Annotated in this window: 56 protein-coding genes (1 of these 56 running past the window's edge); 28 read left to right on the top strand and 28 right to left on the bottom strand. The window is 41.6% G+C overall.

All coding sequences use genetic code 11. The features are described 5' to 3' along the window. Both A4S05_RS30140 and A4S05_RS43770 read right to left on the bottom strand, forming a co-directional pair. Window positions 1-105, bottom strand: partial view of an S-layer homology domain-containing protein gene (locus A4S05_RS30140; protein WP_069073448.1) — the start only. The gene continues 1,290 nt to the left of window position 1, outside the view; 105 of the gene's 1,395 nt are visible here — the first part of the coding sequence; the start codon lies at window positions 103-105; the stop codon falls past the left edge of the window. An 877-nt stretch (window positions 106-982) separates the two neighbouring features. Further along, complete coding sequence (locus A4S05_RS43770; protein WP_256091263.1) at window positions 983-1,117, bottom strand: hypothetical protein; 135 nt, start codon at window positions 1,115-1,117, stop codon at window positions 983-985. 560 nt (window positions 1,118-1,677) lie between these two features. Between A4S05_RS43770 and A4S05_RS30135 the strand changes: the two genes are divergently transcribed. After that, window positions 1,678-2,883 carry a histidine kinase gene (locus A4S05_RS30135; RefSeq protein ID WP_176727154.1) on the top strand — a complete coding sequence of 402 codons (1,206 nt, stop codon included), beginning with the start codon at window positions 1,678-1,680 and terminating at the stop codon, window positions 2,881-2,883. Window positions 2,884-2,933: 50 nt separating this feature from the next. Here the strand turns inward: A4S05_RS30135 and A4S05_RS30130 are convergent, their stop codons facing one another. Next, complete coding sequence (locus A4S05_RS30130; protein ID WP_069073446.1) at window positions 2,934-3,962, bottom strand: response regulator; 1,029 nt, start codon at window positions 3,960-3,962, stop codon at window positions 2,934-2,936. 24 nt (window positions 3,963-3,986) lie between these two features. Between A4S05_RS30130 and A4S05_RS42185 the strand changes: the two genes are divergently transcribed. Together A4S05_RS42185 and A4S05_RS30125 are read left to right on the top strand one after the other, a co-directional pair. Next, window positions 3,987-4,139, top strand: a complete 153-nt coding sequence (locus tag A4S05_RS42185; RefSeq protein WP_176727153.1) for a hypothetical protein — start codon at window positions 3,987-3,989, stop codon at window positions 4,137-4,139. Window positions 4,140-4,810: 671 nt separating this feature from the next. Further along, window positions 4,811-5,071, top strand: a complete 261-nt coding sequence (locus tag A4S05_RS30125; protein ID WP_069073445.1) for a CRR7 family NDH-1 assembly protein — start codon at window positions 4,811-4,813, stop codon at window positions 5,069-5,071. 252 nt (window positions 5,072-5,323) lie between these two features. On the opposite strand, the gene A4S05_RS30120 is transcribed toward A4S05_RS30125, so the two are convergent. After that, window positions 5,324-5,893, bottom strand: a complete 570-nt coding sequence (locus A4S05_RS30120; protein ID WP_069073444.1) for a DUF2854 domain-containing protein — start codon at window positions 5,891-5,893, stop codon at window positions 5,324-5,326. A 168-nt stretch (window positions 5,894-6,061) separates the two neighbouring features. On the opposite strand from A4S05_RS30120, the gene A4S05_RS42180 reads away from it, so the two are divergent. Then, window positions 6,062-6,235 carry a hypothetical protein gene (locus A4S05_RS42180; RefSeq protein ID WP_176727152.1) on the top strand — a complete coding sequence of 58 codons (174 nt, stop codon included), beginning with the start codon at window positions 6,062-6,064 and terminating at the stop codon, window positions 6,233-6,235. Window positions 6,236-6,364: 129 nt separating this feature from the next. On the opposite strand, the gene A4S05_RS30115 is transcribed toward A4S05_RS42180, so the two are convergent. Both A4S05_RS30115 and ppk1 read right to left on the bottom strand, forming a co-directional pair. Then, window positions 6,365-6,781, bottom strand: coding sequence for a response regulator (locus A4S05_RS30115; RefSeq protein WP_069073443.1), 417 nt, complete (start codon window positions 6,779-6,781; stop codon window positions 6,365-6,367). 191 nt (window positions 6,782-6,972) lie between these two features. Then, a complete protein-coding gene (ppk1, locus tag A4S05_RS30110; RefSeq protein ID WP_069073442.1) occupies window positions 6,973-9,153 on the bottom strand; it encodes a polyphosphate kinase 1 in 2,181 nt (726 codons plus the stop codon). Between the two features lie 596 nt (window positions 9,154-9,749). Here ppk1 and A4S05_RS30105 point away from each other — a divergent pair. The 6 genes from A4S05_RS30105 to A4S05_RS30080 all read left to right on the top strand — a co-directional run bounded on the left by A4S05_RS30105 (window position 9,750) and on the right by A4S05_RS30080 (window position 17,738). Next, complete coding sequence (locus A4S05_RS30105) at window positions 9,750-9,962, top strand: hypothetical protein (RefSeq protein WP_069073441.1); 213 nt, start codon at window positions 9,750-9,752, stop codon at window positions 9,960-9,962. Between the two features lie 288 nt (window positions 9,963-10,250). After that, a complete protein-coding gene (locus tag A4S05_RS30100; RefSeq protein ID WP_069073440.1) occupies window positions 10,251-10,667 on the top strand; it encodes a hypothetical protein in 417 nt (138 codons plus the stop codon). Between the two features lie 701 nt (window positions 10,668-11,368). Beyond that, window positions 11,369-13,930 (top strand): GAF domain-containing protein, encoded by a 2,562-nt coding sequence (locus A4S05_RS30095; RefSeq protein ID WP_069073439.1) that lies wholly within the window; start codon window positions 11,369-11,371, stop codon window positions 13,928-13,930. Continuing rightward, the gene (locus A4S05_RS30090) at window positions 13,924-14,373 is read left to right on the top strand and encodes a response regulator (RefSeq protein WP_370684498.1); all 450 of its coding nucleotides are present in this window, start codon (window positions 13,924-13,926) and stop codon (window positions 14,371-14,373) included. Before A4S05_RS30095 ends, A4S05_RS30090 begins: the two co-directional genes overlap by 7 nt. A gap of 5 nt (window positions 14,374-14,378) precedes the next feature. After that, a complete protein-coding gene (locus tag A4S05_RS30085) occupies window positions 14,379-16,679 on the top strand; it encodes a hybrid sensor histidine kinase/response regulator (RefSeq protein ID WP_069073438.1) in 2,301 nt (766 codons plus the stop codon). A gap of 144 nt (window positions 16,680-16,823) precedes the next feature. After that, window positions 16,824-17,738, top strand: a complete 915-nt coding sequence (locus tag A4S05_RS30080; protein WP_069073437.1) for a hypothetical protein — start codon at window positions 16,824-16,826, stop codon at window positions 17,736-17,738. A gap of 163 nt (window positions 17,739-17,901) precedes the next feature. Here the strand turns inward: A4S05_RS30080 and ychF are convergent, their stop codons facing one another. The 3 genes from ychF to yidD form a co-directional block, all read right to left on the bottom strand. Next, window positions 17,902-18,993 carry a redox-regulated ATPase YchF gene (ychF, locus tag A4S05_RS30075; RefSeq protein WP_069073436.1) on the bottom strand — a complete coding sequence of 364 codons (1,092 nt, stop codon included), beginning with the start codon at window positions 18,991-18,993 and terminating at the stop codon, window positions 17,902-17,904. Window positions 18,994-19,038: 45 nt separating this feature from the next. Beyond that, complete coding sequence (locus tag A4S05_RS30070) at window positions 19,039-19,260, bottom strand: hypothetical protein (RefSeq protein WP_069073435.1); 222 nt, start codon at window positions 19,258-19,260, stop codon at window positions 19,039-19,041. A gap of 99 nt (window positions 19,261-19,359) precedes the next feature. Then, window positions 19,360-19,614 carry a membrane protein insertion efficiency factor YidD gene (gene yidD / locus A4S05_RS30065; RefSeq protein ID WP_069073434.1) on the bottom strand — a complete coding sequence of 85 codons (255 nt, stop codon included), beginning with the start codon at window positions 19,612-19,614 and terminating at the stop codon, window positions 19,360-19,362. Between the two features lie 148 nt (window positions 19,615-19,762). Here yidD and A4S05_RS30060 point away from each other — a divergent pair, with 148 nt between their 5' ends. The 7 genes from A4S05_RS30060 (at window position 19,763) to A4S05_RS42175 (ending at window position 27,529) form a co-directional block, all read left to right on the top strand. Beyond that, on the top strand, window positions 19,763-20,377 hold the full coding sequence (locus A4S05_RS30060) for a diacylglycerol/polyprenol kinase family protein (RefSeq protein WP_370684499.1): 615 nt from the start codon (window positions 19,763-19,765) through the stop codon (window positions 20,375-20,377). A gap of 287 nt (window positions 20,378-20,664) precedes the next feature. Beyond that, window positions 20,665-20,943, top strand: coding sequence for a CTB family bacteriocin (locus tag A4S05_RS30055; RefSeq protein ID WP_069073432.1), 279 nt, complete (start codon window positions 20,665-20,667; stop codon window positions 20,941-20,943). Between the two features lie 1,169 nt (window positions 20,944-22,112). Then, window positions 22,113-23,621, top strand: coding sequence for a beta-barrel domain-containing protein (locus A4S05_RS30050; RefSeq protein WP_069073431.1), 1,509 nt, complete (start codon window positions 22,113-22,115; stop codon window positions 23,619-23,621). Window positions 23,622-23,671: 50 nt separating this feature from the next. After that, window positions 23,672-25,840, top strand: coding sequence for a peptidase domain-containing ABC transporter (locus tag A4S05_RS30045; protein WP_069073430.1), 2,169 nt, complete (start codon window positions 23,672-23,674; stop codon window positions 25,838-25,840). A 30-nt stretch (window positions 25,841-25,870) separates the two neighbouring features. Beyond that, on the top strand, window positions 25,871-26,188 hold the full coding sequence (locus tag A4S05_RS30040; protein WP_069073429.1) for a hypothetical protein: 318 nt from the start codon (window positions 25,871-25,873) through the stop codon (window positions 26,186-26,188). Between the two features lie 465 nt (window positions 26,189-26,653). Beyond that, window positions 26,654-26,866 (top strand): hypothetical protein, encoded by a 213-nt coding sequence (locus tag A4S05_RS30035; RefSeq protein WP_069073428.1) that lies wholly within the window; start codon window positions 26,654-26,656, stop codon window positions 26,864-26,866. A gap of 510 nt (window positions 26,867-27,376) precedes the next feature. Then, the gene (locus A4S05_RS42175) at window positions 27,377-27,529 is read left to right on the top strand and encodes a hypothetical protein (RefSeq protein ID WP_176727151.1); all 153 of its coding nucleotides are present in this window, start codon (window positions 27,377-27,379) and stop codon (window positions 27,527-27,529) included. A gap of 478 nt (window positions 27,530-28,007) precedes the next feature. Here A4S05_RS42175 and A4S05_RS30030 read toward each other — a convergent pair whose 3' ends face one another. Then, window positions 28,008-28,712 (bottom strand): Uma2 family endonuclease, encoded by a 705-nt coding sequence (locus tag A4S05_RS30030; RefSeq protein WP_176727150.1) that lies wholly within the window; start codon window positions 28,710-28,712, stop codon window positions 28,008-28,010. Window positions 28,713-28,784: 72 nt separating this feature from the next. Next, a complete protein-coding gene (gene radA / locus A4S05_RS30025; protein WP_069073426.1) occupies window positions 28,785-30,311 on the bottom strand; it encodes a DNA repair protein RadA in 1,527 nt (508 codons plus the stop codon). Window positions 30,312-30,481: 170 nt separating this feature from the next. On the opposite strand from radA, the gene rpaB reads away from it, so the two are divergent. Next, complete coding sequence (rpaB, locus tag A4S05_RS30020; protein WP_012412029.1) at window positions 30,482-31,210, top strand: response regulator transcription factor RpaB; 729 nt, start codon at window positions 30,482-30,484, stop codon at window positions 31,208-31,210. A 177-nt stretch (window positions 31,211-31,387) separates the two neighbouring features. Next, entirely contained in the window at window positions 31,388-32,026 is a 639-nt protein-coding gene (locus A4S05_RS30015) for a cofactor assembly of complex C subunit B (RefSeq protein ID WP_069073425.1), read from the top strand. 210 nt (window positions 32,027-32,236) lie between these two features. Here A4S05_RS30015 and A4S05_RS30010 read toward each other — a convergent pair whose 3' ends face one another. Further along, window positions 32,237-33,160, bottom strand: coding sequence for a M48 family metallopeptidase (locus A4S05_RS30010; RefSeq protein ID WP_069073424.1), 924 nt, complete (start codon window positions 33,158-33,160; stop codon window positions 32,237-32,239). A 155-nt stretch (window positions 33,161-33,315) separates the two neighbouring features. On the opposite strand from A4S05_RS30010, the gene A4S05_RS30005 reads away from it, so the two are divergent. Together A4S05_RS30005 and A4S05_RS30000 are read left to right on the top strand one after the other, a co-directional pair. Continuing rightward, a complete protein-coding gene (locus A4S05_RS30005) occupies window positions 33,316-33,834 on the top strand; it encodes a DUF456 domain-containing protein (RefSeq protein WP_069073423.1) in 519 nt (172 codons plus the stop codon). 635 nt (window positions 33,835-34,469) lie between these two features. Continuing rightward, entirely contained in the window at window positions 34,470-35,183 is a 714-nt protein-coding gene (locus A4S05_RS30000; RefSeq protein WP_069073422.1) for a PEP-CTERM sorting domain-containing protein, read from the top strand. Window positions 35,184-35,343: 160 nt separating this feature from the next. On the opposite strand, the gene nblB is transcribed toward A4S05_RS30000, so the two are convergent. The 4 genes from nblB to A4S05_RS29980 form a co-directional block, all read right to left on the bottom strand. Beyond that, the gene (nblB, locus tag A4S05_RS29995; protein ID WP_069073421.1) at window positions 35,344-36,009 is read right to left on the bottom strand and encodes a phycobilisome degradation protein NblB; all 666 of its coding nucleotides are present in this window, start codon (window positions 36,007-36,009) and stop codon (window positions 35,344-35,346) included. Between the two features lie 78 nt (window positions 36,010-36,087). Further along, the gene (locus A4S05_RS29990; protein ID WP_256091262.1) at window positions 36,088-36,552 is read right to left on the bottom strand and encodes a CBS domain-containing protein; all 465 of its coding nucleotides are present in this window, start codon (window positions 36,550-36,552) and stop codon (window positions 36,088-36,090) included. Between the two features lie 204 nt (window positions 36,553-36,756). Then, window positions 36,757-37,173, bottom strand: coding sequence for an 8-oxo-dGTP diphosphatase MutT (gene mutT / locus A4S05_RS29985; protein ID WP_069073420.1), 417 nt, complete (start codon window positions 37,171-37,173; stop codon window positions 36,757-36,759). A gap of 409 nt (window positions 37,174-37,582) precedes the next feature. After that, window positions 37,583-37,927: a DUF760 domain-containing protein gene (locus A4S05_RS29980; protein WP_069073419.1), complete on the bottom strand. Its 345-nt coding sequence runs from the start codon at window positions 37,925-37,927 to the stop codon at window positions 37,583-37,585. 212 nt (window positions 37,928-38,139) lie between these two features. Here A4S05_RS29980 and A4S05_RS40750 point away from each other — a divergent pair, with 212 nt between their 5' ends. Continuing rightward, window positions 38,140-38,349 carry a hypothetical protein gene (locus A4S05_RS40750; protein ID WP_141699838.1) on the top strand — a complete coding sequence of 70 codons (210 nt, stop codon included), beginning with the start codon at window positions 38,140-38,142 and terminating at the stop codon, window positions 38,347-38,349. Window positions 38,350-38,476: 127 nt separating this feature from the next. Here A4S05_RS40750 and A4S05_RS29975 read toward each other — a convergent pair whose 3' ends face one another. The 3 genes from A4S05_RS29975 to A4S05_RS29960 form a co-directional block, all read right to left on the bottom strand. Beyond that, the gene (locus A4S05_RS29975) at window positions 38,477-39,433 is read right to left on the bottom strand and encodes an RNA polymerase sigma factor, RpoD/SigA family (protein WP_069073418.1); all 957 of its coding nucleotides are present in this window, start codon (window positions 39,431-39,433) and stop codon (window positions 38,477-38,479) included. A gap of 633 nt (window positions 39,434-40,066) precedes the next feature. Beyond that, on the bottom strand, window positions 40,067-43,357 hold the full coding sequence (gene carB / locus A4S05_RS29965; RefSeq protein ID WP_069073417.1) for a carbamoyl-phosphate synthase large subunit: 3,291 nt from the start codon (window positions 43,355-43,357) through the stop codon (window positions 40,067-40,069). 552 nt (window positions 43,358-43,909) lie between these two features. Further along, complete coding sequence (locus A4S05_RS29960; protein ID WP_069073416.1) at window positions 43,910-44,464, bottom strand: DNA starvation/stress protection protein DpsA; 555 nt, start codon at window positions 44,462-44,464, stop codon at window positions 43,910-43,912. Window positions 44,465-45,136: 672 nt separating this feature from the next. Between A4S05_RS29960 and A4S05_RS29955 the strand changes: the two genes are divergently transcribed. Next, window positions 45,137-45,388, top strand: coding sequence for an Asr1405/Asl0597 family protein (locus A4S05_RS29955; RefSeq protein WP_069073415.1), 252 nt, complete (start codon window positions 45,137-45,139; stop codon window positions 45,386-45,388). A gap of 66 nt (window positions 45,389-45,454) precedes the next feature. Continuing rightward, entirely contained in the window at window positions 45,455-46,111 is a 657-nt protein-coding gene (locus A4S05_RS29950) for a (2Fe-2S) ferredoxin domain-containing protein (RefSeq protein WP_069073414.1), read from the top strand. A 391-nt stretch (window positions 46,112-46,502) separates the two neighbouring features. Here the strand turns inward: A4S05_RS29950 and A4S05_RS29945 are convergent, their stop codons facing one another. The 5 genes from A4S05_RS29945 to A4S05_RS29925 all read right to left on the bottom strand — a co-directional run bounded on the left by A4S05_RS29945 (window position 46,503) and on the right by A4S05_RS29925 (window position 50,597). After that, window positions 46,503-46,769 (bottom strand): type II toxin-antitoxin system RelE family toxin, encoded by a 267-nt coding sequence (locus A4S05_RS29945; protein WP_069073413.1) that lies wholly within the window; start codon window positions 46,767-46,769, stop codon window positions 46,503-46,505. Then, on the bottom strand, window positions 46,766-47,005 hold the full coding sequence (locus A4S05_RS29940) for a hypothetical protein (protein WP_069073412.1): 240 nt from the start codon (window positions 47,003-47,005) through the stop codon (window positions 46,766-46,768). The genes A4S05_RS29945 and A4S05_RS29940 overlap by 4 nt, the downstream gene beginning before the upstream one ends. A gap of 44 nt (window positions 47,006-47,049) precedes the next feature. Then, the gene (locus tag A4S05_RS29935) at window positions 47,050-49,509 is read right to left on the bottom strand and encodes a pentapeptide repeat-containing protein (RefSeq protein WP_069073411.1); all 2,460 of its coding nucleotides are present in this window, start codon (window positions 49,507-49,509) and stop codon (window positions 47,050-47,052) included. A gap of 42 nt (window positions 49,510-49,551) precedes the next feature. Beyond that, on the bottom strand, window positions 49,552-49,914 hold the full coding sequence (locus A4S05_RS29930; RefSeq protein WP_069073410.1) for a hypothetical protein: 363 nt from the start codon (window positions 49,912-49,914) through the stop codon (window positions 49,552-49,554). 209 nt (window positions 49,915-50,123) lie between these two features. Beyond that, window positions 50,124-50,597, bottom strand: coding sequence for a hypothetical protein (locus A4S05_RS29925; RefSeq protein WP_069073409.1), 474 nt, complete (start codon window positions 50,595-50,597; stop codon window positions 50,124-50,126). Window positions 50,598-50,700: 103 nt separating this feature from the next. On the opposite strand from A4S05_RS29925, the gene tumA reads away from it, so the two are divergent. Then, window positions 50,701-50,931, top strand: coding sequence for an antitoxin TumA (gene tumA, locus A4S05_RS29920; protein ID WP_069073408.1), 231 nt, complete (start codon window positions 50,701-50,703; stop codon window positions 50,929-50,931). Beyond that, window positions 50,921-51,325, top strand: a complete 405-nt coding sequence (gene tumE, locus A4S05_RS29915) for a toxin TumE (protein WP_069073407.1) — start codon at window positions 50,921-50,923, stop codon at window positions 51,323-51,325. Before tumA ends, tumE begins: the two co-directional genes overlap by 11 nt. Before the next feature lie 32 nt (window positions 51,326-51,357). Here the strand turns inward: tumE and A4S05_RS44105 are convergent, their stop codons facing one another. Further along, entirely contained in the window at window positions 51,358-52,665 is a 1,308-nt protein-coding gene (locus tag A4S05_RS44105) for a Rid family detoxifying hydrolase (protein ID WP_069073406.1), read from the bottom strand. A 269-nt stretch (window positions 52,666-52,934) separates the two neighbouring features. Then, complete coding sequence (locus A4S05_RS29905) at window positions 52,935-53,366, bottom strand: NUDIX domain-containing protein (RefSeq protein ID WP_069073405.1); 432 nt, start codon at window positions 53,364-53,366, stop codon at window positions 52,935-52,937. 179 nt (window positions 53,367-53,545) lie between these two features. Here A4S05_RS29905 and malQ point away from each other — a divergent pair, with 179 nt between their 5' ends. After that, complete coding sequence (gene malQ, locus A4S05_RS29900; protein WP_069073404.1) at window positions 53,546-55,054, top strand: 4-alpha-glucanotransferase; 1,509 nt, start codon at window positions 53,546-53,548, stop codon at window positions 55,052-55,054. Between the two features lie 86 nt (window positions 55,055-55,140). On the opposite strand, the gene A4S05_RS29895 is transcribed toward malQ, so the two are convergent. Both A4S05_RS29895 and A4S05_RS29890 read right to left on the bottom strand, forming a co-directional pair. Further along, window positions 55,141-55,953 carry a helix-turn-helix domain-containing protein gene (locus A4S05_RS29895; RefSeq protein WP_069073403.1) on the bottom strand — a complete coding sequence of 271 codons (813 nt, stop codon included), beginning with the start codon at window positions 55,951-55,953 and terminating at the stop codon, window positions 55,141-55,143. Between the two features lie 29 nt (window positions 55,954-55,982). Further along, entirely contained in the window at window positions 55,983-56,741 is a 759-nt protein-coding gene (locus A4S05_RS29890) for a pseudouridine synthase (protein ID WP_069073402.1), read from the bottom strand. A gap of 137 nt (window positions 56,742-56,878) precedes the next feature. Here A4S05_RS29890 and A4S05_RS29885 point away from each other — a divergent pair, with 137 nt between their 5' ends. Then, window positions 56,879-57,592 (top strand): LmeA family phospholipid-binding protein, encoded by a 714-nt coding sequence (locus A4S05_RS29885; RefSeq protein WP_069073401.1) that lies wholly within the window; start codon window positions 56,879-56,881, stop codon window positions 57,590-57,592. Window positions 57,593-57,671 lie beyond the last annotated feature (79 nt).

Genomic DNA, 57,671 nt, shown 5'->3' with positions numbered 1-57,671 from the left:
AGATTGCTCAAGGTTTTTGGCGACTGGACTGTTAGCACAGGCTGTTAAGGAAGTGAGTAGAACAGCCCAAATTAGAAATACAGCTGGACGTTTGCAGGGAAGCACAGGAAATCACAAATTGAGTTTCAATTCCTACCCTAGCGCAGACTGTTCATTAAATGGGAATGGGGAATGGGGAATGGGGAATGGGGCATGGTTTTCTCTTTTTCCCCTTGTATCCCTTGTATCGCTGCTTTTTCTGCTCTCTGACTATTTGTATCACCAAAACGACACTACCGACTCACGGCATCTTCTTCGTAAATGTCTCTGTTGGTGATGATGATATCTCCAAAAATGAGTAAACGGTAGCAAAAGCTACCGTATTGTCTTCGTTTTACAGCCATTAGGTTTTGATAATTCCCATGCTTATTTATAGAATTCCCTAAAATTCTGGCAAACTAACATTTTTGAAAAAAAAACATAAATAAATCTGGAATGCTTGCTAGATAAGAGTTTTGTCATTTGGGTGATCTAATCTAGTACTCCACCACAAGGATTATCACAAATTTTCAGATAGTTTTGGAAATATTCCATTGTTAGAGCAAATAACTGATTGATTACTAGCTAAACCCTTCTTTAGCTAATAAAAGCTTTAATATTCTTCCAGATACACTAGCTTAATGCGATGCCTACGGCGGGCAAAGCCTATGCCAAGCAGCTGAAGTGAAGTGATAGACTAGGATTAAATTCCCTCTTAGCCTCACCCAAGGAGGGGAATAGATAGATAAAGTTCGCTAACGCTGGCTTACAATCGATTTTGGCAATTATTCATCTGACGATGGTAAGCTGAGTAAGGCAATAGCTGGAAAATGCCAGTTTTAAGCAATTCCAGGAATTTAGCGTAAGTTCGTTATTCTTGGCGACTGAGGTTATAGGTAAAACAGTCAAGTGTCGCAGCAGTTTCCCTAGTATCTCTAAATTGATTTTTTGGGGAAAGTGCTACTTATGCTGTGGTCAAGAGTTTCTTGGCAGCCTCGAAAGCAGTGAGTGCTTCCTCTAGAAGTGCGTAGTTTACCGCCGTAGGCATCGCCTCTATGTTATCCAAAGCTTTCTCTCTGGCAACCCATACCCTGTTCATCTGGGATAGGGCAGCGGTTCTTTTAGAAAAGCTGGGCACAGGATGCGCTTCGCAAGTTATAGAGGCAGTGCATAGTTAGCTATAGCTGTTTTCACAGTCATTAGTAGGATTGAGTAGAGGCAAAGAAGACACTTCATCCAATGCACTGGCGGTTGAGAAAACCCTCTACAAACTTGGTCTGAACAGTTAACAGCTTCCTGATAAATTAGATACAATTAGCATCTGCGTTTGTTTGGGGATCGCTTGTTCAAAGCGAGTACTCAAATTGACAAGCTGCTGCACTAACCGATTTGACATAGTAATAACGTTTTCAGCTGATAACTCTGGCGAAAATTTTTAATTCAGGGCAAATTAAGACTTATATCCAAGGGGCTTGGGTGTTTCTTGGAGATGAAGTTAGCCAAAAGGGGGCAAAAGGCTGAAAAAGATATATCTAATGTCAAAAACGCAGATCGGATAGGAATATGAAAATCTAAAATAGATATTAAGAAGAAAAACAACGACCATCGACAACCGTCAGTCCATTTTACTTTCTGTAAAGCGTCACCGGGTTGTTACCAGTGCTGAAACACGATTACATGCAAGTTTCCCAGGATCAGCCTATTTATTCCGAGGCTCCCCTCCAGCTGTTACTGTTTGTCGATGGACGCCCCAAGTCCCGCCAACAAGTGCAGCGAATACGTGCTTACTTAAAAGAGTTGCAGGCTGAGTATAGTTTTGAACTTCAAACTATCGATGTTGGACAACAACCTTATTTAGCAGAACACTTTAAATTGGTAGCAACGCCAGCTTTAATCAAAATTCATCCCGAACCACGGCAGGTTTTGGCTGGGAGTAATATCATAGCGCAATTGAAAAACTGGTGGCCTCGCTGGCAAGCTGCTGTAGACACCTACTTAAAATTACAGGAAGACTTACAAGAACAGATAGACGACAATGTTAGGGTGACATCACCCAAATCTACTATCCGTTCGGTTGCTGTTTCTGCTGAACTAATCCGACTCTCAGATGAAATTTTTCGCTTGAAACAGGAAAAAGATAACCTCCAAGAGCAGCTACAGTTTAAAGACCGGGTGATTGCGATGCTGGCACACGATCTCCGCAATCCCCTAACTGCCGCCGCGATCGCTATAGAAACTCTCCAATCTAACTACAATTTAGAGACAGGCCAATTCCAGCGCCTCAAACCATCCTTGACGGCCCATCTACTAAAACAAGCCCGCAATCAAACTAAGATCATTGACAGGATGATTGCTGATCTTTTACAAGTAGGTCGTGGTAAAGATACAGAATTCCCCATCCTACCACAAAAGGTACAGCTAGGTAAACTGTGCTTAGATGTACTGGAAGAATTGTGCGATCGCTACACCGCCAAATCCCAAGAAGTAGAAACGGATATTCCCAATGACTTGCCATACGTATATGCTGACCCAGAACGCATCCGGCAAGTGTTAGTGAATCTGTTAGATAATGCCATCAAATACACCCCAGAAGGTGGCAAAATTAGCGTCGCCGGATTGCACCGCACTACGCAAAAAGTTCAGTTTAGTATTGGCGATACTGGGCCTGGTATTCCTGTAGAAAATCGCGATCGCATCTTTGAAAATCACTTTCGACTGCAACGGGATGAAGGCACAGAAGGTTACGGCATTGGTCTTTGTCTATGCCAACGCATCGTCCTAGCACATTATGGTCAAATTTGGGTAGACTCTGCCCCCAATAATGGAGCATGGTTTCATTTCACGCTGCCAGTTTATCCTTCTTAGATAAAGCACCAATGACAAATGACAAATGACCAATGACAAATGACAAATAACTAAGAACTTGAGATAAAGCGATCGCGCCCCCCAGCCTTTGCTTGATAGAGTGCCTTATCTGCCAGCACGATCAAATCTGAAGGTGAGGATTCCCAAGTAGGGACAACAGTCGCCACGCCCATACTAAGAGTGACATACTCACTCACCGCAGATCCGTCATGAACAATTTGCAAATCTTTAACTCCGGCTTGTATCATAGAGGCAACATGAACTGCGCCAGATGCAGGGGTATATGGCATAATCACAGCAAATTCTTCGCCACCATAACGCGCTACTAAATCCTGATGTTTTTGTACCTTAAGGCTTAAGACAGCACCCACTTTTTGTAAACAGACATCCCCAGCCGGATGACCATATCTATCGTTATAAAATTTAAAAAAGTCGATATCACATAAAATCATTGACAAGGGAGATCCTTCTTGTGCAAGATTAATCCACTGAGTATTAAGATAATCGTCAAAGCGGCGACGATTAGCCAACTCAGTTAAGCCATCTACATTGGCAAGGTGATGCAAAGCTTGGTTTGCCGCCTCTAATTGTTTGTATACTTGCGCTTGCTGTAGCAGTCGGCGTAAACGCTGGCGCAATACAGGCCAGTGAATTGGCTTAGTTACATAATCAGTCGCCCCAGCGTCAAAAGCACGGTTTACGGATTCCTCATCATCCAAGCATGTGATCATCAAGATGGGAGTGCGCTCCCATATCTTGGATATAACCGTATTTTTAAGTGTCGAGTTAGTATCAAAATTCGCAAGTGCTGATATTAAATTATTCCTGGCAATTTGGAGCAAGTGCTTACAGCAGGTAAAGCCATCCATCACAGGCATTACAGCATCTAGCAAAACTATATCTGGTTTGATAGCCTCGTAAGCATCTAAACATTGCTTACCATCATTGACTTCAACCACTCGATAACCTTCTTGTTCCATAGCTTTACGCAACAACACTCGGATGGTCTTGTCATCATCAGCCACTAGAATCAGTGGCGGTTGCTTTGTAGAAAGAGGAAATGGGCTTATGCCTGACATGAGTTGCCTTCCACTTGCGGGACTATGCTGAAAAAGGCTGTGCAACTCGATCGCATGGGGGCGATCGCTATTTTCCTCAATGCCGAGATTTGCGACAAAGGTGTGTCTGTCCTCACAATCAACTGTTTCTTGACAATGGACTGCTCAATGTTCTTGAGCCAAGCAAGCGGTAGATAACTAAGTTGCATAGACAATCTATAATTGGAACACGAAGGCAATTGTTACCTTTTTGTTCAGCTATGGTTATGGGAGGAAATTGTTACTTTTATATTTCCCTATTGTTAAAGTCAAATTACAATTTTTTTGAGAATTGCAAATGATACCTTAATTATGTAGTTCTGTAGTTAGTTTAGAAACTTAGTAAGGCAGAGCAATGCAATTACCAAAATCCGCCTAGAAGATAGCTAATAGTAAATTATTAATATTACCTGACTTAAATTTATTTAGTCTATTCGGCAAGGCTTGCTGAGATTTAGTATAATTACATAAGGATGAGATAAAGCTTAGTGCAAAGATTTATTATCGAGTGAATCTAGGTTAAGAAATTAAGTAAAAATTCTTATTTAATTCGCCTCAGTACATCTAGTAATACTTGGCACAGATCCACTTAGGATATCAATTAACTAGATAATTTGCTCAAGTAAATTGCTAAATACAGGCAAATTTATACTAAATTATACTAAATTATACTAGTTAGGTAAAAAAACGGCTGTTTGTTATTAAATTACTAAATTAAAACGAATAACTACTTCACCAGCAACACATAAAATCGCTATCTTTTTGACTGTACAAACAACAGGAAATCTTACAAAAAATCTAACCCTATTTACATTCACCAAATCTTTAAAATGCCAGACTCATTAATGTATCAACAGGATAATTTTGTTGTTTTAGAAACAAATCAACCAGAACAATTTCTCACACTATCAGAGTTATTAGACAAGCTCAAAAAAACTCTCCAGCAACTCATAATTCAAGATTTGCCACCTGACTTGCAAAAGTTTGATACTGTGGAGGCTCAAGCACAATATTTACTCGACACTAGCTGCGAATTAGATATTGGCCCTGGAAAATATTTGCAGTGGTATGCAGTTCGTTTAGAAAAGTAACTTTTTGGTCAGTGGTTAAGAGAATCACAAAAAATAATTTAAAAGCCATAAAGATATGGAGTTTGGGTAACAATAATTTTTGTTCTTGAGAGGATGTTTTAAAAGTGGTCGGATGTAATTTTAGTCACTTCTATATCCTCCTTGACCTCTAAAAAAAGGGGAACCAGAATAAAAGTCCCCCTTAACAAGGAAGACTTTGGGGGAGCTAAAACGTTTTACTCCCGATAAAAGGATTTTTAAAACATCCTTGGACTATTGACTGCTGGCTACTGACTCTTTTTGAGTATTGATCAACGCTAGCTCAATTGTATTTTCAGATGGCTGTGTTATTTGAATCTCCAATCCAGGGCCAAAATAGTTGGTCATTTTTTCTTGCTTTTTTTGCCACGCATCAAATGGTATTAGCGGCGAATCAAATTCTAAAATTAGGGCATAGTTGCCATTAACTTCTGTTTCTCGCAACCCTGTGACTGTTGGTCGTTCTTGATCTGTAGGACTCAAACCCAGAAAAGAAAGTGTTGTATCTAAATGAGCATCTTGACCGTAGCAATATCGGGTGATGTCTTTGCGAATTTTATTTTGAGTATCAGTTGCTTGCTGCTGGCGTAGCATTAATGCTGACGGTGAGGTAGTTTGGCTAAAGGGTACTGGCTTAAGTTCATTAGCTTTCAGCGCTAGTCCTCCCAACAAGAGAGGAATCCCGTAAAAAAATCCGACAAGATTGAGTGTGGCATTATTATTAGCATAGGCGACGAAGCCAGTTACCGTTAATATGCCGCCGATAGTTAAACCGAGTGTTCCCAAAGAGATTTGGCGTAGCATGAGCTTAAATTAGTATAAAGTCTGAATACGTCAGTTTTATTATCATCGGCTATGAGTAACAAATTAGGGAAGAACATCGTTCCCAGTTAAAAGGGCGTATAGTGTCCCAGAATATGAGATTTTGAGTTAACTTTAAACTTAAAGGTAGTTAAAGATAGGAAAAAAATAATGGATCTACAGACTATAAAAGAGCGAATCGTCGCAGTTCAAAATAAACGCGAGTACCTGTTAAGCCTGCTGGAGCAACCAAACCTGGGAACTTTGAGAATTGACGTAAATCAGGCTTTGGAAGAACTGGATGAATTAATTGATGAATTTAGACGCACCATTCCGGTAGAGTAGAAATCATTAAAAATAGCGTCGGTTTAACCCTTAACTTCAGGCTATACCGGCGCTCCTCACTATTATCATGTGTTCGAACCCCCAGAATTGAACTAAGCCTGAGTTGACGAAGCAATATTGGTGTATCATTTATCCTGCAAATGAACCATCTCCTGCACGCTGACCTAACTGCCTAACTAAGGCAATAAGTTCGCTTGTAGGCACATCTTTTTTGCAAACATCATCAAAGCTAGACATTGCCTTTGTCCCCTGAAAATTTACGTCTTCTACTGAGGAGTAAGCAAGAATCTGGGTGTTTGGAGATATAGCTTTAATGTGAGTAGATGCACTCCAGCCATCCATGACAGGCATTTGTAAATCTAGAACAATTACGTCAGGATGGCAACGTTTAACCATTTCTATCGCTTCTTCACCATTGCTGGCTAAACCTACTACTTGAATATTTTCCTGGCAAGAGAAAACCAATTGCAAGGTTAAACGAGTCAGTTCGTGGTCGTCAACTACTAGAACACGCAAGGTAGAAAGCTCACAGGATAACATTAACATTGAGGGGAAAGACGAAATTATTCAAAATAACCCCTCTAGTTTATGGGAACAAGTGCCAGCCCTGACTCTATCCTATGGTTGAATAACTTGTGTGAACCCATGAAAAACAACTTAGACAACTGCTCAGAAAATTAAAGTTTTCTAAAAAAAACTAAGTTGAGCTAGTTGTCAAGGTGTAAGTAACTTATTTTTTAATCAATCAGGTTTGAGGCTATACCAGTTGAGCGTAATGCCATGTTCATAAGAATTTTTTGTGAATTTGCTTCTGGAGAATCATCATAGGGACGACGTTGAATATAAGTGCCATCGGCTTGTAATTCCCAAGCTTGACGATTATCGGCGAGCATAATTCCCATTATTTCTTGCAAATCTTTGGCAATATCTGGGTCTTTGACTGGGGTAATTACTTCGACTCGGCGATCTAGGTTGCGGCGCATCCAGTCGGCACTGCCGATATAGATTTCCTCCTGTGTATTGTTATGAAAATAATAAATCCGAGAGTGTTCTAAAAAGCGACCGACAATGCTGATTATGCGAATATTTTCACTAATGTCTTTGAGTCCTGGGCGCAAACAGCAAACGCCCCTAATAATTAAGTCAATTTGCACTCCGGCGCGGGAAGCTTCATATAATGTGGCGATAATTTGTGGATCGACTAGGGAATTCATTTTGGCAACAATGCGTCCAGAAAACCCGTTTTGAACATTTTCGATTTCGCGGTGAATTAGTGACAAAAAGCGATCGCGCATATTCACAGGCGCAACCAGCAACTCTCGATAAGATTTTTGCAAAGAGTAGCCTGTCAAGAAATTAAATAAATCTGTGATGTCAGCACCCAATTCTTCACGGCAACTAAACAATCCCAAATCTGTATACAGTCTTGCGGTTTTGGGGTTATAGTTACCAGTCCCAATATGCACGTAGCGACGTATCCGGTCTTTTTCGCGCCGTACTACCATAACGGTTTTACTATGGGTTTTCAGCCCCACTAAACCATAGACTACGTGAACTCCAACTCTTTCTAGTCGTCTTGCCCAGTAAATATTATTCTCCTCATCAAACCGCGCCTTTAATTCCACCAGCACGGATACCTGCTTGCCATTTTCAGCAGCAGCAATTAAAGCGTTGACGATGGGTGAGTCGCCAGAAGTCCGGTAAAGGGTCATCTTGATGGCTAACACATTTGAATCGTAGGCGGCATGGGTGATAAAGCGCACGACTGTTTCTGAAAAGGATTGATAAGGATGGTGTACTAGTAAATCCTTTTCCCGAATCACAGCAAAAAAGTCTTTTCCTTCGTCCGTTTCCAGGACATCTGGATCTAAACTCGGTTCTCTCAGTCTTTGCAACCGTATTGGTACAACAGATTGGCGTGGTGGATCTTTGAGTTCTGGCAATGGCAAGGACATAAAATACATCAAATCCCGCAGTCCCAAAAGTCCGTCTACTTCGTAGAGATCGCTTTCTGTTAATTCCAAATCTTGCAATAATCGCGATCGCACTATTTCAGGAGTCTGAGATTGAATCTCTAGCCGGACTGGACTCCCACCTAGTCGCCGTTTTCGCAATTCCTGTTCGATCGCTAACAATAAATCATCTGCTTCATCTTCTTCTAAGACCAAATCGGCATCACGGGTAATGCGGAACGGATGATATTCTTGAATGTTCATCCCTGGAAATAGAGATTCTAAGTTATGAGCGATCGCCTGTTCTAAAGGTACTCCTGTCCAGTGGGCAGGTTTTTCGCTGTTCTGATCTCCCAACTCAGGCGGTATCGGTAAAAATCGTGGCAGAACACTGGGGACTTTGACTCTGGCAAAGAATTCTTCTTCGGTATCTGGATTTTTGACCACAACAGCCAGATTCAGACTGAGATTAGAAATAAAAGGAAAGGGATGACTAGGATCAACAGCCAGGGGAGTCAAAACTGGGAAAACTTGTTCCTCAAAATAACTGTCGAGATGAGTCCGCTGTTTTTGATTCAAATCTATGTAATTCAGGATATGGATGCCATGATTTGCTAGTAGCGGACGAAGTACTTCTTCAAAATGTTGATGCTCTTTCTTGACGTGGGGAGTGAGAGTAGACCTAATATCGTCTAACTGTTGTTGTGGTGTCCGACCATCGGGAGTTAACAGGCTGACTTTCGCCTCTACTTGTTGCTTTAAACCAGCAACCCGCACCATGAAAAACTCATCCAAATTAGAGTTGAATATTCCCAAAAACTTCAGGCGTTCCAGAAGTGGGGTGCGATCGTCACAGGCTTCATGTAATACCCTGCCATTAAATTCTAACCAGCTTAACTCTCGGTTAAGATAATATTGTGGATCGCTGAGATTGATGGGGGTAGAGCTTTTCTTAGATTTTGCCATAATGACCTAAGCGTAGGCAGATGTAGCCCATTGAACTGGGGGACAATAAACATAGTAAGTTAAATGGTGCTTGAGCATAACGCTGAGGTAAATTTTGGCTATATTGATTCTCTACCTTGCTACTGGTACAAGACAGATATCATCTTTAAAATCAAAAAATCTATTTCTATTTAAATAATTTCAGTTAAAGACTAAAAAATCTTGTGTAGGCACTAAAGCTAAGGGACTTCCAAATAAAAAATATCCAATTAACTCCTGTGGGGTGGGCCGAAAAGCCATTGGTGTCAAGTTAACGCGAAACCACACGTCCGCCAGGGATTGTAAATCCCTGTCTCATAGCTAAAGTCCTCTGAAGAGGACTTCATAGCGCAAAAATTTTCAGTCTACTTCAGTAGACTTGAGCAATTAGTCAGGGATTTACAATCCCTGGCGGGTGAACAACACCCAATCAGTACGCTATTTTTGGCTTAAGTTGACACCAGTGGCTTCAGATCGCTTCTGGTGGGTGCTTTGTGCGATCGCATAGCTGTTTCTTTCAGAGAATCACTCTACCAACCTATAACTAGATTTTATAGCCGTTTTCAATTGTGTGGAATATGGTAGGGGCTTACAGTTGTGCGCCTTTACAAAATATTGTGCATCCATACGAGAATCGCAATCAGTCTGGAGGTTCAAATCGTTGCCCACAGCATATTACCCATGAAGATGCACTTAAGATTTGGCAAAGATACGACATGGGTATTGCTCAAAATGTCTCACTAATTATTAAACTGAGTTTACAGAGAATTATGATGCTGGAAGCAGTCTAAAGCCTTACTTCTAGTGCTTTTGGGATTTGATTGTCGAAAATCTGAAGTTGGTAAGTATTGCCACAATTTTTATCACGGTATTAGGTAAATAGAAGCCTTGCAGAATCTATGTTTTTATAGGTATTTGACTGCTGTTTCTCAGGTCTACACCAACAATCTCTTCTATTAGGTTTTTTAATTTATCACCTCCGATATTTTGAATATTTTCAGTGTTATTACTGAAATGTTCTTCAGAACTCAAGGTTATATTGAAAACGCAAAGATGAAAACACAAGGAGCTTGTGAATCATGAAAATTTCTGCGATCGTTAAAGGAAGCATCTGCGTATTAGGTTTGGTTGGTGTTGGTAATTTATTCGCTGCACCTGCAAATGCTGGAGATGCTGCTGCTCGTGGCGCTGTTACAATCGTTAGACCATCAGGTTCTTCTATCAGCGTCAGTGGTGAGATCACTGCACCTACTGGTACACAATTTCCTGGTCCATTAACTATCACACCTACACCTGGTACTGGTGTTGTAGGTGGCAACGATGAAGATATAGCAAGTCTTGAAATAAACCCAGGTACAGTTGAAGCCTCAGTGGCGACAGCTGGCAGTGGCTCAATCGAATCAGCTATTGCAGAACTAATTACTACCGGCGCTTTTACAGATGTTCAAGACCTAGCTGCTCTTGTTAGAGCAGCTAGTGCTGGCAGTTTAGAATAGACTGATTGTTAGCTGATAGAAAATCACGATGGTGTAAAAACCTATCGGCTTTTAGTCTAGATGTTTTCACACCTTGCGTTGATTTGCAATGTTTTCTTGAGTTTAGTTTGAGAATGTGTTGTTAGTAGTTGACATAAAACAACTGTGACATACACACATTAGACATTTGCATCAAAGTATTTGGTAATTCCCTAATTAACTCTCTAACTTACTTTCCTTCATCCATATCTAGTGTTTATGGAGAATAAGGTAGCAATTGAGAGATAACAAATTTGGAGAGATAATACAGCTCCTTGAGTGTAGTTGAGGAGCAGTATTTTCAGAATTCTGTACTATATTACCATAATAAACCCGGTTTCTTATAGAAACCGGGTTTTTGATCTTTGGTTAAATATATTCAAAACGGCTTAATCATTTGATTCTGTAGGTAGGGGTTTTATACGCAGCAAATCGTTGAAGATCCCCCTAAATCCCCCTTAAAAAGGGGGACTTTGACTCTGGTTCCCCCCTTTTTTAAGGGGGCTATGGGGGATCTAAACACTGTGAGGCAACTCTCAAAGACTTGTGTATACGCCCGCAGCCTGATAAGCAAGGAAGGCGGAGGGCTAAGTTAGAGTAAAGGTTGTACACGACGTTAAGCTATTCAGACAGTAGCCAAGCTGCTGAATGCATATAAAATTAAAATTTATTAAGAAAAGTTAATGAAAGCTGGACACATTGATACAGAAGCAGCGAGGTTAGAAGCCCTCCGCCAGTATCAAATTCTTGACACCGAACCCGAAGCAGCTTACGACAATCTTGCTCAGTTAGCGGCATTTATTTGTGGCACTCCCATCTCTTTGGTAAATTTCATTGATGAAAATCGTCAATGGTTTAAGGCAAAAGTAGGTTTAAATGTATCAGAAATGCCCCGGAGTGTTGGGTTGTCTTATCTTTGCCAAGAGCAGCGCAATCTTGTTGTGGTTCCTGATACGCTAGCTGATGAGAAGTTGGCAAATAATCCAGTCGTGACTGGCTACCCATACATCCGGTTTTATGCAGGTGTACCATTAATTACTCCGAAGGGAGATATGCTGGGAACTGTGTGTGTAATTGACCAAGTTCCACGGCAACTAAGCCAAAAACAAGTGGAGGCGTTTGTAGGTTTAAGTCGCTTGGTAATCGACCAATTAGAACTTAGACGTCATGTAACTGAGGTATCTCAAATTACTGAGAAACTGATGGCACATGAGCAAGCAGCCCGCGCCCAATCTGAAGCTGCGAGAACTCGGATTACTAATCTTCTTGAAAGCATCACCGATGGTTTTTTTGCCTTAGATAAAAAGTGGCGATTTACCTATATTAATGGTCAAGCAGAACGACTGTTGCAAACAAACCAAAATGAGCTTTTGGGTAAAAATATCTGGGAGGTGTTTCCAGAAATTATCGGCACAAAATTCTATCGTGAGTATCACAGAGCAGTCTTAGAACAGGTTAGCGTAGAATTTGAGGAGTTTGATCCGCTACTAAACTGCTGGCTTCAAGTCCACGCCTATCCGGCAAAAGACGGCTTGTCTGTTTATTTCCAAGATATTACTGAACGACGGCGAACAGCAGAAGCACTACGGGAAAGTGAAGAACGCTGGCAATTAGCATTACATGGTAATAATGATGGTATTTGGGATTGGAACCTCAAGACTAATGAAGTGTTCTTCTCAACTCGATGGAAGGAAATGCTCGGCTATAAAGACCACGAAGTTTCCCACCGTTGGGATGAATGGACAAAACGAATCCATCCCGATGAGCGAGATTGGGTACTTCAAGCTTTCCAAGACCACTTTGCCCAGAAAACACCGTTTTACGTCTGTGAATATCGAGTCCAGTGCCAAGACGGCAGCTATAAATGGATTCTAGATCGAGGACAGGCACTTTGGGACGCATTGGGTGATATTGTACGGATGGTGGGTTCTTATACAGATATCACAGATCGCAAGCAGGCAGATGAAGAATTAAAGAGACAAAATCTGCGATCGCAATTATTCGCAGAAATCACCCTAAAAATTCGAGAATCTTTACAAATAGATGAGATTCTTAAAACCACGGTGACAGAGGTACAAAAGTTACTCCAAGCTGACCGAGTTTTGATTTTTCGGCTGGAAACTGACGGTTCGGGAACAGTGGTACAAGAGGCAGTGCTACCTGGTTGGCCGGTAATTTTAGGAGAAAATATTTTTGACCCCTGCTTTAAAGAAGAATATATAGAAAGATATCGCCAGGGAAGAGTAAGTGCTATTGAAGACATTCAAGCTGCTCATATTCAACCATGCCATCGAAAATTTCTGCAACAGTTTGCTGTCAGGGCTAACCTGGTAGTGCCAATTCTTGTCAGGGATGCTATTTGGGGCTTATTGCTGGCTCATCAGTGTGCTGCACCTCGACAGTGGAATAACTTTGAGACGGAGTTATTACAGCAATTAGCTAACCAAATAGGAATTGCTTTATCTCAAGCGCAACTTTTAGAAAAAGAAACCCAGCAAAGTCAAGAACTTGCGCGTTCCAATGCAGAATTAGAACAGTTTGCATATATCGCTTCCCATGACTTGCAAGAACCGTTGCGGATGGTGACAAGTTATTTACAACTACTAGAGCGAAGATACAAAAATCAGCTAGATGCCAATGCCGATCAGTTTATCAACTATGCAGTAGATGGGGCCCGCCGGATGCAGACCTTGATCAACGATTTGTTGAACTATTCTCGCGTCAGCACTCGTGGACAGCCCTTTAAGTTAGTTGATTGTAATATTGTATTACAGCAAGCGATCGCTAATCTTCAAATTGCGATCGCAGATAGTCAGGCAGTTGTCACTTATGATCCTCTACCTGAAGTGATGGCTGATACTACCCAACTAACACAAGTATTTCAAAACCTGATCGCCAATGGGATCAAATTTTGCCAGAATCAGCAGCCACTAATTCACATTGGGGTAAGTAAGGGAGATGCAGATATAGATGGAAAAAGTTTAAATTCTATTCCGTCGGGGGATGAATGGCTGTTCTCGGTGCGCGATAATGGAATTGGTTTGGAATCCCAGTATGCTGAACGTATTTTTATAATTTTTCAGCGCTTGCACGGTAGAGACAAGTATCCCGGTACTGGAATTGGTCTGGCAATTTGTAAGAAAATTATAGAACGCCACGGCGGCCGGATCTGGGTTGAGTCGAAACCGGGTGAAGGCTCGACTTTCTACTTCACAATTCCAGATATAGTAGGTAAGCAATGGTGAGAACCATAACAGCGATTATGCCTATTGAGGTTTTGTTAGTAGAGGATAATCCTGGCGATGCTCAACTTACACGCATCGCCCTGGAAGATAGCAAAATCTCGATTCACTTAAATGTGGTCGAAGATGGTGTAGAGGCAATGGCATTCTTGCGAAAACAGGATAAATATGCTAAAGTCCCCCATCCAGATATTATACTGCTCGATTTAAACCTCCCTAGAAAAGATGGGCGGGAAGTGCTGGCAGAAATTAAAGGAGATGAAAACCTTAAACGAATACCTGTGGTTGTCCTGACGACTTCCCAAGCAGAAGAAGACATCCTCAAAGCCTATAATTTGTGTGCAAACTGTTATATAACTAAGCCAGTAGATTTCGATCAATTCGTTAAAATTGTACAATCCATAGAAAATTTTTGGTTTGCGATCGTAAAACTGCCACCGGAGTAGTGGAAATGGCAGGTAAAAATATTAAAGTCTTGTTGGTAGAAGATAACCCTGGTGATGTCTTTTTATTACAGGAGTTGTTAAAGGAAGTTAGCACAGTTGTAGTTGAGTTAATGCCTGTTGAGCGGCTTTCCGAAGCCCTCAATTATTTAGCAAAGGAAGTTTTTGATGTAATTTTGTTAGACCTCTCGCTGCCAGATAGCCAGGGATTGGAAACCTTTGTCATAGCTCACCTTCAGGCAAAAGCAACTCCAATAATTGTGCTGACAGGTATAGATGATGAAACCCTGGCAACTAGGGCAATGCAGCAAGGAGCGCAGGATTATTTGGTGAAAGGGCAAGTAACTGGCGACTTGCTGGTGCGATCTATGCGTTATGCCATTGAGCGTCAACGGGCAGACGACGCACTGCGCCATAGTGAGGAGCGATTTCGGGTTGCCCTGAAAAACTCTCCAATCTTTGTCTACAACCAAGATCGGGAGTTACGCTACACCTGGGTTTATAATCCTCCATCTGGGGTGACTGTTGAAGAAATATTGGGAAAACAAGATTTGGATATCATCCCAGTAGAAGATGCTCAACGTCTCATCGAAATTAAACGTGGGGTGCTAACCACGGGCATAGGAACGCGAGAGGAAGTATCAATTACCATCAAAGATACAACTCGATATTATGATTTAACTGTCGAGCCATTGCGAAATGAGGCGCAAGAAGTTGTCGGCGTGACTTGTGCCAGTATCGATATTAGCGAACGCCAAGCTGCAATGCGCGAACGGCAAGCCGCGCTATGCGATCGCAAATTAGCAGAAGAAAAAATCCGCGAACAAGCAGCATTACTAGATGTCACCACAGATGCCATTTGCGTCCGAGATTTAAACAATCAAATTATTTTCTGGAACCAAGGCGCAGAAACACTTTACGGCTGGAAAGCGACAGAGGCTTGGGGCAAAAATGCTAGTGAGCTTTTGTATGACGAACCTTCACCAGAAATCGAAGCTGCTCTGTTGCAAACTCTTAGTAAAGGTAAGTGGCAGGGTGAGTTAACTAAACTGACTAAAATAGACAAGGAAATTCTCGTTGCTAGTCGCTGGAGTCTAGTGTGCGATGAACAGGGCAAACCTAAATCAATTCTCACCGTTGACACAGATATTACCGAGAAAAAACACCTAGAAGCCCAATTGTTTCGCGCTCAACGCCTGGAAAGTATTGGCACTTTAGCTAGTGGCATTGCTCACGATCTCAACAATATCCTGACACCGATTTTAGCAGGAGCGCAACTGCTACCGCTGAAATTTCCCGATGCAGATGAGCGAACTCGCCATCTACTAGAGATTTTAGAAATCAATGCTAGACGCGGCGCTGATTTAGTCAAACAGGTGCTATCCTTTGCGCGGGGTGTAGAAGGGAAGCGCATCACTTTGCAACTCAAACATATAATTGTGGAAGTTGGCAAGATTCTGAAAGAGACATTTCCTAAATCTATAGAAATCAGCACCGATATACCGCAGGATTTGTGGATGGTTTCTGGAGATAGCACCCAACTGCATCAAGTACTGATGAACCTCTGCGTCAACGCCCGCGATGCGATGGCCAATGGTGGTACTTTGAGTATCTCTGCCGAAAATCTGTTGATTGACGAAAATTATGCCCGGATGAACCTGGAAGCCAAAGAGGGGCCTTACATAGTGATTACTGTCTCCGATACTGGAGTTGGGATTCCTAGAGAAATATTAGATAGAATTTTTGAGCCATTCTTTACCACAAAAGATGTGGGACAAGGCACTGGTTTAGGACTTTCCACAGTTCTGGGTATTATTAAAAGCCACGGAGGTTTTGTAAACGTGTATAGCGAACCTGGAAGTGGCACTAGCTTTAAGGTTTACTTGCCAGCAGTGGGGGGAATGGAAACACTCAGCCCCGAAAATTTGCCACCACAGACAGGACATGGAGAATTAATTTTGGTTGTGGATGATGAAGTTGCCATTCAAGAGATTACGAAAACATCATTAGAAACTCACAACTACAAAACTTTAATTGCCAGTGACGGCATTGAGGCGATCGCAATATATGCTCAAAATAGGGACAAAATTAGTGCCGTCCTCATGGATATTATGCTGCCTTCACTAGATGGTTTAACAGCCATCCGTACCCTGCGAAAAATTAATCCCCAAGTCAAAATTATTGCCAGTAGTGGACTTATGTCTGACAATAAGCTCAGTGTAATAGCAGCCATTGGTGTCAATACATTTTTGTCGAAGCCTTATACTGTCAACGAATTATTGCTTTCTTTACAGAAAGTCCTATTGTAAGTCAAGTAATTACGTAAATAACCTGATAGCTGTGAGTACAAAAGGCTGCTTCATTTATGTGGGTGCGATCGCTTAGATTTGATATGATTCAGTGTCGGCTAACACACATCTTTTACCGATACTCACAAAGCTGACTAAATCAATATGCCTCGATTTCTCAGATTAATTGTCAATATAGTAATCTTGAGTGCATTGTTACTCATATCCCAGCAAGTTGGGGCACAAGATTGGCGTCCGGTTCGCGGTGGTATCCCTTTCGGCATCAGTGGTATGGCTTTGATAGAGCAGCAAAGCAATACGCTCGATTTTCTGATTGTCCATGACAACAAACAAAAAAATCAAGGCCGCATAGGAATCATCAGCATTAAGGGTAAAAACCAACCTGAATATTTTCCCTTGAACTGGCCAAATAATACAGAGTTGCCCATCGACTTAGAAGCTTTAACATCTGTTCCAGAAAAAACAAAATCCTCTTTTATCGCTTTAAGCAGTTCTGGAAAAGCTTATTACATCAGGTTAGAGCCTACCAATAAGACCATCTCAGTTATTAGGGAATTCAATCTACCAGGAATTATTCAAGGAAATAATTTTGAAGCATTTGGATTGCAAAATATAGACGGTCAATTAGTTGCTATTTGGGGACATCGAGGTGAAGGAGAACAACCAGCGACTATTTTTTGGGGAGTTTTTGACTTAGTTAAATATCAAATTACTCTTGCAGGTTCCGCCAATCTGAAAGTACCGCTTCCGTCTGGCAATGTTCGTCATATTTCAGATATTAAGATAGATCCCGTAGGAATTGTGTACATCACCTCAGCCAGTGATGCCGGAGATGATGGCCCATTTCAGTCAGCTGTGTATGTCGCTGGTTATTTAGGATTGGATGGTAACAAAATTGTATGGCGACAAAATCCTCAACTTGTTCCCCTCTACCGCTCTGATTACCACAAAATTGAAGGTATGGAACTTGTTCCTGGTGCAAAAGGCGGTGTGATTGTTGGTACAGATGATGAAAATTTGGGTTCCTATGTATACATTTTAGGTGGAAGTAGCTACTAGATTTTGAGAATTGCTGGTTTATTTGCGATCGCTAGCAAGTTACTATACATATATGGAATATCTTGTCAAGATTTACAGTGTGATGCCTAGGGCGGGCAAAGCCTACGCAACTTGGTGTGGGTTGACCATTATCTGATTGATAACGGTCACTGATTAATTACCCCTACACATTAAATCGGAACAACATTACATCCCCTTCCTGCACAACATACTCTTTCCCTTCACTGCGAACCAACCCTTTCTCCTTTGCAGCATTCATCGAACCAGTTGTTACCAAATCTTTATAAGCGACAGTTTCGGCGCGAATAAATCCCCGCTCAAAATCACTGTGGATTACACCAGCAGCTTGAGGTGCAGACATTCCAGCATTAATTGTCCAAGCACGGGTTTCTTTGGGGCCACTAGTGAAATATGTCCGCAAGCCTAAAAGTGTGTAAGTTGCCCGAATCAATGATTTCAAACCGCCTTCTTCCACACCTAAAGACGCGAGGAAATCAGCTTTATCTTCCTCTGCTAATTCCACTAATTCAGCTTCAACTTGAGCCGAAACTATCACAACTTGGGCATTTTCTGTAGCTGCAATTTGTCGCACTGTTTCCACAAAATCATTACCAGTTGCCAACTCATCCTCAGATACATTGGCCGCATAGATAATCGGTTTATAAGTGAGCAGTTCCAATCCTTTAATAATTACTGCTTCTTCTTCATTCAAGCTTACCTGGCGCACCGATTTACCTTCATTTAAAGCCGCAGCTAGTTTTTCTAAAACTGTGATTTCAAACTGTGCATCTTTGCTGGTACGAGCTTGTTTACGAGTGCGGTCAATTCGCCGCTCAATTTGGGCTAAATCTGATAAACCCAGTTCTATGTTAATGATTTCAATATCTCGTGCTGGGTCAACAGAACCAGCAACGTGGATAATATCGTCATTCTCAAAACAACGTACCACATGGACGATCGCATCAACTTCCCGGATGTGAGACAGGAATTGATTCCCTAGTCCCTCACCTTGACTTGCACCTTTAACTAAACCGGCAATATCTACAAATTCAACCCGCGCCGGGATAGTTTGTACCGAACTGGCAATCTTAGCAAGAACATTTAACCGCTCATCCGGTACTGCGACAACGCCGACATTCGGTTCAATCGTGCAAAAAGGGAAGTTAGCTGCTTCAGCTTTGGCATTAGCAACTACAGCATTAAATAAAGTAGATTTTCCGACGTTGGGAAGTCCGACAATTCCGGCTCTTAGCATTTTGGATTTTAGATTTGAGATTTTGGATTACATTACCAAGGTAATTCAAACAGGTTCCGGTATGGTTTGGGGAATTGTTTCTGGAACTGTTTGAGGAATTGGCCCTGGAACTGGCACAGGTATAGGAGTAGGTACTGGTTCTGGTACAGGCCCCGGCAAGGGTTGGGGAATCCCTGGACTTGGTACTGGTTCGGGACTAGGTAGCGGGTTCGGTTCGGGATTGGGAATACGTGGTTCAGGTATAGAAATCGCAGTAAGATTAAGCATGGTAAGTCTAAATTAAATTATTCAACCTTCCCAAGGTAGATGACAACCTCAGTTGTTGACATCTCCCTAAATGGCTATACCCAGCGACACTTCCTTTAATTATTCTCCCCCGCCCCTCTGCTCCTCTCTCAGCCCCTCCACCACCTCTGGTACTGGATCGTAACCACCTGGATGAAACGGATGACAGCGCAAAATCCGCAGGGTTGCCATCCAGCTACCACGCAATACTCCAAATCGTTCAATAGCTTCAATAGCATACATCGAACAAGTTGGTTGAAAGCGACAACTCGGAGGAAACAATGGCGAGATAAACATTCGGTAGCCCCGAATCGGCCAAATTAATAATAGTTTCATTACAGTTACCTAAATCTTATAAATTAGTTATAGAGGTAAAAATTTCCATCTTGTCGCATCTTTGTTAATTACATTTTCTGATTTCACCTCAATTCCGGTTTTATGGCTGCAAATTGCGTTGGCTGCAATTTGGGTGTTACTCATCCTCATGATTGCAGGGGTGGTAAACCGCTTTGCCGACAAGCCAGAAATCGTGCGGAAGATAGTTCATATTGGCACTGGTAATGTGATTTTAATCGCTTGGTGGCTCAATATTCCCGCTAGCGTCGGGATTACAGCTTCAATCTTAGCGAGTGCAATCACCTTATTATCCTACCGATTGCCCATTCTTCCTGGTATTAATAGCGTTGGACGCCAAAGTTTAGGGACATTTTTTTACGCTGTCAGTTTCGGTATTTTAGTCGCTTGGTTCTGGTACTTGCAACAACCCCAGTATGCAGCACTAGGAATTTTGATTATGACTTGGGGAGATGGACTAGCAGCCTTAATTGGGCAGCGTTTTGGTACACATAAGTATAAAGTTTTTGGGACAGTAAAAAGTTGGGAAGGTTCCATGACTATGATGCTTGTGAGCTATCTCGTCAGTAGTTTGATTTTAGTTGGAACTCAAGGAAACAGTTGGCAAACTTGGGTTGTATCACTTTTTGTAGCAGTTATGGCTACAGCTTTAGAAGCTGTTTCATTTTTGGGTATTGACAATTTGACAGTTCCTTTAGGTAGTGCAGCCCTTGCGTACTTTTTAAGTCAGTTATTCATGATGTGAAAAGTCAGATTGACCCATACCATCATGTACAGCTTGTGGTTGTAGGTATCCAAAATATGTGAATATATGTTCATTTACTGTAAATACCTTCAAAAACACCAAATATTGACCATACCTGCTCTAGCGCATTGATATATCTAAAACAAATACAAGATTTTATATCTATCTTGAGAAACAAAAATGCAATTTTGTTTTATGTCTCCAGGTTTATGAAATCCTGACAAACAATGCCTATAGTTGGGTCTTAGGTGGTCACACACCTAATTTCGTAAGTGAGGCTAACAATCATGTCACATCAAATAATTACATCTGAGTTGCTCAATGACTTATCTGATGAGCAACAACAGATGCTAGTCGGTGGTGCCGATTTTGGGTTAAGCGGCAGCAATTTTGGTAACAGACGGAGTGCTTTAATTGGAAGAACCACTTCCGGCCCCCGCGGTAGCAGTGCCACCTCAATAGGCATTAATAGTGCTGTCAATACAGCTGCACGAGACTTCTTGGGCTTAGGTGGAAATCTTCCTAGAGGAGTTGGAGCCTTGGGTGCATCACCAGTTCGTGGTTAGAACGGTACCGCAAACTCCGCTATCGTGATAGTGCTGAGTAATATGGGTGCTTAAGGTTTCCCCTTTTTGGGTGCTGGAAACAGCCCTAGATTCCAGAGCTTTTCTATGATTTTCCCTTTTGTACAGCCTAATTATCTGGTTAAATGCCTTAGGGAACACTATATCAGCGAGTTAGCCTCTGGAATCTTTTTATCAAAGAGGTGCGTCAGTGAGGCTAACAATCATGTCACATCAAAGAATCACGTTAATTTGGGTGGATCTGTTTCCACTAGGGAAATTACAGGTTTACCCGTCGTTTCTATTCTTTAACCATTCCTACAAATAACCTGCAAAAGTTGTCACTTAAGAGCGCTTCACCAATAAATTTCGGCGGGGAATGGCGAGTATGGGTTTTGAAATAGTTAAGAATGTTGATTTATTGAGTCAAATAGCAAACTTGACTGTGCGATTTGGGTGGTGTTGAACAATTTCGCCACTCAAGGTTTCTTCTCATTGATTTGTAGAAGTGATCGCAGATTTCAGAAATCTCCTGTCTACAGATGTGATGTCTATATAACCCAAATATCTAAAATCAAGACTTTCCGCAAAACTACATCCACCAATCAATTTCTGTAATGGTGATTTTTAATTAGGATTGTGCTAGTGAGGGTAAGAATAATGCCACACCAAATTGTCGCATTTTTGGGAATAAAAGGGGGATGAAGGAGACTATTATGACTCGCTCAACGTAAGTGAGGACTTTGAGGGAGTTTGAGCGTTCTCCTACATTTTTTTTAACGCGTTACACACGTTAGAAATTTGAGGAAGGTGATTCTGGCGCGTCGCGCATACCTTTCTCTTCCCCCTTTTTCGATTATAGAACATTGTAAAGCATGATGTTTGTCACTGTTAGCAACATCTGTTACCGTTTCACTTTTTAGCAAAGTATTTTTAGCGGGGAAGCCGTAAACACCTTATTTAGAGGGATTTATCAACCAATACGCTTGGGTTAAGGTTACTGGTGTAGATAATTTGTCTTTGAAGACGCGATGAATCGCCGTCTCTACAAGTGTTTTGTTGCTCATTCTGAACTGTATTGATTTATCAACGCCTTTGTGTCAACGCAACAGGCTTGATTTTTAGATCACCTGATTTTTCATGTATCCATTGACAACAAAAGGTGCAATGCCGTGAAATCCTTACGCACACGGGAGGACTCTTCTTGGAATAGGTTTAATGAACCTAATCCAGACCAGCTTCATTTAGTTGAAGTTAACGAGTTTCTTCCCCATATCGGGAAATGGACAAACTTTGGAGGAGGAATTCTGCTAACTATTTTTGTGGCAGGTGTGAGCATGACATCAGTTCTGAATTACAACGTCACAGTTAAAGTCCCTGCAAGTATTCGACCTGTTGGAGAACAGCGAATTGTTCAGTCTGCGATGAATGGAATCATTCAAAAGATAGATGTTCAAGAAAATCAGGTGGTAACTAAAGGACAAGCTATTGCTTACATTGATGATTCTCAACTCCAGACCCAAAAAAATCAATTAGAAAGCAGTATTCATCAGAGTCAATTACAACTAAATCAAATTGATGCTCAACTCGGTGAGATGAATGTCCAGATTGCGGCTCAGACAAACTTAATTAACCGCACAATTATGGCTGCACAAGCTGAGTTAGGTGGTATTCAACGCAACTATCAAGATCAGCAAATTAAAGCTACAGCTGATATGACAAAAGCAGAATCAGCCTTGACCTTAACTAAGGTGCAAAAAGAGCGATTGCTGCAAGAAAAAGTCTTAACAGCAACGGTTCAAGAGGCGGAAGCAGCTTTGAAATTAACTCGGCTACAAAGAGAGCGATTGCAGCCGATAGTAGCATCGGGAGCAGTTCCTCGTAATCTGTTTGAGGAAAAAGAACAAGCGGTTAAGTCTGCTGAGGCGAAGCTAGAAGAAGCTAAAGCTAACGCTAAAAATCTCATGGAGGAAAAAGAATACGCTTTTAAGGTTGCACAAACGGACTTAGAAAAAGCTAGAACCGCGATCAATCCTAGTAATGCTGTTGTAACAGTGGCATCTGAACGGATTAAGCAGGAACAAGCAAAAGGTGAGGCGACCTTAGCCGCTTTGAACAAAGAAAGAGAGACTCTTTTACAGCAGCGCCTTGAATTGCAAAAGCAACGCGATCGCAGTGGTCAAGAACTACAACAAGTAAAAACCGATCTAAATAAGAGTGTAATTCGATCGCCAATCGCCGGAACCCTGCTGCAATTGCATCTTCGCAACCCAGGACAGGTAGTGCAACCCAGTGAAGCGATCGCTCAGATTGCTCCCCTCAAAGCTCCTTTGTTAATTAAAACTCGCGTGCAGGCTCAAGATATTGACAAGGTAAAAGCGGGTCAAAAAGTCCAAATGCAAGTTTCTGCTTGTCCCTATCCAGACTATGGAACTCTCCAAGGAACCGTCGAAACAGTTGCACCTGATGCTCTACCAGCTTTAAAAAACAACGTAGATCAGAATGTGGCGCAGGTACTCGCTTATCAGGTAACTATTCAACCGCACAAACCATATTTGGGTAGAGGCGATCGCCAGTGTCATCTAAAGTCGGGGATGGAAGGTAGAGCAGATATTATTTCCCGCCAAGAAACGGTACTTCATTTCATTCTCAGAAAAGCGCGATTAATTACAGATTTTTAATTCAAAATTGCTCTGCTGACTTTGTGTACCAATTTTAAAGGTCGGTAAATATGTTTGATCTATTTAAATTCCGTAAAAATTATCAGTGTGTTTCCCAGTTGAGTGAAGAAGACTGTGGAGCAGCTTGTCTAGCTTCAATTTCCAAACATTACGGGCATTTTTTAAGCATCAATCGCAGCCGAGAAGCGGTAGGAACTGGACAGCTAGGAACAACTTTGCTGGGTCTAAAACGTGGATCTGAGAATTTGGGTTTCAATGCTAGAGCAGTTAAAGCTTCGCCTGCGATCGTAGACAGAATCACAGAAATAAACTTACCAGCAATTATTCATTGGCAGGGCCACCACTGGGTTGTTTTATACGACAAACGGGGTAAAAAATATGTTGTTGCCGATCCAGGTGTAGGTATCCGTTATATCAATCGAGAAGAATTAACAGCAGCCTGGAATGGCGTCATGCTCTTACTAGAGCCAGATCCAGATCGCTTTTTTAAGCAGCCCAAAGAAAAAGCAAAAGCTGGCTTGGGGCGCTTTTTAATGCGGATCTTGCCTTATCGGGGATTGCTGAGTCAAGTTTTGATGATCAATATTGTCCTGGGTGTGCTCGCTCTCAGTAGCCCAATTCTCATCCAACTGCTGACAGATGATGTTCTTGTGCGCGGTGATACCCAGTTACTAACTGTTGTGGTTCTGGCTGTTATCGTCATGAGCTTATTCAGCAGTGGTCTGCAAGCATTGCAATCCATCATGATTGCTCATTTTGGTCAACGGCTACAATTAGGGCTAGTCTTGGAGTTTGGACGAAAAATTCTCCAATTGCCTTTGAATTACTACGAAGCCCGTCGCAGTGGCGAAATCATCAGCCGACTGCGAGATATCAACGAAATCAACCAATTGGTATCACAGATTGTAGTTCTTTTACCAAGTCAATTTTTCATTGCAGTAGTTTCTTTCAGCTTCATGCTGTTTTATAGCTGGCGGTTGACACTAGTAGTCATCTTCATTATCTTTTTAATGACTCTATCTACTCTGCCTTTCTTGCCCATCCTCCAGCAAAAGACCCGCAGTCTCTTGGTCTTGGGGTCAGAAAATCAAGGCGTTTTAGTAGAAACCTTTAAGGGAGCGCAGGTAGTCAAAACCACAAACGCCGCTCCCCAATTCTGGGATGAACTTCAAAGTCGTTTTGGTCGCCTAGCCAATCTCACTTACAGTACTATCCAAATTGGAATTATTAACGGTACTGTTGCGAGACTCATTTCCAGCATTGGCGGCATCATCATACTTGGGCTAGGGAGCATTCTGGTAATTCAAGGTGAATTAAGCATAGGTCAAATGCTAGCTTTTAATATTTTACAGGTTAACGTCCTGGCTTTAATTAACTCGTTAGTTGGTTTAATGGATGAATATATTCACTCCCAAACAGCAATCTCTCGCCTTTTGGAAGTTATTGATGCTACACCAGAAGTAGTTGGGAGTGGTCAAAAGCCGACTGCACAAATCTCTGAAAATGCAGATATTCGTTGTTCCCATCTCCAATTTCACCACGCTGGCAGAGTTGATTTAATCGAAAATTTTTCTCTCAAGTTACCTGGAGGGAAAGTGATTGCTTTGATTGGTGAGTCAGGTTGTGGTAAAAGTACTTTGGCAAAATTGATAGCAGGTTTATATCAACCGAATTCTGGTAATATCCGCATTGGTTTTTTTAACATCCAAGACCTTTCCCTTGATTGCCTACGACAACAAGTAATTTATGTCCCCCAGGAACCTCACTTTTGGAGTCGTTCGATTTTAGATAATTTCCGCTTAGGAACGCCTTATATTTCCTTTGAGGAAATTGTCAAAGCCTGTCAAATTGCTGATGCAGACGGCTTTATCAGTCAACTACCCAATCAATATCAAACTGTTTTAGGGGAATTTGGGGCAAATCTTTCTGGTGGACAAAGACAACGATTAGCGATCGCTAGGGGCATCCTTACCAATCCACCTGTACTGATTTTAGACGAAGCAACTGCCGGACTGGATCCGGTAAGCGAATCCCACGTGCTAGATCGACTGTTGGAATATCGAAAAGACAAAACCACAATTTTGATTACCCATCGTCCCAGCGTCATCAATCGCGCTGATTGGATCGTGCTACTAGAGAAAGGTGAGGTGAAACTACAAGGGACTTTAGAGACTTTTTTATCTCAACAAGGAGAGCATTTAAAGTTTATATCACTATGAAAATTTTGCTCAGTGCGAGGAGATAACACTATGTCTGAAAATTCTAATTTTAACAATCCTGAGTTATTTAGGTATCTATCTGAAGAAGAACAAGAAAGCCTAACTGCTGGACAAAGTATAAATTACCCAAGTGAAGGGAATTTTTTCTTCCAGAAAACTAATATTCAAAGCACGGCAGACAGCACATTAAATCTGGGAGGTGGTGATGTCTCTTCACAAAACACCAGATATAATTTTTCACAGATTACCATAGGTGCTTCTATCAAACTTGGGTTGCCAATTTTTAGCCCAGAGGGAAATAGATGGCAGAACTTTATAAGTAAAATTTTAAATGGCCTATTCTCATAATTGTAGCTTTTTGAATTTAAAATCTTGAGTTTGGACTAATTGTAAACCTCAGATCCCCGGCTTCTCAACAAGTCGGGAATTTTGTTGATTATAATTATTCATTATTGCCATATATACATATTTCTTCAGATAAATAAATAGCTTAAAATAAAGCTTTGTAGTCTAAAACAAAAGTATTAAGCAAAGAATACTCTAAAAATAATAATCCTTTGAAAAGATTATAAATCAGTAATATTTTTTACATAACAAAAGCCATAAAAATTGTAGTTTATTTATTAAAAATCATTCAACCTAGGATAGGGTAAAATATAAATCAAAAGCTATAGATTTGTATTTTATATTTCTAACTTTAGGATAGTTTAATCTTTATTTGCTCTCGCTATAAATAAAAGTATAGATATTACAAAATATATGTTGTACACATAGTTTGTAATATCTATACATTAGTAAGTGAGGTAATCAATTATGTCGATTCGAACCATGAAATCTGATTTGCTTGTGGACTTATCCACAGAAGAACAACAGCTTCTATCTGGAGGGGAAAATGGCTTTATTAGAACTAGAGGCGTTTTAAGATACGGTGAAAAGAGGTATCCTGTTCAACTTTTCGGCATTGTTAGAGGACTTCCTGAGTCCAAGGATGAAAGCAATGGAGAAAACGGAAAAGGTGTTGAGTAATGAGTCCAGAATAAGACTCATATAACTTGCTCAATATCAATCAGATTTTGAGATAGTTTGGCAGTCTCTTATGTTTTGTTAAGGCGCTAAATTAGCAGACCGAAGACAAGCAAGGAAACTGCTAGGATTAGTGTTTACCTTTCTGCAAGTAGTTTTGACTACTTGACGAGTAATTTTTCCGGGAAAACTCAAGACAAGGCTTTAGCCGTGATTTTGCATCCATGAAGATATTGTGTCATCATGGATGCCTACCTATTTTTAACAATAGCCATAATTAATCATTACGCACTCAATAATATATCCCGCTTGTTTAATAAATTAGGGATATCTGATTTGTAATTCTCATAAATCAAATAGAATTGCTAGAGAAATATAGTTTATTAATTTATAACTTTTGGATAGTTGAATCTTTTAAAAAAAATATGTAGAAGTAAAAGCATAAGTGTTACTCACCTAAATTGTTTATAGACAGGTGTGTAAAACCTATATCCAAAAGTGAGGCAAACAATCATGTCAAATCAAATCATCACACCCGATTTACTTGTAGAGTTATCCATAGAAGAACAGGAACTTTTATCTGGGGGAAGATATGGTTTTTACATAGTGCCATTGCGTAGGCATCGCTTCTATAGACCTCGTTTCTATAGACGCCTCTTCTTCTGATCTAAATTAGCAAAGCCTAAAGACTGTATAATGTCTTGATTTCAACTTCCCAATTAATTGGGAGAGTGCAAAAATAACATAACTCGCTCAGGATAAATCAAGTTATGAGAGAGTTTAAGCCGTCTCCCAAATTCTATTAATGCATTGAAATTAAGGACTAATCTTAAGAAAAATAGATGCTATTTTTAGCATCTATTTTCTCTTTAAATTATTTCAGCAGAAGAATCAATTGTCAATATGATCTGTTATGCAAAATTTTGAGTTAGCTTACAAACTTGAAAATTATTATTAATAGGTTTCAAATTTTAACAGGAATAAATTAGCCTTACCTTTGGTAGTATTAGCAAGCCCTAGTTAACAAAAATAATCTCAATTTTTAGCGTTAATTGGTATTATTTAAAATTTCATCTTTCTACAAAAATGCTAGATTTAGCAAATTTTTCGCTAATCTAGCAAACCTAAATTATTTACAGTAAGTCTAATCTTCTGGTTCAATTCCCGCCGCCCGCAATTGTGCTGCTAGTCGTTCAGCACGTTGGCGTTCTTGTTCGGCTAATTCTGTTCCCCAAGGTAAAAAGTTTCCTTGTTCATCCCACCACCTTAACCACTTTCCTGTACGATTTTCACGAGTCCCTTGCCATACCCCAAGGTAAAGATTCATTTCTGCTATCCAGTAGCGTTGGTTTTGATCAGACTCTTGCAAAATGTACTGTTCGTTTTGTAAGCGATACATCTCTAAACTGCCGCTATCTGGCTCAAAGATGATGTAGTTTGGTACTTTTAAAATGCGCTCGTAGAAAAACCATTTTCCTGGGGGATATGTTGCTTTGATAGAATACTCTGTCTCCTGTGTATCGGAAACAAATTCCATCACAATTACGGGAATGTCACCCTGTAGTTGAGGTGTGTAACTGCGTATTACTTCTTCTCTACTAACATTAATTTTGGCAATGAAAGCCCAATCAGGGGCTTTAATGACTATTTTGTTGTTTATAGTGGCACAAATACCGTAATTAGTTGTTGCTAGGGCGTTAGCTGAAATTTTTCCGTCTAATTGTAGGCTTTCTGTAAGTGCAGCAGCCAAGGCTGGTTGGTTGATGTTGTCCACTGGATCGTCTGGGAGTTTGTAATCATCGGGTAGTTTTTCCCAAGTTATTTGGTAGTCTTGGGTGAGGGTTGTCATCGTGGGTTTTCCTTTGGTGTGCAAAAGGGGCTGTTGAGTTAGGAGTTATTCTCCCTCATCTCCCCGTTATCCTTACTCATCTTCATCGGGTTCTAAATCCTCTGCTGTCAGTTCTTGATGCGGGATTGCGGCGATAATTGCATCTATCACTTTAGATACTGGTAATATCTCAATATTCAAGTCGGGAAATTTTGTCCCTTTGGGCACGATCGCTCGTTTAAATCCCAACTTAGCAGCTTCTTTCAATCGCAGTTCCATTTGGGAAACCGATCGCACTTGTCCACCTAACCCAACTTCACCGATTAATACTGTACCGGGATCGACGATGCGATCGCGGAAACTGGCAACGATTGCGATCGCAATTCCCAAATCTACCGCCGGTTCTTCCACATTTAACCCACCCGCAGAAGCAACGTAGGAATCTAACTTGGACATGGGAATTCCCACCCGTTTTTCTAAGACGGCGAGAATTTGCACCAGACGGTTGTAATCTATACCAGTGGCAGCACGACGAGGGGAAGGGTAACTGGTGGGACTAACCAAAGCTTGCAATTCCACAACGATGGGGCGAGTGCCTTCACAAGCAACGACAATGGCAGTACCGGGAGCAGGATCGTCACGGTTGCCTAAAAATAGCTCTGAGGGATTGGAGACTTCCCGCAATCCATCTGTAACCATTTCAAAAATACCGATTTCGTGAGTTGCACCGAAGCGGTTTTTAACTGTGCGTAATAACCGATGAGAGGCAAAGCGATCGCCTTCAAAATACAATACTGTATCTACTAAATGTTCTAAAACTTTTGGCCCAGCGATCGCTCCTTCTTTGGTAACGTGCCCCACAATGAGCATGGTGACATCTTCATGCTTCGCCACCTTCATCAATGCTGCTGTACATTCCCGTACCTGAGCCACCGAACCTGGTGCAGAAGTCAGCGCTGGAAAGAACACCGTTTGAATACTATCAATCACTGCCACGTTTGGCTTCAGAGAGTCTATTTCTCGTAAAATTTCTTCTAAATCTGTTTCCGGTAATACATATAAATCTGCACCTATACTGTCAGGGTCTATGGGAAGTGTAGGATCTACTACTACTTCAGCTTTCTCCTCATTAACCAAACTTAGAGTTTTTGATACTCCTAAACGGGAAGCTCGTAATTTTACCTGCTGTCCAGATTCTTCACCAGTTACGTAAAGGATACGATATTTCTGTGCTAATTGATTAGAGACTTGCAGCAATAAAGTGGATTTACCAATACCCGGATCACCACCAATCAGCACCATAGAGCCGGGGACAACCCCACCCCCAAGCACCCGATCTAATTCTCCATAACCAGACTCCCAGCGGGCAATTTGGCGATCCGTAATTTGATCGAATGTTAAAGAGGCTCGCGCTTTAGCTGGTTTATTATGAGATTTGCCATTGCCTTGAGCGGATTGCCAACTGCTTACTCCCCCCCGACTGGGTACATCTACTGAGGATTGAATAGAAATTTGTTCTTCTAGAGAGTTGTAAGTACCGCAAGCTGGACACTTACCAAACCACTGGGGCGATTCTGCTCCACATTCATTACAAGTGAAAAAGGTTTTTGGCTTTGCCATTCTTAAATCTTATTAAATAATCTTAATATTTACTTAATTCTTGAAAAAAACTAAAAACCAATAATAGTAGTATTTGGAGCTTTTTCCAAATCAATTGATGGAATGATATCTTAATAATATGGTATTAAAAATTAATCATGTAAATTTTTAGTCAAGGAGCGTTGAAAAACTTGGAAAGCCATAAAGAAAAAATCTTGGTGGTAGACGACGAAGCCAGCATTCGCCGGATTTTGGAAACGCGTCTTTCCATGATTGGCTACGATGTAGTGACGGCTGGCGATGGGGAAGAAGCTTTGGAAACTTTTCGCAAAACTGAGCCAGACTTGGTAGTTTTAGATGTAATGATGCCAAAGCTAGATGGCTATGGTGTATGTCAAGAATTACGAAAAGAATCAGATGTCCCCATTATTATGCTAACAGCCTTGGGTGATGTAGCCGATCGGATCACCGGGCTAGAATTGGGTGCTGATGACTACGTAGTTAAACCATTTTCCCCCAAGGAGCTAGAAGCCCGAATTCGCTCAGTGCTGCGGCGAGTAGATAAAAACGGTGCTTCTGGCATTCCCAGTTCTGGGGTAATCCATGTCGCTAATATTAAAATCGATACAAATAAGCGACAAGTCTACAAAGGCGATGAGCGAATTCGATTGACGGGTATGGAGTTCAGCTTGTTAGAGTTGTTAGTCAGTCGCTCTGGAGAAGCTTTTTCTCGTTCGGAAATTTTGCAGGAAGTTTGGGGTTATACACCAGAACGTCATGTGGATACCCGCGTAGTAGATGTGCATATATCCCGTTTGCGGGCAAAGTTAGAAGATGATCCTAGCAACCCGGAATTGATTCTTACAGCGCGGGGAACTGGTTATCTTTTCCAGCGGATTATTGAACCAGGAGAGGAGTGAGGAGATGAGGCAGGGGGCAGGAGGGGAAGCAGGGGAGCAGGGGGAGCAGGGGAAGCAACAAGAGAGGGGAAAAGGTTAAAGGGTAAAGGGTAAAGGATGAAGAAATAAACCCTTTCCCCCTTACCCATTCCCCTTTACCCTTCTTACCCATGCCCAATGCCCAATGACAAATGACAAATGACAAATGACAATCGAGTTTTGCGGCGTCTACCCATTGTCGTGGGTGGGTTAGGCGCTGTACTTTTATTGATTAACCGTTTATTGACACCAGAATTAACCCAGTCTCAATCGCGTGGTGATGTGGTGGGCGTGATTTTGAGTGCGGTGTTAATTTTGACGGGTTTAATTTGGCAGCAAGTTCAGCCGCGATCGCCTGATACTGTAGAACTAATTGGAGAAGAAGGTTTTGTATTAGCAGCAGATTTACCAGATACAGTGAAAACAGAGCTAGCGTGGGCATCTCATTTATTGTTAACTAATACAGTGACGCGATCGCTTGTGGTTTTTTATCAAGGTAAAGTTTTGTTGCGTCGCGGTATTCTAGGTACTAAATCTGAAGTTGTACCAGGAGTAATCTTAAAACAGGTACTCGAAAAACAAAAACCGATTTATCTAGTCGCTCTAAAAATATATCCAGGTAGGTTTGAATTTGATTATTTACCAGAAAATACTCAAGGTGTAATTTGTCAACCTATTGGCAACCAAGGTGCGCTAATTTTGGCAGCGAATGCTCCTCGTAGTTACACCAAACAAGATGAAAACTGGATTGCGGGAATTGCTGATAAATTAGCCGTTTCTCTTAGCTCAACTTTATAGTCATTCCCAGAAACATAAAGTACACATCGAAACCTCATCTCCAGCCCCTCTCCTTACTAAGAAGAGGAGACATAAACCACAGATTTATAAAGGTGAGGTTAAGCTGTACCTCGCTATACTAGGAAACACAAACACTTGTAGAGACGGCGATTTATCGCGTCTCAAAAACCCACGATTTTGTAGCGTCATTACGAATTACGAATTATTAAGTCACCAAGAAGTCAAGAAATTCCACCCTTCCTTTTCTTCTGGTGTTTTTTCTTCTTTTTCTTCTTTTTCTTCCGGTTCTTCGGATGTCTTTAAATTTGTCTGTTGAATTAAATTATTATATTCTCCTGAATCAACCCATTTTAATAATTCACCAGCTCGCATAACTACCCAGGAAAGACTTGATTCTGTATAGCTTAATATTTTGGTGACTTTATCAACATTATCAAAGCTATTAGATGCAAACTCACGAGCTTGGACAAGGAAATCTTCAATTACAGCAGTAGTCAAGTACTCATCTGGTAAACCTGCGAGTTTCATCAGTGTAGTAGTTGCTACATCAATATCTTGACAAGCTAGTAAAGCAGCACGATCAGCAGTGAACCTAGCCATCATCCGCCAATTATACAAACCCAGTTCCATTCCACCAGCTACTAAGCCACCTACCCCCATTGTGGTACTGCTCAACAAATTTTTCAAAGTTGGCATCACAATTGCCATTTGATGATAAACCATGTGCTGACTCTTGATGCGAGCAACTTCGTGTCCGAAAACGTAAAGCAACTCATCTGCGTTAAGCCACTCCATTGCATCTAAATTTATACCCACAAGGGATTTTTCTACCCCAACGATGTAGGTTTCAATATGACCTGTGCCTCGAAACAGATACAATTCAGGAAGTGGAGCAACATCAAGAATTTGGCAGGTTTCTACAAATGCTTGATGTAATTCGGGAAAATTACGGGGCGAAACTCTGATTTCACTACCAAGGCTTTGCAGTCTGAGTAAGCGATCGATGCCGTATTCGTTAACTTTTTTGAGTAGCAAGGAGACACCGGGCATATTTTGCAAAGAAGCCAAGGCTTTCCGATCAAAGGGGTGTTCGTAGGCTTCTGAACTCAGTCCAGTTAATATTTTTCGCGTCATGGGGTTTGAGCTTTTAAATAGCAGTTTAGAAGTATTAGGCAAAGTTGTAACACTATGCACTAAGCATTTGTCGGTATCTTGCCAAGATAGAATATACAGTAAGTGCCTACAGATGTGCGCCCCTACTGGGAAATTTGGAAATTTACAATTGATCTATGCAAATTATTTATTGGTTATTAGTTGCTGTAATGGTTGTGGGTATTATTGGTGCTGTAGTTCCAGCCATTCCCGGTAGCAGCTTAATTTTAATTGCAATTATCGTTTGGGGAATCGTTAGTAGTTCCTTTGCAGCTATCAAGATTCCCCTAATTGTGACAATTGTCGTTTTATTCCTCAGTGTCGGAGTGGATTTTTTAGCTAGCTATGTAGGAGCAAAACAAGCTGGAGCTAGTAAGTGGGGGCAAATTGGCGCAATTGTCGGTTTGGTGGTGGGATTTTTGGGACTATTACCAACTTTGCCTTTTGGGGGGCCGCTGTTAGGAATTTTACTAGGGCCGCTTTTGGGAGCAATTATTGGTGAGTATCTTTACCGTCGTGAATTTGGGTTGGCGGTTAAAGCAGGTATAGGAATTGTAGTCGGATCTTTGGTTGGTAATTTGATTCAAGGGTTGTTAGCGATCGCAGCAGTTGTAGTTTTCGTTGTGACAACCTGGCCACAGGTATTTGGTTCTTAACATTTCAAAGGTCTGACACCTTTGAAAACAGCGGTAATAGTTAGCACTTAGCTATGTCAACTTAACGCAAAAACTATGTCCNNGGCGGGTTATGAAGCCCGCAGCGAAGCTATTTATAGCTGAAGTTGACACCAATGATTCATGAATTGCTCCTACCGTATGTAATTTTGCGTAAGTCCTACTAAATAAATACAGCGGTTCCTTTCAATTATTTTCCGAGACGAACCGTTTCACGAAAAATTAGTAACTGAAGACAATAGATACATTCCATACTCGATTTATCTAAAAAATAGTTGAGCAATTATAAGTATCAAAAAGCACTGCAAATTTTATATACGTAAATTGCTTTTCTTCAAGTCAGAGCTATTGCCAACAATTTAAAGCCTGTTAAATGAAAGATATACAAAGCGCAGATATATAAGGAATTAAGATTTCATGAAGGATAGTAATGCGTTGAAGATGTGATGAAGACCACTCAGTAAATATTGCAGGCTCTAAGTCTATGTGATTTTATGGAGATAAGAAATGCATTACGCAATTTTTGCTTTCACTGACAGTATTTTTCATAAATTACTGAGATTAAAAGTAAAGACATTACTCTGACTTACGGTTATTACTAGGAGCCTAAAACAACAATGATTGGTTTTAAATCTAAATTACTAAATGCAACTTTAGCTATTACTGCTGCACTACCCTTAGCTACTGCTGGGTTGTTCACCTCTGCTGGATCTGCACAAGCTGCTGCACTCATTGGTGAGATTCAGTTTACCGGTGGTTTTACTGCATCTCCCTTCGCTAGTAGCCAAATCACATTTTCTCAAGATGCGCTAACTTTTACTCCTCAGCCAATCACTCCAATTGGAATTGGTTCTGCAACAGGAAACTTTTCAGCGTTTAACTCAGGCAACATAGGTAACATCATCTCATTTTCATCAAAAGTTGCAGACAATCCATTTATTGACTTTGGCTATCTTACTTATCCTGGTTTCATTTCCCCTGGAGAGAATACTAGTTCAATAACAGATGGATTGAATACTTTTACTTTGACATCTTCTAGCTACAAGCTAAATGAAAGCGGTCTTAATGTTGGTATAGATGTTGCACTTTTCGGATTTTTTACCAGTGCAACTGGGGAAATATCTAATGGAGGAGGAAACTTAACTTTCCAAGTCAACAATACGAGTGTTGCTAGCGTAAATACAATACTCACTGGTGGTGGTTCAATTAGTAATTTAAGTTTTTCTGGTGGTACATTTGCCACTGTTCCTGAACCAGCGGCTTTACTAGGCTTGGGTGCAGTAGGCGGAGTAATGGTTATGTCTCGCCGCCGCAAAAGTTTCGTCAAATAGACCTATCCTCAAATATAAAAAAGTTACTTTTAGCAACTAAAAGTAACTCTAATTTATCGATTCGATCTGGCTGGAATGCAAAATTTTTCCAACTAGGTCGAATTTTTTTATACTGTAAGACAAATCTATTTAAGGATGAATTTTCTTAACTTAGATAAACTTAAACTGACTGCAAAGATTGTTTCGCTTCATTGGCGATCGCATCTACTTCATCATTAGCCAAAGTTTCTAAGATAGATTTGGCTTCTGCATTACCCAAACGAGCCAAGGCTTGTACAAGTCTATAACGAATTTGCCAATCTGGATTGGTAGCATAGGGAGCTAAAAGGGGAACTGCTTGTATATCTCCCAAGTCACCCAAAGAACTAATAGCAGCAGTTTGGACTAATTCGTTTTCTGATGAGAGTGCCTCTTTGAGTAGTTCAAAGGCTCGTGGATCGCCTAATTCTCCTAATGTAGCAATAATACTGAATTGGATGAGCCATTCACCGGTTGTATGATAAAGTTGCTGCAAATCTTCAAAAGCTTCACGTAACTTCAGAGCGCCCAAACAGTCTGCTGCTGCTGCTTGTACATCTACTTCGGAGTCATTAAGCAAGCGATCGCGCAAGATATCCAAGGATAACTGTAAATCCTGCGTTCCCAGTGTATCCATTTGACTCACCGCTGAGTAACGGACACGGGAATTGCGATCGCCAATAGCACTTTGAATTAATTCAAAGCCAATGGCAGGTTCCAGTTGGCGAATTTGATTTACTGCACGTAAGCGATCGCCTAAATCCTCAGAACTGAGCAATTGCTTAACAGACTCCGGAGTAATACTCATTTAGTTATCCTTGATTTTCAAATGTATAAAAAACAGTCAAAAGTCAACAGTTAAGTGTTAAAAACTCTTGACTAATGACTAATCTTGACTAGCAGCCATAGCCCGAATAATATCACCACGAGTGAGGATACCAATCACTTGACCCGTGCTGTCAAGTACTGGCAAGCGGTGAACGCTGCGATCGTGCATGATTGTAGCTGCTTCTTTTAAAGTTTTATCAGGGGAAATAGCGATCGGGTTTTTACTCATCACCTCCCCAACGATTTGTCCTAGAGCCTTATGCAAATCACGTTCATAAGTAGCAGGATTTTTTAAATAGATAACACTATCAAGAAACATAATGTACGCCGGTGGAGTAACACCAGTTTCTTGCCACATCAAATCGGTTTCCGAGATAATACCAACCAATTTCCCGACATCATCCACAACAGGTAGCCCGCTGATGTGGCGTTCTGCGAGAATTTGGATAGCTTCCTTCAGTGGAGTTTCCGCGTGGACGACAATCGGATCGCGGCTCATCACATCGGCAACGGTTTTAGGCATTTATTTACTGACACCTTTAATCAAAGTCTCTGCGCTTATTGTAGAAAATTGCGGGACTCAACCTGATGCAATTAATAGATTGTTACGGGATTTGTCATTAGTCATTTGTCATTAGAAAAGAGGCAGAGGTGCCGGGGGCGGAGGGGAAAACTCTTCTCCCTTGCTCCCTTGCTCCCCTGCTCCCCTGCTTCCCCTGCTCCTTTCCTAGTCCCCAGTCCCTTTTAAGACAGCAATAATTTGAGTATTCGCTTTCGGAAAAGTAAACTGCTCTAGTTCTTCCAAAGTTACCCAGCGAATTTCGTCGGATTCCAAAGGTTGGGGAACACCTGTAAGATGGCGGCAGTGATGTACTGTGAGGGTAACACGCAAGTTTGTATAACTGTGGTCAATAGTAATCAGATGCTCTCCCACTTCAATTACTATTCCCAGTTCTTCAGAAATTTCCCTTTGAATACATTCTTGGATAGTTTCACCAGGCTCAATTTTACCACCAGGAAATTCCCACAAACCACCCATCGCTCCCTCTGGACGACGGCGATCAATTAAAATTTGCTTTTGGTCATTCCAAATTACTGCAACACCAATGATTTTGTGGGGTGGGAAAGAACTGGTTTCACTCATAGTTGATTGGGGAAATTGGGAGTGGGGAGTAGAGAAAAAATTCCTGAATCTTGACTAATAACAAAACTCGGCAGACTAGTTGTAACTCTGCCGAGTTTAGATTTATTGCGAAGTTAGTCTACTGCTGTTAGTTTATCCACAAATGTATATTAATCATTTATAAACTCCGCGCTAGCCTCTGCATTCCTACCCTGTAGGAAGGCGTTGTGTAGCGTCTCGTAGAGAAGGCTTATGGTTTAAACTTCAAGCTCAATTTGTGACTATTTTGGATATTAAAAAAATTAGTTGATGCATAATTGGGAATTAGCGGCGAAGATTTCACAGAAGCTTATTTTTAATTCGTATCGCCGCGATTGTGATGAGCTATCAGCCCAGTAATCTTAAAATTTCCCAAATTTTACATTTCTCTCTAGTCAGTTTCGCTGTTATTGGTTTCAGCCCCTTGTAGAGCGATTTCAAAATTCATTCTCTGTTCAGCGTTACGTAAGAAATAACCACTAATCATCGCAGAAGCCAGAAGCCGACCTAGACTTTCGCGACTGGTGCTTACGGTGATGCCAAAGTGTTCTGAAGGTAAATTACCCAATAGTCCTGTAATATTCCGTTCCATCACCTGAAAAACTTCGGCAGACGTGGGTTTAGATAGCTGGGTAACTGTCTCTGGACTCAACGATTTAACATACTGCCATAGTAAATCGTTAGTTTCTGATTCGCTATTAAAAAACTCTGAGACACGATTGGATGGGTTACTCATTTTTTAGCTCCTTAACTACCACTACTGGCTGCGGTGCTTGTGATTTGAATATTAAATGCCTGTTTTGGATTTGACTTATTTCTTTTGTCTTCCTGTCAACTAATGTAACAGCCTAGCTTAAGAGTGGAAGTAGGTGTAACCGTACCAAAGTCAGCGTATTTTCTCACCCATCTGTCATTAATTATTGGTCATTCGTCCTTTGTAAATAATTATTGAAGAAGAATTCAGGAGTCAGAATTCAGGAGTCAGAAGTCAGAATAAAGACGCTCGTTCGCGTAGCGTGTCGTAGACAAGACTCGCTTTCCGCTTCTCTACGATACGCTAAAAGCGAACGCTATCAGCCGGGGATTCAGACCGGCACAGGAATTATTGCACCACCAAATTTTCAATTCGGTGGGGGTGCAAAAACGCCGATTATTTAGACGCGAGGCTCGAATACTCGCTAACGCTGCGAAGCACCGCCAGTCATACAGAATACCCAACTGAATTCTGACTGCTGACTCCTGAATTCTGTTCGATAACAAAGGACTAATGACTAATGACTAATGACTAACTTGCCAAATATTCATCCATGTTGGCTTTAGATTTGCGAAGTTTGGTTAAGGCTTCGCGCTCAATTTGCCTAACTCGTTCTCGGCTGATGTTTAGTATTTCGCCAATTCTAGCCAGAGTCAGCGCTTGTCCATCTGTTAAGCCAAAGCGCAATGTGATCACTTCCCTCTGTTGTGGCGTGAGATCACCCATCAGGCGATCTAAGTCATAAGATAAGGAAGATTGCATGACAAACTCTTCGGGAGATGCTCCTGGATCTTCCAGCATTTCTCCAAGTTCGGTGTCGTAGTTATCACCCAGTCGCAAATCCAAGGAAAGGGGCAAACGCGCCTTTTCTAGATACTCTCGGACTTGTTTGGGGGTCAATTCTAATTCTTCAGCTAGCTCACCAGCTGTAGGAGCGCGTCCTAGTTTTTGAGACAATTGACGCTGTGCTTTTTTAATCTTATTTAATTTTTCAGTGATATGGATAGGCAGCCGAATAGTGCGAGCTTTTTCGGCTATAGCACGAGTTATAGCTTGCCGAATCCACCAATAGGCATAAGTAGAAAATCTATACCCTTTGGTAGGGTCAAACTTTTCTACGCCCCGTTGCATACCAATACTACCTTCTTGGATCAAGTCCAGTAAATCGACGTTGCGCTTGATGTATTTTTTAGCAACGGACACTACCAGCCGCAAATTGGCTTCTACCATCTTGCGCTTGGCAATTTCGCCATCTGCGATCGCTTCGTTCAATTCTGTTGGTTCTAGGTTTGTCGCTTTGGCCCACTCTTCTAGAGTCGGTTGACGGTCTAGCTGGGTGGCAAGACTTTCCCTTGATTCGTGCAAAGCGCAGGAACGTTGCACTTGTTTACCATAGAAAATCTCTTCCTCGTGGGTTAAGAGTGGCACACGGCCAATCTCACGCAGGTAAGTCCGCACGAGGTCTGTGGCTGTCTGAGCGGTCTTCATGGCGCTACTCTTTGGTAATGATGGGGTTGGCGGTAGGGTCATTAAGGGATAGATGCTTTATCTATTAGGGTGCTACCCAGTCAGACTGGGAACCCATGCTATGGTTTGCAACTTACGCGCCCGAGAAACTCGGCTGCTCATAATAATCAAATTTAGGCTTCTTAACTGCTAAAACTACAGTTATTTCCTATTTTTCACAAGTATCTACAGTTAGATAAAAGGTCGCTTTTTAAACATTTTTCTATTGGAGCCTTGTTAATAATTGTAACATTTATGAGAAAGTTTTGGCTAGATGGCGACATTAAATTTCCTGGTTGTTCCACTTCATGCAAAGTCGCCCTCTATCTTAAGGCTGACCAAAAGTCAATTTAATAAATTATCTTAGTTAAAATAATTTTCCTCATATTTGTTAAAGTATCTCAATGAGAACTATAGTCATTCTCTTATAACAATTACTTAATTTTCTTGGGGCTGGTGATTGGGGACTGGTGATTGGGGACTGGTGATTGGGGACTGGTGATTGGGGACTGGTGATTGGGGACTGGTGATTGGGGACTGAGTCTTTGAAAAACTTTGTTCTAGTCCCAGTACCCAGTACCCAGTACCCACTCCCCAGTACCCACTCCCTACTCCCTACGCTCTCGCGATCGGGCAGTACTCTTGAATGGTTTTTACGTCCAAAGTCGTATTTTGTAAGGAACGGATGGCGGCGACGGTAGCTTTAGCGCCGGCAATGGTAGTAATGATGGGAATTTTGTAGGCTAAGGCTGTGCGGCGGATTAACCTAGCATCAGTCTGAGCTTCTTCCCCGGAAGGTGTGTTGATAATCAGTTGGATTTTTTGATTTTTGATTGCATCTAGGACGTGGGGACGACCTTCATGGAGTTTTAAGACTAATTCAATATTTAGCCCCTGTTCCAGAAGAACTCGGCGTGTACCAAGGGTAGCCATCACTGTAAAGCCCAAATCGATAAATTCCTTCACCACAGCACCGGCGGCAGCTTTATCGCGATCGCTCATTGATACAAATACAGTTCCCGTCAGTGGTAAACGCTCCCCAGCACCCAATTCCGCTTTGGCAAAGGCCCGGCCAAAGTCGCTGTCAATCCCCATCACCTCACCAGTGGATCTCATTTCTGGGCCCAATATTGTATCAGTTCCAGGGAATTTATTAAAGGGTAATACAGCTTCTTTTACTGCAATATGTGTGGGGATGATTTCCTCTGTGAAATTTAGCTCCTCTAAGGTTTTGCCCGACATAATTAAGGATGCTAATTTTGCTAACTGTACGCCCGTTGCTTTAGATACAAAAGGTACTGTGCGTGATGCACGGGGATTAGCTTCCAGAATGTAAACTTGGGGAGAATAGCTACTTGCGCCGATAACGGCAAATTGGATATTCATCAACCCCACGACTGATAGCGCTTGCGCTAGCTGCACTGTCCACGTGCGAATTTGATTGAGAACTGCTGGTGATAGGGAAATGGAAGGTAAGGAACAAGCGGAATCTCCTGAGTGAATCCCTGCTTGCTCAATGTGTTCCATGATGCCACCAATCACTACCCGTCCTGTGTGATCGGCGATCGCATCTACATCGACTTCAATCGCGTTTTCCAAAAACTTATCAATTAAAATCGGATGTTCTGGTTCTATGAGTACCGCAAAGCTCATGTAGCGTTCCAACTCAGCATCAGAATAAACGATTTCCATCGCCCGTCCCCCCAACACATAGCTGGGACGCACCACCACCGGATAGCCAATGCGTTTGGCGACAATCAGCGCATCTTCATAACTCCGCGCAATACCATTAGGCGGTTGAGCAATATTCAACTGTTGGAGAATCTTTTCAAACCGTTCCCGGTTTTCTGCCATGTCGATGGAATCTGGCGATGTACCCCAAATTTTAGTGCTGAGTGTTGTTAGCGGTTGCGGGGCGTTTAGCCCGTGCTGAGTGCTGAGAAATTGCTGGAGTGGGATAGCCAACTTCAGCGGGGTTTGTCCGCCAAACTGGATAATTACCCCAACTGGATTTTCAGTTTCGATGATGTTAAGGACATCTTCTTTTGTTAAAGGCTCAAAGTAAAGGCGATCGCTAGTATCGTAGTCTGTCGAAACTGTCTCTGGGTTGGAGTTGACCATAATCGTCTCATACCCCGCATCCTTCAAGGCGTAGGCGGCGTGACAACAACAATAGTCAAACTCAATTCCTTGCCCAATACGGTTAGGGCCACCACCCAAAATCAACACTTTGGGTTTGGTTGCGGGCAAAACCTCTGTTTCTTCTTCGTAGGTAGAATAGTAGTAGGGGGTAAAGGCTTCAAACTCAGCGGCGCAGGTATCTACGGTTTTGTAAACTGGGATAATTCCTAGTGACTTGCGGTAGGCGCGAACTTCATCTTCAGTGGTTTTGGTGGCATAAGCAATCTGGCGATCGCTATATCCATCCCGCTTCACCTCATAGAGTTGCTCTTTTGTCAATTGCTGTAAAGGTGTCCGCTTCAGGAATTTCTCGACATCTAGTAGTTGCTGAAATTTATCTAAGAACCATCTGTCAATACCAGTGAGTTCATAGATTTCCTCAATGGTCATCCCTAGTTGCAAGGCATGGCGCACGGAGAAAATGCGATCGGGGTTAGGTGTCCGCAATTGGGCGCGGATTTGTTCACCACTGGGCAATTTTTCGGCTTTGTCGCAACCCCAACCAGCGCGTCCTGTTTCTAGCGATCGCAGTGCCTTTTGGAAGGATTCGTTGAAAGTGCGTCCAATTGCCATTGCTTCCCCGACAGACTTCATCTGGGTTGTCAGCACTGGGTCAGAACCGGGGAACTTTTCAAAGGCGAAACGGGGAATTTTGGTTACTACATAGTCAATTGTTGGCTCAAAGGATGCGGGAGTTTTCTTGGTGATATCATTTTTAATTTCATCCAAGGTGTAGCCCACAGCTAGCTTTGCTGCCATTTTAGCGATGGGGAAACCCGTAGCTTTGGAAGACAAAGCCGAACTGCGGGAAACGCGGGGGTTCATCTCAATTACAACCACATCCCCATTAACTGGATTAACGGCAAACTGGATATTAGAACCGCCAGTTTCCACACCGATCTCGCGGATGATTTTAATTGCCATATCCCGCAGCCTTTGATATTCTTTATCAGTGAGGGTTTGCGCGGGAGCGACGGTGATTGAGTCCCCGGTGTGAATGCCCATAGGGTCAAGGTTTTCGATGGAACAGATAATCACCACGTTATCTGCCAAGTCACGCATCACTTCAAGCTCATATTCTTTCCAGCCGAGTAAAGACTGGTCAATCAGAATTTGCGAAACAGGGCTGGCATCTATACCTACCTGTGCCATTTCTTCAAATTCTTCTTGGTTATAGGCAATACCGCCGCCGCTTCCACCCATTGTGAAAGCTGGACGAATAATTAGGGGATAAGTACCAATTTGGCGGGCAACAGCTTTGGCTTCTTCCAAAGTTTCGGCTGTGTCGCTAGGACACACAGCTACCCCAATCCTTGCCATTGCTTCACCAAAAAGTTTTCGATCTTCGGCTTTCTCAATGGCTGGTAGTTTAGCGCCGATTAACTCAACGCCGTATTTTTCCAACACCCCATTTTTGGCTAAAGCAACGGCGAGGTTGAGGGCAGTTTGCCCTCCCATCGTTGGTAGTAAAGCATCGGGGCGTTCTTTCTCGATTACTTTTTCGACCAATTCCGGTGTCAGCGGCTCAATGTAAGTGCGATCGGCCGTTTCCGGGTCGGTCATAATCGTTGCAGGGTTGGAGTTGACCAAAACCACTTCATAGCCTTCTTCTCGGAGCGCTTTGCAGGCTTGAGTGCCAGAGTAGTCAAACTCACAGGCTTGTCCAATCACAATTGGGCCAGAGCCTAACAGTAGAATCTTCCGGAGGTCATCACGGCGGGGCATAGTCGTTGCCTTGGAGTACGAGAATACAAATCCTGATTATTTTAAGGGTCTTTACCCCCTGTCGTGCTTTTTATTATTAAGTTTTCTAAGTTTGATGACAAAGAGGGGAGTGGAGACTGGGGACTGGGGACTGGAGGAGATGAGGGAGAAATCAATTCAAAGACTTCTACCTTCTGCCTCCTGCCTCCTTCTTTCCAATGCCCAACAATTATTTTGTATTTCTAATTTTATTTAATTGTGATGCTCAAATTTTTAAAGCTTTTGCAAATATTTATTATTTAAGCTGATGATATCTTTCAAGAACTGGTGATTTATTTTGGTATATATCTATTTGCTTATTCAACACAAATAGATTACTTAGATAAAAATCTATCTTAACTAGCTAATTGCTAAAGGTTTTCAATATTAAATATTCTATAAATCTGTTTACTTAGATTAAAAATGGCAGAGAAATAGGGATACCATTCTCTGCCATTTTTAATAATATTTTAAGAGTTGGTGCTGCCAACTTTTTCTTTCAGTCTAGGTAGAAAAATCTAGATTATGAGAGTTTTAGCTCTGAGCAGCTTGGACAAATCCTAAAGTTAAGCTGTCTTTGGCGAGGAAGTGGGACAAATGATATGCACGTTCCTCAGTTTTCAACAAAATCTTTTCGTACAGATAGCGTGTGCCCCGATCGCCTAAACTCTCTGCCTGAGCAGCTTGACGACGAATTACGCCAATGATTGCTTGTTCGGCAGCGAGGTCATTTTCCACCATTTGGCGAGAAGAATATACGCCTTCGGATTCTTGCTCAAAAACAGTTAATTCTGCTAATTTGCTGAAGGTAGCTACTGGCACACCACCCAATCCATCCAAACGTTCTCCAATTTCATGGATGTGGTCTTGTACTTGGTTGTAGCTTTCGTTAAAAAACTCATGCAGAGAGTAAAATTCTGAGCCTTCAACTACGAAATGATGCTTTTGGTACTGCAAGTACAGTGCTTGAAAACTAGCTAATATAACGTTAAATCCTTCTGTAACTGGAGCAGTTACGCTGTGATCCAACAATACGGGATTGTCATATACATGACCAAAATTCCGTAACAAAGTTTGCGTTTCAGACATTGTGTTCCTCTCTTTTCAACAGTTATAGATTTTAACTGCTTATTTCTAACATATTAACATTTTAATAATAAGAGCAAGCCAATTTGCCATCAACAGATTTTGTATTTTTACTTACAAAAAGTCTCAATTTTATTGTTTGCTGCATGATGGCACACCCATGAAGTTGCATAAATATCTCATTAATATTGACATCACAGTATAAATATGCATATTTTCCAACAGAAGTGGGGAGTGGTGAAGAAGCAAGAGAGCAGGGGACAGGGTGCAAGGGACAAGGGGGAGAATAAAAAATAAAAATTACCTCTTTCCCCTCTGCTCTCTCTCTGCCTCTTCCCCCTCTGAATATCTACGGTGTACACACAAGTCTGAAATCGCTGATTAACCAAGGTTTTACCCCACCCTAACCCTCCCCTTGCAAAGGGGAGGGAACTAAATTTCCGGCTTCCCCCCTTTATAAGGGGGGATTAAGGGGGGTAACTCGACTTGTGTGTACACCGTAGCCTCTGAATATGGGATAGCTGTAAAAGTTTGATTTTTTTTCCAAAATTAATGAGAATTCTTTGCACTTAAGGTATGCTGGTTTTAAGAGGTTAGACTCCTAAGACTTTCAAAAAGCAGAAAGTTAAATCGCGGTAGTTACTGCAAGTTTGTTGCACTTTGAGGGCAATTCTCTTGAAATCGTTTAGTTCAGAAATAGAAAGCAACCACCTTGTAGAGGTGAATTGGGCAGACCGCTGGCAAGTCTATCAACGCCTAAAGGAGTTAGATATTCCCTGTAGTTGTACGGCTAACCAGCCATTGAAAGTTGAAATTGGCTCTCCTATGACAGCTGTTCAACTTTGGAGTGTGATCCGGCGATTAACAGCCTCCCGTCAAGACCAGATTTGGACTCTTGAGTGCTGCTGGAAAAACCGCTACCAATAGTTCTAATCTTTGGTTGCTGAGAATATCTCGCTTGATAGCTTGTATTAGTTAAAAGGAGGTTAAAAAATGGGTGCATCTCACAATATGGAAATATCACAATTTTGTCTTGAAGGCAGGTTTATAAATTTTGTTATTAAAGATGGCTATAAGCTGAAGGGTTTATTGCTGGGTACTCATGAGGGTGAATGTTACGTTAAACTCGCTAAACATTTACGGGCTGCTTTTGACTTGCGGCTACCAGCAGGTACTTGGCTACAAGTTGTTGGTTATAAAGAATACGATACAAAAAAAGACAAAGTTACACTGAAAGCTGAACGTGTGATGGCGGCGCGTTCTGAAATGGCGGCTGTTCAAACTATTGCTGCACCACAAGAACCCCCATCAATTGATCATGTCAAGGTAAAACCAGCTAAGACTAAAGCCACGATTTTGGTGTGTCAAAAATCTGATTGTATGAAACGCGGTGGTAAACAAGTTTGTCAGGCGTTGGAGGCGGCTTTAAGCGATCGCGGTTTAGAAGACCAAGTTACAATCAAGGGCACTGGTTGCATGAAAAACTGTAAAGCTGGGCCAAACCTAGTTATGCCAGATAAAACGCGCCATAGCCGAATTCAAGCTGCACAAATCCCGGCGCTGATGAATCAGCATTTTGGTGATAAGAGTTTATCAGCGCAGCCTGAGAATTTAAGGGAAGTGGCGATATATAATAGCAAGCTTTGCTGATGTCAGTAGGTAAGGATGAATAAACTTTACTATGCAACAAAATGTAACTTCGTTGAAATTTTGGTGATTGCTTTTCGGCGAAACCCTTTGCGTAGCTTGCTTCTTTGCAGAAGTACGTTTCACTCGCAATGACATAGTTGTGGATTTTTCCACCCACCTACTTCGCGAAATCTTGACATTTTAATGAGAAAGCTTAATAATATCTTCTCAAGTGTGTTCCATTAATTAATACTCGGCATTAGACTTTTGCCCAGTATTTGCAAGAGTTTTAAATTAAGCGATCGCCTACGGTTTGTCATAAGCAAGACAAAGTAGTAGTTGCGATCGCTTAATTATTTGTATGTAATTGGGTTTGTTTACTCTCTGACGGTAGTTGCTTGACGGACTTGTGCTAACTTTCATCTTTATAAATATTGCTACGATGTCCTATTTTAATTACAGTTACGATTAAAACATCATCAACTACTTCATAAATAACTCGATAATCTCCTACTCGAAGACGATAGGAGTTATCATCACCTTGTAATTTTTTTACTCCGTTTGGACGAGGTTCTATTGCCAAGTCGTTGATTTTAGTTTGTATGCGCTGTTGCACGTCTAGAGGTAGTTTGCGAAACTGCTTTTTCGCACCCTTGGAAAATTTAACTTCGTAACTCACGCAACATCCTTGTTTATTTCGTTTCTGATTTCGTTTTGAATTTCATCCCAAGACACAGTGCCGTTAATGCGTATATCTTCTCTAGCTTCTTTAATGGCTTTTAAGTCTTCTTCGTCGTCTATATCATCGATTCTTTTTAAAAGTGCGTAAATTTCATCTAAAGTACTGTCATAAGCTTGATGTAGCAGTACGTTGATATCTTTTATTAACTGTTCTCTTTCGTGTGCTGATTTCATTTTTAATTATCCAAGCGTGATTTTACTTTTTTTAGATTCTTATTTTAGGGTATCAAGAGATTGGAGTCTGAATCTTCATTAAAGTCTGCTAAATCTTCGCGCTCAAAATTCACCCATACAAGATTCGCCCCTTCAAGATTCGCCTTATAAAAGTCTTTGTAAACTAAAACACAACCTTCCAAATCCAAAAAACTTAGGCAATTCAAGCAAAACACATCAGCAAAAGTAGTGATTCTTTGCCCTTGCAAACGGGAAATCCAGATACCGAAATCTTCAGGTGTATGCCATTGAATTTTTGAAACTGTCTTTGTCACTCTAGCGCAAGCATTTAAGACAGCCAACAACGCTTCTTCTGCATTTCGTGCTTGTCTATTTTCTTCTTGAAAATCAGGTCTGGGAGTTAAGCGTTCCATCGGCATTCCATGACGCAACATAAAACCAATCAGATGGCATAATGTCTGCTGCCAATTGCCAACATCCGATGCATTCTGTAAACGCATTTCATCCGCAACAAACTTAAAAAGGTATTCATCCATAGGAGATGCACCGCAGAGAATTGCCCACCTTTTTAAAGCCTCGCGCTCATCCCATCCTTCATCTGGATCATCCTGGCGAGCCTTCAGCTTTTTATGAATGAGTCTAACTTCTCGCACGATGCGTTTTGCTGTCAAATATTCACCAAAACTTTTGTGAGTAAATTCAAAAGTTTTTTCTTGTTCTTTAACTCCACTCTCCCGAAAATAAAAGGCGGTCAAAAGACGAGTTACGCCTAATTTTGCACTTTCCTGAAACTTGTCTAAAAGAGTTTTTAAACTACTGTGTTCACAATGGGCTTCAATCTCTCTGACTGTTGTTGTTCGTCCATCTCCATGCCAGGAAGCTAAAGCAATTTCTTCGAGGATGCGAACAAAGTCTTTTTCCTCGATTCCACGAATGGCCGGATGTTGATAACCAGCCCAACCGCGTTGATAAACTGCTGTAAGCAAATTTGCATAAATTGCATTCAGGTTGCCGTCTGTAGGAAATTTATTTTGCTCGTCGAAACTCAATGCTACTAAGTAATTCAGCAAGGGTTGGGCAGTAATTTCTGTCAGGTTATCTTGGTTTAACTCTTTTGGTAGGCAATCATATCTTCGTCCGCTAGCATTGCCGTATTTCTGCCACCAAATCTGACGTTGATCTTGTTGCAACAAGTTTTGATTGTCAATGTAATTCTTTCTTTCATCTTCAGTAACGAAATAAGGCAAGATATGCAAGATTTGCTGTGGTTGGCGAAAGTCGCTACTATTTGCTTGTACTACCAATTCTCGACCACTGATTAATACTTGTAAGCAAGTTTCAGACCTATTAAACCACGTTACTTTTCTTTCTACTTCACGCACAAATTGTTGAGCAGTCTCAGTGGCAATTTTGCCCTGCATGGCAAGCTCATCTAAACCATCAAAGATAATCAGTAAGCTGGAATCAGCCTTATCTTTATCTAGGGGATTATGTCTGAGAAAGCCATCGTCTCGGACAAACTTACCAACTGCCTCAACTAAGTCATCCGAGGGTTCAAAATGGTGCAAAGGAATAAATAAAACCGGAGTTTTTCCTTTTTCTGCTTGGTTAGCTGCAAAGATTTTGGCAAAGGAAGATTTACCACTTCCTGGGCCACCACTAATCACTCGAATGGCATCATTGCGATCGCCTTTTTCTAACCAAGCTTCTAATTCAGTTTCTAAGTCAAGAACAATTCGCTGATATTTCTCATCTTCTCTCAGGCGGCGTTCAAATTCTTCTGATTTTTCACCCCCAATTTTCTGCTTATAGTAGGCGTGTAAAGGAACATAAACCTGTTTTAAACCAAAAGCTTCTAAAAGCATCGATTCTTCAACCTGTTTTTGTAGCCAAGCTAAATAACGTTGCCATGACTGTTCCCGTTCATTGGCTTGAGTAAAGGGGGTATCCAGTTCTTCTTTTAAACAAGCATATTTTTCTGGATGTTTTGCCCACTCTTCATGTAGGGCATACACAAAATAGGTAGGAAGACGATGGCTAATTGTTAGTGCCTGTGCCTCATTGACGCTAAAGTATTTTAACCAGTCGGCAAAAGCAGTTTTAATCGCTTCTAGGATGGGCAAATCTTTGGGACGGCGAAAAAAATCTTGGTCAATACGCAATTCTATACTTTCTAGGGAATGGTTGAGGCGATCGCACAATAGCTCAAGATCGCTTTCGTTTGGTTTTTCAAACAGCAACTCTTGATTTCCTTTTATCAAACTCACTATTGCTTCTACCAAAGAACGGTAAATTAGTAACCAAGCAACTTCCTCTGGTGCTGATCCTAAACCTAGTGCTGCTGTAGCTTCCACAGCATCTTTGGCTACCTCTCCCCACTGACCCAAAACCCCATTTATTACACCTTTGCCTAGTGATTTGAATAGTTCTTTAAAGTCAGCGTTAATGGGTTTATTCCATAATGCAACAGGTTTGCTGACTGAAAATCCAGAGGTATTGCTCATCGCTGTTGTATGACGTTGGTAGATGTACTGAGTTAATATATTTCAACAAGGTTTTATTAGATTTTTTCTGAAAACCAGTAGTAAATTTAACAATTTATCTAGATATATTTCTAATTTCAGGCTCAAAGGCTCAACGCTGAGGCTAAAAGGCTCAATCGTCAGGCTCAAAGGCTCAACGCTGAGGATAAAAGGCTCAATCGTCAGGCTCAAAGGCTCAACGCTGAGGATAAAAGGCTCAATTGTCAGGCTTAAAGGCTCAACGCTGAGGCTAAAAGGCTCAATCGTCAGGCTCAAAGGCTCAACGCTGAGGATAAAAGGCTCAATCGTCAGGCTTAAAGGCTCAAAAATGACTTGGTGATTAGAAATCGCGGCTGCACAAACAAAACCCGCCTGCGCGGGTTGCAAAAATTTTTATACCATTTTGATTGATGATTGCAATACATCCTTGGGTAAAGACGCGATGAATCGCGTCTCTACAAGTGGTCTATTTGTTGCATTCTTTTTTTAAATTTGTATTAGATCCAAAATATGGTAGAGAAGCACGGGTGTACTTCCCTACGAGTAACGTGTATTGCACCCAAATTTATCACTGCTGCGATTGCCTATTTTAGGCTTTAGCTAGCTGCGGCTTCGGGTTTCTTTTTCTTGGAACGGCGGCTAAACCTGCGTCCCATTTCATCGATGACTGCATCCAAACCTGTAACATCACCGCTAGCTTTGGCATAGTTGTAAATTGCCAAGGCTGCTGCATAAGCTTCACTACCAGCCGCAATACAGGTGTCATCTACCAGTTCTTGCAGTTGGGTTAGAGATAACAGCACCGGATACAAGTCCTCATATATTTCCAAATCCCGGCGCATCTCTTCCAAGTCAAAAGAACGAGGTAAAAAGTTAGGGTTCTGTGTCGCCACTTCTAAAGCTTTACTGACAAAAGCCCGACTTTTATCTCCCATCTTGACTATGGTGCGTCGGTCTTCGGTAGTCAAATCAATCAAGAATGGTAACTTTTCTCTAATTGTAGCGATCGCTTGCATGACTGCTTCTTTATCTGCTGGGGCTAGGCTGGCACTGATGCGATTTTCTGCCATTTTTAATACTCCTCTAGGGTACTTAGTTTCAGTATTCCCAAAGTTCTAGAGGCGATCGCATTTATTGAGAGATAATTAACAATGAAACTGAATGCAGAAATCAATGCGTAAACAAATCATTGAATATACATCTCCACTAGATGCGCTGATTGCCCTTACCAAACAGTTAAATACCTATGAAATAAACTACCAAATGAATTCAGAAGAATTTTTTGCCAAATATAGCCAAGGCGAAACTTCTGATGATGAAGTATTTGTCGAATGGGCAGCAAACTACCAACATTATCTAGCTCTACACCAAGAAATAGAGAGCAAACTCAGAGATGTCGCGTAAAGTTATTCAAGCCTATTTAGATGAAGTTGAGCAACTTTTACTCAACTGCTCTAATACATACGTTGAGGAATATAGTGCAGTAATTTTAACGCCAGAGAGAGCTAATCTCCGCATTAGGATACGTTTTGCTCTCAAATATTTACTGGCAGTTAGTGAAGCCTTTGTTATTGTAGATAATCAGATTACATATATCGATTACCGCTATCACTTTCAAGATGAGCAAAATAGTCTGATTTTTCGTTATGACAGTACACCACACTTTCCCAACTTGCCTAGCTTCCCGCACCATAAGCATCTTTCCGACAACGTAATTGCTTGCGAAAAGCCATATATAGCCGATGTGCTACAAGAAGTGATGGAATTTTTAGAGTCAGAACAGAACAATCAAATGTAACCGTTAAGATTTTGCTCCTTGATACGTTCCATCTAACCGCGAATCACAGCGATCGCATCAATTTCTACCAACACATCTTTAGGTAAGCGCGATACCTGCACACAAGCCCGCGCTGGGGCTGTATCTTCCGGGAAATATTTTGCATAAATGGCATTTACTGCCGCAAAATCATTCATATCAGCTAGAAATACAGTGGTTTTCACGACATCTTGGAAAGTCGCACCGGCTGCGGTGAGGATGGCTTCAAGATTAGCTAATACCTGCTCAGTTTGCTTTTTGACATCATCAGTGTAGACGACATCACCAAGGCGGGGATCGATGGCAATTTGTCCAGCTATGAATAGAAATTGACCTGAAGCTGCGATCGCTTGATTATAAGGGCCCACTGGTGCGGGTGCGTTATCAGTGTTAATTACTTTACGGGTCATAGATATTACTTTCTCTAACGATGTTTCCTGTTTACCGATTTCCCCTTTAGGAGCGATCGGCTTATAAACTTCTCCATCTGGCATTATCGCACCAGTTAGGTCAGCATCTTTAAAGGTTGCTCCATAAACATCTGCTCCAGTTAAATCAGCCCTTCTCAAATTTGCTCCATCTAAATTTGCTCTGGTTAAATTTGCCCATCGCAAATTGACTTTTTCTAAATTCGCTCCTTGGAGAAATGCTTTTGTAAGGTTTGTACTTTGAAGAGATGCTGCTGCAAAATCTATGTCAGCCAAATTCATGCCTGAAAGATCAACTTGGTGTAGATTCGCTCTATGAAATATACTTCCTTGGAGTTTGGCACTTTGCAATACTGCCTCAGTTAAGTTTGCCAGGGTAAAGTTTGATCCAATTAAGTACGCCTGACCAAAATCTGCCTTAGTTAGATTAGCTTTACTGAGATTAGCTTTCGCTAACGAAGCCGCAGTCAGGTCTGCACTACTAAGATTTGCTCCAGTTAAATTTGCTGTATCTAGTTTGGCATAAATTAATTGTGCACTACTTAGGTTTACACCTATCAAGTTTGCCTGTTCTAAGTTTGCATGATTCAAATTTGCGCTATTGAGAGTTGACCAACTTAAGTCAGCACTATTAAGGTCTGTCCAAGCAAAAATTGCTGAAGTACCACTCACTGAATTTAACTTTGTATCCGTTAAAGATGCTTTAGTGAGATTTGTACTATTAAGTTTTGCTTGCGTTAAGTTTGCCCCACTTAAATCAACTCCAGTAAAATTTGCACCGTATAGGTCTATCTCACTGAGGTCTGCACCTTTGAGATTTTCTTGACTCAAATTTACTGAATGAAATTTCCGTTCGCCTGCGGCGTATTTCTCTAAAAGTTCCTCAGCATCCATAATGCACCTTTAAATACCACTGACACAGTATAATCACAAAAATTTTGTGTCACAGATATTCTTCTCCCCTCTTCCTTTGTGCCCTTCTCTACGAGACGCTGCACGAACGCGTCCTTCGTGGTTTGTCCCTCTACCCCCAATACGGTTCGGTTAAGGTTTTTTGATGAAAATTCTAGATCACAAAGACGCGATGAATCGCCGTCTATACCAAAGACTGATTATTGTAGAGACGGCGATTCATCGCGTCTCTTAACCGAACCGTATTACCTCTACCCCAACCTCGGACGTATCCCATAATGCCGATATCGCCAATAATCGCGCAGAATGCGATCGTGGTCAAAACATAAATTACCAGGGACACGCCAAGACTCAAAAATTCCTACACCCTTAGCATCATCCCCAGCCACAGGTTCCCCCGTCGCTGTCGCTAAAAATACAATACTAATGGTATGCTGACGCGGATCGCGATTGGGGTCAGAATACACCAGTAATTGTTCAACTAATTCCACCTGTAAACCCGTCTCTTCCTCAGCTTCTCGCCGCGCCGCCACTTCCACCGCTTCACCATAATCCACAAAACCACCAGGAATAGCCCAACCTAAGGGTAGATTATGTCTTTCAATTAACACTATTGGCCGATGAGGTCGATCTACTAGTTCAATGATGATATCAACTGTCGGTGCAGGATTTCGGTAAGTCATGGAATTTTGGATTTTAGATTTTAGATTTTGGATTAATTAAGTGGACATCAGGCATTTACCAAAGACAAATGACAAATGACAAATGACTTGACCCTGCAAATACTGTTCCGTGATAAATTCGATGCGATCGCATAGCGTGTCCATCAGACAATTGCTCCTTCACATAATTCAGGTTAAATATGCCTTTTCCTAGATCCAGTGGCATTTTGCTGCATCCTACTTCCTTTCCTAGCCGATTTGGCGTTGGGGATTTAGGCTTAGAAGCCTATCGCTTCATTGATTTCCTTAAAGAGAGCCATCAACAATATTGGCAAGTTTTACCTTTAGGCCCCACTGGATACGGTAATTCCCCCTATATGTGCTACTCGGCAATGGCAGGAAATCCTCTGCTAATTAGCCCAGAAAAACTCTTAGAAGAGGGTTTGCTATCTGAAGAAGACTTTGCTAATTTACCAGGATTTCCAGGAGAAAAGGTAGACTTCGACCAGGTTGTGCCAATTAAGATTGGGCTACTCAAAAAAGCCTGTGAAAATTTTAGAGTCAATGCTACGCCTATCCAACAAAAAGAGTTTGCAGGTTTTTGCGACAGCAAAGCTTACTGGCTAGATAATTACGCTTTATTTATGGCGCTGAAAGATGCTCACAATGGCGCAAGCTGGCACACATGGGAGACAGAATTTGTCAAGCGTGAACCGGAAGCATTAACTCAGGTAGAAGGTCGGCTCAATGGAGATATTTTCTATTACAAGTTTGTCCAATTTGAGTTTTTCCGACAATGGTCAGACCTGAAAAGCTACGCCAATATGCGCGGCATTGACATTATCGGCGATATCCCCATCTACGTAGCTCATGATAGTGCCGACGTGTGGGCGCATCCCGACATCTTTTGCTTAGACGAAGAGACTGGAGAAGCTGCCCAAATGGCAGGAGTCCCACCGGATTACTTTAGCGCCACCGGTCAATTGTGGGGAAACCCGGTTTATAACTGGGAGGAATTGCAAAAACAAGACTTTAAGTGGTGGGTACAACGCTTTGAGGCCATGCTGGATTATGTAGATATAATTCGCATTGACCACTTCCGGGGCTTTGAGGCTTATTGGTCAGTACCCAAAGGTGAAGAAACTGCCATGAATGGCGAATGGGTGGAAGCACCTGGAGATGCTTTTTTTGAAGCGATCAAACAGAAGTTGGGCAAGCTACCCGTCTTGGCAGAAGATTTGGGAGTAATTACACCAGAGGTAGAAGCGCTGCGAGACAAGTATGAATTTCCTGGGATGAAGGTTTTGCAGTTTGCCTTTGGTTCTGATCCCGGTAATCCATTTTTACCATTCAATTACCCGCGAAATGCTGTAGTTTATACTGGCACTCACGATAATGACACAACTGTAGGCTGGTTCAATTCAGCTAATGACAACGAAAAGCATAACCTATGGCTTTATTTAGGTTGTATCAGTTCTGAAGGCATTCAATGGGATTTGATTCGCCTAGCTTTGAGTTCCATAGCCAACCAAGCAATTATTCCTTTGCAAGATGTCTTGGGATTAGGAAATGAAGCGCGAATGAATTTTCCTAGTGTTGCAGAGGGGAACTGGGAGTGGCGCTATCAAGCAGGAGCGTTGAGAGACGAATTGCGCGATCGCTTGAAAGTTCTCACAAGACTCAATGGACGCGCCCCGCAAGACCAGTGAGGAGTGGGTGAGTGGGGCATGGGGCATGGGACGAAGGAACAAGGAGAATCACCATGCCCAATGCCCCATGCCCCATGCCCTATATTTCAAAACTTAGGCTTGGCAGCAATCCTAACTTCTTCCTCTTTCCCCGGCTCTCCCATTTCCTTCGCTTTCTCTTGATTGACGCTCATCAAAACACCACCCGCATTATCAGTTTTCACTGTCAGTTGCTCTTGGGCTTTCCAAATTCGGTGAGTTCCCTCTGGGAGAATACCCTCAAACTCGATTTTGCCATCGGCTACGACGCGAATCCAGGATGATGCTTTCAAGGTGACACCAATCTGTAAAGTCTGTCCCTGTTGGATGCTATTAAGGGTATCGCTGACAGGTTGAACTTTTAATGACTCTTTTGGTTTAGTTGGTTCTGGTTTATCAATAGACTTTTGTTTTAGGTATGGTTCGTTTTGGCTATTACTTGCTTGTAGTACTGCGTTATTTAATAACTGAGATAAGCCATTTACAGAGCATACAATTAGCAATATGTAAAGAAAGTAAAGATGAATCGGACGTAGTTGATCAAGGCGTGAATTATTCCTCATACCTTGGGGGTTCAGTTGTGTAGAACTAATCGGGAAAGTGCCAGAAAATTCGACTCCATTCAGTCCTAGTGCATCGGCAAATTGCCTAATCAAACCCTGAATATAGACTGGTTCTGGCAGATCGTTTAAATTACCTTCTTCGATCGCCTGCAATAATCGCCGGGGAACCCTGGTTAATACAACCACTTGCTCTAGAGATAAACCCTGTTCTTGCCGCAACGCCCAAAGTTGAGCGCCCATTTCTGCCAACTTTTCGGCTCGTTGTTGCTCTAATGAAAGTGATGGCTGGTGATTATTCTTCTTTCTTAGCCATTTCATGCCTACTGACACTCCTTAACTCCACTGAATCAATAATTAGGTTGCGTTATTTGCTCTTGCAAAAAGTGAATCTCATCATCTGTGAGGGAACGATATTGACCCTCTGACAAAAAGGGTGCTTTTAGAGTTTGTAATTGAATTGTGCCGATCGCAGTCCGATGTAGTTGGATTACTGGATATCCTAACTGTTGAGCTATACGGCGAATTTGACGATTTCTTCCCTCCTGCAACACTATTTCTAACAAGCTTTGCTCACCACGACGTTCTACAAGGTGTACCTTAGCAGCCCTGGTTTTTCTACCCTCCAACATCACACCCTGACGCCACATTTGTAGAACTGCTTCTGGAGGATGTCCTTTGACCAAAACATGATATGTCTTGGAAATACTGTGGCGGGGATGGGTGAGTCCAAATGTCAGATTTCCGTCATTGGTCAGGATTAATGCTCCTGTAGAGTCTGCATCTAGACGCCCCACTGGATGAATACCTGAATCCTCTCGTAGTTCTTTCGGTAGTAGATCCAGGACTGTTGGTCTGCGCTGAGGGTCGTAGCAAGTCGAAACTACACCCGCAGGTTTGTGCAGCAATAGATATATTAAAGCCGGACGCTGCTTTTCGGATACAGGTTTACCATCAATTGCGATCGCATCTTTTTGGGGATCAACCTTTTGACCTAAATGGGCCAATACCCCATTGATCCGCACCCGTGAGTGCCTAATCATTTCTTCGGCTTCACGACGTGAGGCGATGCCCCATTGAGCAAGAATTTTTTGTAACCTTACCTCCATGTGGAAATTGCTTATTTACTGTTAACAATTAAATGATATTTGCATTTTGTAGCGAGTAGGCATAAATGTTACATTTAAAGCTTGTTTAATTTCTATTCGGTTGTTGAGCAAATATTCATACATAGATTGGTTAGTAGATGTCAGAGCAAAATTCACAAACAACAAATGCAAATAAAATCCGCATAATTACGCAGGTACTTACAAAAGCACTAAAGCTTTGGTTGAGAACACAAGTGAGCCAAATATCGGAATTAGAAGTGGAGATAAAAGCGAGCGATCGCCAACTTTTCTCTGGACGCATTCCCTTGGTATCTATTTTTGCTAGTCATGCAGTTTATCAGGGTCTCCTCATTACAAAAATTCAATTAATAGCAGAAAATATTCGGATAAATATCGGCTCCGTACTCAAGGGAAAACCCCTGCGACTGTTAGAAACAGTACAAGTAGCTGGCAATTTAATCGTAGATGAGAAGGATCTCAATGCTTCTCTCTCATCTGATTTATTATCAACTGCTTTGAGTGATTTATTGGTTAAGGTTTTACCAACACATTACCCACAGTCACAACCAATTAATTGGCAAGAAATTCTGATTGGGAACAACCAAATTATACTGCGAGGTTTGAGAGTAACCAATAGTGAAACAACGCCTTTAGAGATTTGTCTGGGGTTACAGTTACTCAGTGGGCATGAGTTGCAAGTGGCACAGATTCAAATCAACCACGAGCAAGGAAATATATTGGAAGACAATCATGAGTACAATCTGGATCTTGGCTCAGATGTCGATATCGAAGAACTAACGCTGATCCCAGGAAAGCTGGTGTGTCGTGGGCGGATTAACGTTAACCCTTGATGATGAATTAAAAATATTAGTAGTTTATTTTAAATGATATGGCGTCTCTTGAAAAAAGAGGGACTGGGGACTGGGGACT

Origin of the sequence: Nostoc sp. KVJ20 (assembly GCF_001712795.1) — a bacterium.
In the GTDB taxonomy this organism is placed as follows: Bacteria; Cyanobacteriota; Cyanobacteriia; order Cyanobacteriales; family Nostocaceae; genus Nostoc.
This window is presented reverse-complemented; position numbering and strand designations above follow the sequence as displayed.

Coding starts and splice junctions, on each gene's coding strand:
- A4S05_RS42185 (WP_176727153.1), top strand. CDS start 3,987: ATGCTGAAAAAGGCTGTGCAACTCGATCGCATGGGGGCGATCGCTATT.
- A4S05_RS29905 (WP_069073405.1), bottom strand. CDS start 53,366: ATGACTTACCGAAATCCTGCACCGACAGTTGATATCATCATTGAACTA.
- yidD (WP_069073434.1), bottom strand. CDS start 19,614: ATGAAACTATTATTAATTTGGCCGATTCGGGGCTACCGAATGTTTATC.
- A4S05_RS30030 (WP_176727150.1), bottom strand. CDS start 28,712: ATGACAACCCTCACCCAAGACTACCAAATAACTTGGGAAAAACTACCC.
- A4S05_RS30095 (WP_069073439.1), top strand. CDS start 11,369: ATGAAAGCTGGACACATTGATACAGAAGCAGCGAGGTTAGAAGCCCTC.
- A4S05_RS29895 (WP_069073403.1), bottom strand. CDS start 55,953: ATGAAATGGCTAAGAAAGAAGAATAATCACCAGCCATCACTTTCATTA.
- A4S05_RS29940 (WP_069073412.1), bottom strand. CDS start 47,005: ATGAAATCAGCACACGAAAGAGAACAGTTAATAAAAGATATCAACGTA.
- radA (WP_069073426.1), bottom strand. CDS start 30,311: ATGGCAAAGCCAAAAACCTTTTTCACTTGTAATGAATGTGGAGCAGAA.
- A4S05_RS43770 (WP_256091263.1), bottom strand. CDS start 1,117: ATGAACAGGGTATGGGTTGCCAGAGAGAAAGCTTTGGATAACATAGAG.
- A4S05_RS29975 (WP_069073418.1), bottom strand. CDS start 39,433: ATGAAGACCGCTCAGACAGCCACAGACCTCGTGCGGACTTACCTGCGT.
- A4S05_RS30055 (WP_069073432.1), top strand. CDS start 20,665: ATGTCACATCAAATAATTACATCTGAGTTGCTCAATGACTTATCTGAT.
- A4S05_RS30035 (WP_069073428.1), top strand. CDS start 26,654: ATGTCGATTCGAACCATGAAATCTGATTTGCTTGTGGACTTATCCACA.
- A4S05_RS30040 (WP_069073429.1), top strand. CDS start 25,871: ATGTCTGAAAATTCTAATTTTAACAATCCTGAGTTATTTAGGTATCTA.
- A4S05_RS30120 (WP_069073444.1), bottom strand. CDS start 5,893: ATGCTACGCCAAATCTCTTTGGGAACACTCGGTTTAACTATCGGCGGC.
- A4S05_RS30060 (WP_370684499.1), top strand. CDS start 19,763: ATGATTGCAGGGGTGGTAAACCGCTTTGCCGACAAGCCAGAAATCGTG.
- A4S05_RS30005 (WP_069073423.1), top strand. CDS start 33,316: ATGCAAATTATTTATTGGTTATTAGTTGCTGTAATGGTTGTGGGTATT.
- A4S05_RS30090 (WP_370684498.1), top strand. CDS start 13,924: ATGGTGAGAACCATAACAGCGATTATGCCTATTGAGGTTTTGTTAGTA.
- A4S05_RS30010 (WP_069073424.1), bottom strand. CDS start 33,160: ATGACGCGAAAAATATTAACTGGACTGAGTTCAGAAGCCTACGAACAC.
- A4S05_RS30130 (WP_069073446.1), bottom strand. CDS start 3,962: ATGTCAGGCATAAGCCCATTTCCTCTTTCTACAAAGCAACCGCCACTG.
- A4S05_RS30015 (WP_069073425.1), top strand. CDS start 31,388: ATGACAAATGACAATCGAGTTTTGCGGCGTCTACCCATTGTCGTGGGT.
- ychF (WP_069073436.1), bottom strand. CDS start 18,993: ATGCTAAGAGCCGGAATTGTCGGACTTCCCAACGTCGGAAAATCTACT.
- A4S05_RS29935 (WP_069073411.1), bottom strand. CDS start 49,509: ATGAGCAATACCTCTGGATTTTCAGTCAGCAAACCTGTTGCATTATGG.
- A4S05_RS30105 (WP_069073441.1), top strand. CDS start 9,750: ATGGTAGGGGCTTACAGTTGTGCGCCTTTACAAAATATTGTGCATCCA.
- A4S05_RS29925 (WP_069073409.1), bottom strand. CDS start 50,597: ATGGCAGAAAATCGCATCAGTGCCAGCCTAGCCCCAGCAGATAAAGAA.
- nblB (WP_069073421.1), bottom strand. CDS start 36,009: ATGAGTATTACTCCGGAGTCTGTTAAGCAATTGCTCAGTTCTGAGGAT.
- A4S05_RS30085 (WP_069073438.1), top strand. CDS start 14,379: ATGGCAGGTAAAAATATTAAAGTCTTGTTGGTAGAAGATAACCCTGGT.
- A4S05_RS30000 (WP_069073422.1), top strand. CDS start 34,470: ATGATTGGTTTTAAATCTAAATTACTAAATGCAACTTTAGCTATTACT.
- carB (WP_069073417.1), bottom strand. CDS start 43,357: ATGCCCCGCCGTGATGACCTCCGGAAGATTCTACTGTTAGGCTCTGGC.
- A4S05_RS30115 (WP_069073443.1), bottom strand. CDS start 6,781: ATGTTAATGTTATCCTGTGAGCTTTCTACCTTGCGTGTTCTAGTAGTT.
- A4S05_RS42180 (WP_176727152.1), top strand. CDS start 6,062: ATGGATCTACAGACTATAAAAGAGCGAATCGTCGCAGTTCAAAATAAA.
- A4S05_RS30100 (WP_069073440.1), top strand. CDS start 10,251: ATGAAAATTTCTGCGATCGTTAAAGGAAGCATCTGCGTATTAGGTTTG.
- A4S05_RS29885 (WP_069073401.1), top strand. CDS start 56,879: ATGTCAGAGCAAAATTCACAAACAACAAATGCAAATAAAATCCGCATA.
- malQ (WP_069073404.1), top strand. CDS start 53,546: ATGCCTTTTCCTAGATCCAGTGGCATTTTGCTGCATCCTACTTCCTTT.
- A4S05_RS29990 (WP_256091262.1), bottom strand. CDS start 36,552: ATGCCTAAAACCGTTGCCGATGTGATGAGCCGCGATCCGATTGTCGTC.
- tumE (WP_069073407.1), top strand. CDS start 50,921: ATGTCGCGTAAAGTTATTCAAGCCTATTTAGATGAAGTTGAGCAACTT.
- tumA (WP_069073408.1), top strand. CDS start 50,701: ATGCGTAAACAAATCATTGAATATACATCTCCACTAGATGCGCTGATT.
- A4S05_RS29980 (WP_069073419.1), bottom strand. CDS start 37,927: ATGAGTAACCCATCCAATCGTGTCTCAGAGTTTTTTAATAGCGAATCA.
- ppk1 (WP_069073442.1), bottom strand. CDS start 9,153: ATGGCAAAATCTAAGAAAAGCTCTACCCCCATCAATCTCAGCGATCCA.
- A4S05_RS44105 (WP_069073406.1), bottom strand. CDS start 52,665: ATGGATGCTGAGGAACTTTTAGAGAAATACGCCGCAGGCGAACGGAAA.
- A4S05_RS30080 (WP_069073437.1), top strand. CDS start 16,824: ATGCCTCGATTTCTCAGATTAATTGTCAATATAGTAATCTTGAGTGCA.
- A4S05_RS42175 (WP_176727151.1), top strand. CDS start 27,377: ATGTCAAATCAAATCATCACACCCGATTTACTTGTAGAGTTATCCATA.
- A4S05_RS30125 (WP_069073445.1), top strand. CDS start 4,811: ATGCCAGACTCATTAATGTATCAACAGGATAATTTTGTTGTTTTAGAA.
- A4S05_RS29950 (WP_069073414.1), top strand. CDS start 45,455: ATGGGTGCATCTCACAATATGGAAATATCACAATTTTGTCTTGAAGGC.
- A4S05_RS29890 (WP_069073402.1), bottom strand. CDS start 56,741: ATGGAGGTAAGGTTACAAAAAATTCTTGCTCAATGGGGCATCGCCTCA.
- mutT (WP_069073420.1), bottom strand. CDS start 37,173: ATGAGTGAAACCAGTTCTTTCCCACCCCACAAAATCATTGGTGTTGCA.
- A4S05_RS30045 (WP_069073430.1), top strand. CDS start 23,672: ATGTTTGATCTATTTAAATTCCGTAAAAATTATCAGTGTGTTTCCCAG.
- A4S05_RS30070 (WP_069073435.1), bottom strand. CDS start 19,260: ATGCTTAATCTTACTGCGATTTCTATACCTGAACCACGTATTCCCAAT.
- A4S05_RS29960 (WP_069073416.1), bottom strand. CDS start 44,464: ATGTCTGAAACGCAAACTTTGTTACGGAATTTTGGTCATGTATATGAC.